Origin of the sequence: Algibacter lectus (genome assembly GCF_004368925.1) — a bacterium.
Taxonomy (GTDB): Bacteria; Bacteroidota; Bacteroidia; order Flavobacteriales; family Flavobacteriaceae; genus Algibacter; species Algibacter lectus.
This window is the reverse complement of record NZ_SORL01000001.1, coordinates 1-57,671: the sequence shown is the minus strand read 5'-3', so window position 1 is coordinate 57,671 and position 57,671 is coordinate 1. Positions and strand designations below refer to the sequence as shown.

At 33.4% G+C, this 57,671-nt stretch carries 61 protein-coding genes (1 of these 61 running past the window's edge); 31 read left to right on the top strand and 30 right to left on the bottom strand.

Annotation, left to right across the window (positions count from 1 at the left end; translation table 11 throughout):
• The 4 genes from htpG to DFQ06_RS00290 form a co-directional block, all read left to right on the top strand.
• Positions 1-1,772: the 3' portion of a molecular chaperone HtpG gene (gene htpG, locus DFQ06_RS00305; RefSeq protein ID WP_133965375.1), read on the top strand. Its footprint begins 142 nt before the window's first position; 1,772 of the gene's 1,914 nt are visible here — the last part of the coding sequence; the start codon falls outside the window, past its left edge; the stop codon is at positions 1,770-1,772.
• 165 nt (positions 1,773-1,937) lie between these two features.
• Complete coding sequence (locus tag DFQ06_RS00300) at positions 1,938-2,405, top strand: FKBP-type peptidyl-prolyl cis-trans isomerase (RefSeq protein ID WP_074940115.1); 468 nt, start codon at positions 1,938-1,940, stop codon at positions 2,403-2,405.
• A gap of 215 nt (positions 2,406-2,620) precedes the next feature.
• Positions 2,621-3,115, top strand: a complete 495-nt coding sequence (locus DFQ06_RS00295) for an RNA polymerase sigma factor (RefSeq protein WP_042506320.1) — start codon at positions 2,621-2,623, stop codon at positions 3,113-3,115.
• Positions 3,116-3,119: 4 nt separating this feature from the next.
• On the top strand, positions 3,120-3,755 hold the full coding sequence (locus DFQ06_RS00290; RefSeq protein WP_133965373.1) for a hypothetical protein: 636 nt from the start codon (positions 3,120-3,122) through the stop codon (positions 3,753-3,755).
• 154 nt (positions 3,756-3,909) lie between these two features.
• Here DFQ06_RS00290 and DFQ06_RS00285 read toward each other — a convergent pair whose 3' ends face one another.
• Together DFQ06_RS00285 and DFQ06_RS00280 are read right to left on the bottom strand one after the other, a co-directional pair.
• A complete protein-coding gene (locus DFQ06_RS00285; RefSeq protein WP_133965371.1) occupies positions 3,910-4,503 on the bottom strand; it encodes a pseudouridine synthase in 594 nt (197 codons plus the stop codon).
• A gap of 36 nt (positions 4,504-4,539) precedes the next feature.
• Positions 4,540-5,211, bottom strand: coding sequence for a uracil-DNA glycosylase family protein (locus tag DFQ06_RS00280; protein ID WP_042506317.1), 672 nt, complete (start codon positions 5,209-5,211; stop codon positions 4,540-4,542).
• A gap of 64 nt (positions 5,212-5,275) precedes the next feature.
• Between DFQ06_RS00280 and DFQ06_RS00275 the strand changes: the two genes are divergently transcribed.
• The gene (locus tag DFQ06_RS00275; RefSeq protein ID WP_074940106.1) at positions 5,276-5,410 is read left to right on the top strand and encodes a 30S ribosomal protein THX; all 135 of its coding nucleotides are present in this window, start codon (positions 5,276-5,278) and stop codon (positions 5,408-5,410) included.
• 3 nt (positions 5,411-5,413) lie between these two features.
• Here the strand turns inward: DFQ06_RS00275 and DFQ06_RS00270 are convergent, their stop codons facing one another.
• The 4 genes from DFQ06_RS00270 to DFQ06_RS00255 all read right to left on the bottom strand — a co-directional run bounded on the left by DFQ06_RS00270 (position 5,414) and on the right by DFQ06_RS00255 (position 8,271).
• Positions 5,414-6,091 (bottom strand): hypothetical protein, encoded by a 678-nt coding sequence (locus DFQ06_RS00270; protein ID WP_133965369.1) that lies wholly within the window; start codon positions 6,089-6,091, stop codon positions 5,414-5,416.
• Positions 6,092-6,213: 122 nt separating this feature from the next.
• On the bottom strand, positions 6,214-6,972 hold the full coding sequence (gene yaaA, locus DFQ06_RS00265; RefSeq protein WP_042506314.1) for a peroxide stress protein YaaA: 759 nt from the start codon (positions 6,970-6,972) through the stop codon (positions 6,214-6,216).
• Between the two features lie 81 nt (positions 6,973-7,053).
• On the bottom strand, positions 7,054-7,704 hold the full coding sequence (locus DFQ06_RS00260; protein WP_133965367.1) for a VOC family protein: 651 nt from the start codon (positions 7,702-7,704) through the stop codon (positions 7,054-7,056).
• Between the two features lie 108 nt (positions 7,705-7,812).
• A complete protein-coding gene (locus DFQ06_RS00255) occupies positions 7,813-8,271 on the bottom strand; it encodes an Lrp/AsnC family transcriptional regulator (protein ID WP_042499976.1) in 459 nt (152 codons plus the stop codon).
• 176 nt (positions 8,272-8,447) lie between these two features.
• On the opposite strand from DFQ06_RS00255, the gene DFQ06_RS00250 reads away from it, so the two are divergent.
• From DFQ06_RS00250 to DFQ06_RS00210, 9 genes are all read left to right on the top strand, one after another.
• Positions 8,448-9,581 (top strand): histidine decarboxylase, encoded by a 1,134-nt coding sequence (locus tag DFQ06_RS00250; RefSeq protein WP_133965365.1) that lies wholly within the window; start codon positions 8,448-8,450, stop codon positions 9,579-9,581.
• A 79-nt stretch (positions 9,582-9,660) separates the two neighbouring features.
• A complete protein-coding gene (locus DFQ06_RS00245) occupies positions 9,661-10,275 on the top strand; it encodes a hypothetical protein (protein WP_133965363.1) in 615 nt (204 codons plus the stop codon).
• A 120-nt stretch (positions 10,276-10,395) separates the two neighbouring features.
• Positions 10,396-10,725, top strand: coding sequence for an ArsR/SmtB family transcription factor (locus DFQ06_RS00240; protein ID WP_042500076.1), 330 nt, complete (start codon positions 10,396-10,398; stop codon positions 10,723-10,725).
• A gap of 31 nt (positions 10,726-10,756) precedes the next feature.
• Positions 10,757-11,224 (top strand): DUF6428 family protein, encoded by a 468-nt coding sequence (locus DFQ06_RS00235; protein WP_042499964.1) that lies wholly within the window; start codon positions 10,757-10,759, stop codon positions 11,222-11,224.
• Positions 11,225-11,245: 21 nt separating this feature from the next.
• Entirely contained in the window at positions 11,246-11,863 is a 618-nt protein-coding gene (locus DFQ06_RS00230; protein ID WP_042506310.1) for an arsenate-mycothiol transferase ArsC, read from the top strand.
• A 3-nt stretch (positions 11,864-11,866) separates the two neighbouring features.
• Positions 11,867-12,916 (top strand): ACR3 family arsenite efflux transporter, encoded by a 1,050-nt coding sequence (gene arsB, locus DFQ06_RS00225; protein WP_074940088.1) that lies wholly within the window; start codon positions 11,867-11,869, stop codon positions 12,914-12,916.
• A gap of 175 nt (positions 12,917-13,091) precedes the next feature.
• On the top strand, positions 13,092-13,802 hold the full coding sequence (locus DFQ06_RS00220) for a 3-ketoacyl-ACP reductase (protein ID WP_042499960.1): 711 nt from the start codon (positions 13,092-13,094) through the stop codon (positions 13,800-13,802).
• Between the two features lie 78 nt (positions 13,803-13,880).
• Positions 13,881-14,159, top strand: coding sequence for a putative quinol monooxygenase (locus DFQ06_RS00215; RefSeq protein ID WP_042499958.1), 279 nt, complete (start codon positions 13,881-13,883; stop codon positions 14,157-14,159).
• A gap of 127 nt (positions 14,160-14,286) precedes the next feature.
• Positions 14,287-15,129 carry a zinc metalloprotease gene (locus DFQ06_RS00210; RefSeq protein ID WP_052415515.1) on the top strand — a complete coding sequence of 281 codons (843 nt, stop codon included), beginning with the start codon at positions 14,287-14,289 and terminating at the stop codon, positions 15,127-15,129.
• 193 nt (positions 15,130-15,322) lie between these two features.
• On the opposite strand, the gene DFQ06_RS00205 is transcribed toward DFQ06_RS00210, so the two are convergent.
• Entirely contained in the window at positions 15,323-16,357 is a 1,035-nt protein-coding gene (locus DFQ06_RS00205) for an RluA family pseudouridine synthase (RefSeq protein WP_042506308.1), read from the bottom strand.
• A 2-nt stretch (positions 16,358-16,359) separates the two neighbouring features.
• Positions 16,360-16,914, bottom strand: a complete 555-nt coding sequence (locus tag DFQ06_RS00200) for a PASTA domain-containing protein (protein WP_042499956.1) — start codon at positions 16,912-16,914, stop codon at positions 16,360-16,362.
• Positions 16,915-17,084: 170 nt separating this feature from the next.
• On the opposite strand from DFQ06_RS00200, the gene DFQ06_RS00195 reads away from it, so the two are divergent.
• The 3 genes from DFQ06_RS00195 to DFQ06_RS00185 all read left to right on the top strand — a co-directional run bounded on the left by DFQ06_RS00195 (position 17,085) and on the right by DFQ06_RS00185 (position 20,196).
• Positions 17,085-18,059: a D-alanine--D-alanine ligase gene (locus DFQ06_RS00195; RefSeq protein ID WP_042506307.1), complete on the top strand. Its 975-nt coding sequence runs from the start codon at positions 17,085-17,087 to the stop codon at positions 18,057-18,059.
• Positions 18,060-18,191: 132 nt separating this feature from the next.
• Positions 18,192-18,647 carry a pantetheine-phosphate adenylyltransferase gene (gene coaD, locus DFQ06_RS00190; protein WP_042499954.1) on the top strand — a complete coding sequence of 152 codons (456 nt, stop codon included), beginning with the start codon at positions 18,192-18,194 and terminating at the stop codon, positions 18,645-18,647.
• 22 nt (positions 18,648-18,669) lie between these two features.
• Positions 18,670-20,196 (top strand): phospholipase D family protein, encoded by a 1,527-nt coding sequence (locus tag DFQ06_RS00185; RefSeq protein ID WP_052415514.1) that lies wholly within the window; start codon positions 18,670-18,672, stop codon positions 20,194-20,196.
• Between the two features lie 111 nt (positions 20,197-20,307).
• Here DFQ06_RS00185 and DFQ06_RS00180 read toward each other — a convergent pair whose 3' ends face one another.
• Positions 20,308-22,203: a SulP family inorganic anion transporter gene (locus DFQ06_RS00180; RefSeq protein WP_133965361.1), complete on the bottom strand. Its 1,896-nt coding sequence runs from the start codon at positions 22,201-22,203 to the stop codon at positions 20,308-20,310.
• 106 nt (positions 22,204-22,309) lie between these two features.
• Positions 22,310-22,675, bottom strand: a complete 366-nt coding sequence (locus DFQ06_RS00175) for a hypothetical protein (protein WP_133965359.1) — start codon at positions 22,673-22,675, stop codon at positions 22,310-22,312.
• A gap of 235 nt (positions 22,676-22,910) precedes the next feature.
• On the opposite strand from DFQ06_RS00175, the gene DFQ06_RS00170 reads away from it, so the two are divergent.
• The 7 genes from DFQ06_RS00170 (at position 22,911) to DFQ06_RS00140 (ending at position 27,810) form a co-directional block, all read left to right on the top strand.
• On the top strand, positions 22,911-23,474 hold the full coding sequence (locus DFQ06_RS00170) for a TetR/AcrR family transcriptional regulator (RefSeq protein WP_133965357.1): 564 nt from the start codon (positions 22,911-22,913) through the stop codon (positions 23,472-23,474).
• A gap of 77 nt (positions 23,475-23,551) precedes the next feature.
• Positions 23,552-24,100 carry a carboxymuconolactone decarboxylase family protein gene (locus tag DFQ06_RS00165; protein ID WP_133965355.1) on the top strand — a complete coding sequence of 183 codons (549 nt, stop codon included), beginning with the start codon at positions 23,552-23,554 and terminating at the stop codon, positions 24,098-24,100.
• An 84-nt stretch (positions 24,101-24,184) separates the two neighbouring features.
• On the top strand, positions 24,185-24,493 hold the full coding sequence (locus DFQ06_RS00160) for an EthD family reductase (protein ID WP_074940060.1): 309 nt from the start codon (positions 24,185-24,187) through the stop codon (positions 24,491-24,493).
• Positions 24,494-24,543: 50 nt separating this feature from the next.
• Positions 24,544-25,209: a peroxiredoxin-like family protein gene (locus tag DFQ06_RS00155; protein WP_133965353.1), complete on the top strand. Its 666-nt coding sequence runs from the start codon at positions 24,544-24,546 to the stop codon at positions 25,207-25,209.
• A gap of 49 nt (positions 25,210-25,258) precedes the next feature.
• On the top strand, positions 25,259-25,948 hold the full coding sequence (locus DFQ06_RS00150; protein WP_133965351.1) for a haloacid dehalogenase type II: 690 nt from the start codon (positions 25,259-25,261) through the stop codon (positions 25,946-25,948).
• Positions 25,949-26,004: 56 nt separating this feature from the next.
• Entirely contained in the window at positions 26,005-26,670 is a 666-nt protein-coding gene (locus tag DFQ06_RS00145) for a DsbA family oxidoreductase (protein ID WP_042506298.1), read from the top strand.
• 180 nt (positions 26,671-26,850) lie between these two features.
• A complete protein-coding gene (locus DFQ06_RS00140) occupies positions 26,851-27,810 on the top strand; it encodes a tRNA dihydrouridine synthase (protein WP_133965349.1) in 960 nt (319 codons plus the stop codon).
• Between the two features lie 30 nt (positions 27,811-27,840).
• On the opposite strand, the gene DFQ06_RS00135 is transcribed toward DFQ06_RS00140, so the two are convergent.
• The 8 genes from DFQ06_RS00135 to DFQ06_RS00100 form a co-directional block, all read right to left on the bottom strand.
• Positions 27,841-28,182 (bottom strand): DUF190 domain-containing protein, encoded by a 342-nt coding sequence (locus DFQ06_RS00135; RefSeq protein WP_042506297.1) that lies wholly within the window; start codon positions 28,180-28,182, stop codon positions 27,841-27,843.
• Complete coding sequence (locus DFQ06_RS00130) at positions 28,179-29,483, bottom strand: voltage-gated chloride channel family protein (RefSeq protein WP_133965347.1); 1,305 nt, start codon at positions 29,481-29,483, stop codon at positions 28,179-28,181. The genes DFQ06_RS00135 and DFQ06_RS00130 overlap by 4 nt, the downstream gene beginning before the upstream one ends.
• Before the next feature lie 379 nt (positions 29,484-29,862).
• A complete protein-coding gene (gene secDF, locus DFQ06_RS00125) occupies positions 29,863-32,853 on the bottom strand; it encodes a protein translocase subunit SecDF (protein WP_042506296.1) in 2,991 nt (996 codons plus the stop codon).
• Between the two features lie 168 nt (positions 32,854-33,021).
• On the bottom strand, positions 33,022-33,630 hold the full coding sequence (locus tag DFQ06_RS00120) for a hypothetical protein (RefSeq protein ID WP_042506295.1): 609 nt from the start codon (positions 33,628-33,630) through the stop codon (positions 33,022-33,024).
• A gap of 73 nt (positions 33,631-33,703) precedes the next feature.
• Positions 33,704-34,630: a malate dehydrogenase gene (mdh, locus tag DFQ06_RS00115; RefSeq protein ID WP_042499940.1), complete on the bottom strand. Its 927-nt coding sequence runs from the start codon at positions 34,628-34,630 to the stop codon at positions 33,704-33,706.
• A gap of 527 nt (positions 34,631-35,157) precedes the next feature.
• Positions 35,158-37,704: a TonB-dependent receptor plug domain-containing protein gene (locus DFQ06_RS00110; protein WP_133965345.1), complete on the bottom strand. Its 2,547-nt coding sequence runs from the start codon at positions 37,702-37,704 to the stop codon at positions 35,158-35,160.
• A complete protein-coding gene (locus DFQ06_RS00105; RefSeq protein WP_133965343.1) occupies positions 37,691-38,605 on the bottom strand; it encodes a FecR family protein in 915 nt (304 codons plus the stop codon). The genes DFQ06_RS00110 and DFQ06_RS00105 overlap by 14 nt, the downstream gene beginning before the upstream one ends.
• A 55-nt stretch (positions 38,606-38,660) precedes the next feature.
• Positions 38,661-39,182, bottom strand: coding sequence for an RNA polymerase sigma factor (locus DFQ06_RS00100; RefSeq protein ID WP_042506293.1), 522 nt, complete (start codon positions 39,180-39,182; stop codon positions 38,661-38,663).
• A 203-nt stretch (positions 39,183-39,385) separates the two neighbouring features.
• On the opposite strand from DFQ06_RS00100, the gene DFQ06_RS00095 reads away from it, so the two are divergent.
• From DFQ06_RS00095 to DFQ06_RS00080, 4 genes are all read left to right on the top strand, one after another.
• Positions 39,386-40,444, top strand: a complete 1,059-nt coding sequence (locus DFQ06_RS00095) for a hypothetical protein (protein WP_133965341.1) — start codon at positions 39,386-39,388, stop codon at positions 40,442-40,444.
• Positions 40,445-40,532: 88 nt separating this feature from the next.
• On the top strand, positions 40,533-41,318 hold the full coding sequence (locus tag DFQ06_RS00090; protein WP_133965339.1) for a zinc metalloprotease: 786 nt from the start codon (positions 40,533-40,535) through the stop codon (positions 41,316-41,318).
• A gap of 23 nt (positions 41,319-41,341) precedes the next feature.
• Entirely contained in the window at positions 41,342-41,923 is a 582-nt protein-coding gene (locus DFQ06_RS00085; protein WP_133965337.1) for a porin family protein, read from the top strand.
• Between the two features lie 114 nt (positions 41,924-42,037).
• The gene (locus DFQ06_RS00080; RefSeq protein ID WP_133965335.1) at positions 42,038-42,502 is read left to right on the top strand and encodes a hypothetical protein; all 465 of its coding nucleotides are present in this window, start codon (positions 42,038-42,040) and stop codon (positions 42,500-42,502) included.
• A 109-nt stretch (positions 42,503-42,611) separates the two neighbouring features.
• On the opposite strand, the gene gyrB is transcribed toward DFQ06_RS00080, so the two are convergent.
• From gyrB to DFQ06_RS00065, 3 genes are all read right to left on the bottom strand, one after another.
• Entirely contained in the window at positions 42,612-44,561 is a 1,950-nt protein-coding gene (gene gyrB / locus DFQ06_RS00075) for a DNA topoisomerase (ATP-hydrolyzing) subunit B (protein ID WP_042499930.1), read from the bottom strand.
• A gap of 343 nt (positions 44,562-44,904) precedes the next feature.
• Positions 44,905-45,423, bottom strand: a complete 519-nt coding sequence (locus tag DFQ06_RS00070; RefSeq protein WP_042499928.1) for a DinB family protein — start codon at positions 45,421-45,423, stop codon at positions 44,905-44,907.
• A 3-nt stretch (positions 45,424-45,426) separates the two neighbouring features.
• Positions 45,427-47,199 (bottom strand): ABC transporter ATP-binding protein, encoded by a 1,773-nt coding sequence (locus DFQ06_RS00065; protein WP_133965333.1) that lies wholly within the window; start codon positions 47,197-47,199, stop codon positions 45,427-45,429.
• Positions 47,200-47,537: 338 nt separating this feature from the next.
• Here DFQ06_RS00065 and DFQ06_RS00060 point away from each other — a divergent pair, with 338 nt between their 5' ends.
• From DFQ06_RS00060 to DFQ06_RS00050, 3 genes are read left to right on the top strand one after another with little or no spacing between them, the layout of a single operon-like run.
• Entirely contained in the window at positions 47,538-48,152 is a 615-nt protein-coding gene (locus DFQ06_RS00060) for a fumarylacetoacetate hydrolase family protein (protein WP_042506288.1), read from the top strand.
• A gap of 21 nt (positions 48,153-48,173) precedes the next feature.
• A complete protein-coding gene (locus tag DFQ06_RS00055) occupies positions 48,174-50,087 on the top strand; it encodes a DUF294 nucleotidyltransferase-like domain-containing protein (RefSeq protein WP_133965331.1) in 1,914 nt (637 codons plus the stop codon).
• A gap of 1 nt (position 50,088) precedes the next feature.
• Positions 50,089-50,754, top strand: coding sequence for a 3'-5' exonuclease (locus tag DFQ06_RS00050; protein WP_074940008.1), 666 nt, complete (start codon positions 50,089-50,091; stop codon positions 50,752-50,754).
• Positions 50,755-50,815: 61 nt separating this feature from the next.
• On the opposite strand, the gene DFQ06_RS00045 is transcribed toward DFQ06_RS00050, so the two are convergent.
• From DFQ06_RS00045 to DFQ06_RS00005, 9 genes are all read right to left on the bottom strand, one after another.
• A complete protein-coding gene (locus tag DFQ06_RS00045) occupies positions 50,816-51,379 on the bottom strand; it encodes a porin family protein (protein WP_133965329.1) in 564 nt (187 codons plus the stop codon).
• A gap of 175 nt (positions 51,380-51,554) precedes the next feature.
• Positions 51,555-51,779, bottom strand: a complete 225-nt coding sequence (locus tag DFQ06_RS00040) for a hypothetical protein (RefSeq protein ID WP_133965327.1) — start codon at positions 51,777-51,779, stop codon at positions 51,555-51,557.
• A 240-nt stretch (positions 51,780-52,019) separates the two neighbouring features.
• A complete protein-coding gene (locus DFQ06_RS00035; RefSeq protein WP_133965324.1) occupies positions 52,020-52,223 on the bottom strand; it encodes a hypothetical protein in 204 nt (67 codons plus the stop codon).
• A gap of 220 nt (positions 52,224-52,443) precedes the next feature.
• A complete protein-coding gene (locus DFQ06_RS00030; RefSeq protein ID WP_042506282.1) occupies positions 52,444-53,598 on the bottom strand; it encodes an erythromycin esterase family protein in 1,155 nt (384 codons plus the stop codon).
• A 72-nt stretch (positions 53,599-53,670) separates the two neighbouring features.
• A complete protein-coding gene (locus DFQ06_RS00025; protein ID WP_133965322.1) occupies positions 53,671-54,234 on the bottom strand; it encodes a hypothetical protein in 564 nt (187 codons plus the stop codon).
• Positions 54,235-54,394: 160 nt separating this feature from the next.
• Positions 54,395-54,955, bottom strand: coding sequence for a hypothetical protein (locus DFQ06_RS00020; protein WP_042499904.1), 561 nt, complete (start codon positions 54,953-54,955; stop codon positions 54,395-54,397).
• Between the two features lie 231 nt (positions 54,956-55,186).
• On the bottom strand, positions 55,187-55,669 hold the full coding sequence (locus DFQ06_RS00015; RefSeq protein WP_133965320.1) for a hypothetical protein: 483 nt from the start codon (positions 55,667-55,669) through the stop codon (positions 55,187-55,189).
• Between the two features lie 312 nt (positions 55,670-55,981).
• Positions 55,982-56,683, bottom strand: a complete 702-nt coding sequence (locus DFQ06_RS00010; RefSeq protein ID WP_133965318.1) for a hypothetical protein — start codon at positions 56,681-56,683, stop codon at positions 55,982-55,984.
• Between the two features lie 335 nt (positions 56,684-57,018).
• Positions 57,019-57,339: a hypothetical protein gene (locus DFQ06_RS00005; RefSeq protein WP_133965316.1), complete on the bottom strand. Its 321-nt coding sequence runs from the start codon at positions 57,337-57,339 to the stop codon at positions 57,019-57,021.
• Between the last annotated feature and the right edge of the window lie 332 nt (positions 57,340-57,671).

Genomic DNA, 57,671 nt, shown 5'->3' with positions numbered 1-57,671 from the left:
GTATTGGCGAATCTAAAGCTGAGTACGGTAACCCTAAAATTGAAGTGAAAATTGATAAAGAAGGGAAAAAACTTCATATTATCGATCAAGGTTTAGGAATGAGTGCAGACGAGGTTGAAAAATACATTAACCAAGTTGCTTTTTCTGGAGCTGAAGAATTTTTAGATAAATATAAAGATTCTGCTAAAGATTCTGGAATTATTGGTCATTTTGGTTTAGGGTTTTACTCTGCTTTTATGGTAGCCGAAAAAGTTGAAATTATCACAAAATCTCACAGAGAAGAAGATCCTGCAGCACATTGGACTTGCGATGGTTCTCCAGAATTTACTCTAGAAACGGCTGATAAAACAGACCGTGGAACAGAAATCATTCTTCATATTGCAGAAGATTCTACAGAATTTTTAGAAGAAAACAGAATTTCTGAATTACTTTCTAAGTACAACAAGTTTATGCCTGTGCCAATTAAATTTGGAACTAAAGAAATAAACGACCCAGAGTTTACTCCTGCAACCACTAAAGATGAAGACGGTAAAGAAACTACCGAACCTCACAAAAAAATTACGGTTGATAACATTATAAATAACCCTACTCCAGCCTGGACAAAACAACCAGCTGATTTAGAAGAAGACGATTATAAGAGTTTCTACAGTGAGTTATACCCATCTCAATTTGAAGATCCTTTATTCAACATTCACCTAAATGTAGATTACCCGTTCAACTTAACAGGAATTTTATACTTCCCGAAAATGTCGAACGATATGCAAATGCAAAAAGATAAAATTCAACTGTATCAAAACCAAGTTTACGTTACCGATAACGTAGAAGGTATTGTACCAGAATTTTTAACCATGTTGCGAGGTGTTATCGATTCTCCAGATATTCCATTAAACGTATCGCGTTCTTACTTACAAGCCGATGGTGCTGTAAAAAAGATTTCGTCTTACATTACTAGAAAAGTAGCCGATAAATTAAAATCTTTATTCAATTCAAACCGTGAAGATTTTGAAGCTAAATGGAGTGATATTAAAATTGTTATTGAATACGGAATGCTTTCTGAAGATAAATTCTTCGAAAAAGCAGATGCCTTTGCATTATACCCAACCGTAGATGGTGCACACTACACTTACGAGGAGTTATTCAATAAAATTAAGGCAAATCAAACCGATAAAGATGGCAAGCTAGTTATACTTTATGCTTCTAATAAAGATGCACAACACAGCTATATCGAATCTGCTAAAGCTAAAGGTTACGAGGTTTTATTGTTAGATTCTCCAATTGTATCTCACTTAATACAAAAACTAGAAAGCAGCAAAGAGAACATCACTTTTGCCCGTGTTGATGGGGACCATATTAATAATTTGATTAAGAAAGACGAAACAACAATTTCTAAATTAGATGAAGAGCAAACTAAAACTCTAGATGCTTTATTAAAAGAAGTGATTCCTGCAGAAAAATTCACAGTTCAGTTAGAATCTATGGATAGTAGCGAATCTCCATTCACCATTACGCAACCAGAATTTATGCGTAGAATGAAAGAAATGCAAGCTACAGGTGGCGGAGGTATGCAAATGTTTGGTAATATGCCAGAAATGTACAACCTTATTGTTAACACAAACTCAGATTTAGTAAGCGATATTTTAGCAACCGAAGTTAAAGAAACTCAAGAGCGTTTAATTACGCAAAGTTTAGATTTAGCACGCCTTTCTCAAGGTTTATTAAAAGGTGAAGAATTAACAAACTTTATTAAACGTAGCTACGAAATGATTAAGTAAGCTATATTACTTTTCGCTTTCGCGGAAAAATAACAATACTAAAAGCCACTTTGTGAAAACAAAGTGGCTTTTTATTTTTAACATACAGTACTAAAACCGCTTATAATTTCGTTTTAAAACACAATATAATTCTCGTTATATTTGCTACTAAAAAAAATCAGAAAAATGAAAAACACATTTCTAATTGCATTTGCATTAATCCTTTTTACATCTTGTGGAAACGATGACACTAGCAATAACACCTTCAAAGATTACACTGAAGAAAACGATGCCGAAATTTTAGCTTACATTGAAGCAAACGAACTATCAGCACAAAAAACCGATTCTGGTCTTTACTACGTTATAGACAATCAAGGCACAGGAGTTCAACCAACATCATCAGATAATGTAACCGTAGCCTACAAAGGTTATTTTACCAACGGAACAGTTTTCGATGCTAGTGATGAAGACGGGATTTCTTTCAATCTAAGCCAAGTAATCCCTGGTTGGACAGAAGGCATCACCTATTTTAACGAAGGTGGCAGCGGTATACTATTAATACCTTCTCACCTAGGTTACGGAAGTTTTAATTACAACGGTATCCCTGCAGGTTCTGTATTAATTTTTGATGTTACCCTTATTGCGGTAAACTAAGTAAAACACATAAAACATACCTTAACGGCTGTCTAAAACATATTTTAGACAGCCGTTTTTATTTTAAAACATTATATTTCGGGCAATAAACAACCAAAGCACAACACTAAAAATTAACACATTACAATCACAAAATATAAACTGATAAAAATATTTTAAATTTTCTGTAACAAATTTAAATTTCAAACTACTTATAAAATAACTAACCCACAACTTTGAATAAAGAACTAGAACATAGTTTTGTAGAATTGCTAGAAAAGCATCAGAATATTGCGCACAAAATTTGTCGTTTGTACACCAATAACTATGATGCCCATAACGATTTATTTCAGGAAATAACCATCCAGTTATGGCGGGCGTATCCCAAATTTCGAGGCGATGCAAAATTTAGTACATGGATGTACCGCGTGGCTTTAAACACGGCTATCACCTTATACCGAAAATCTAAACGCACCATCAACACACAAGATTTTGAAGGTGTAGCATTTAAAATAAAAGCCGAAGATTACGACGATACCGAAGAACAACAATTAAAAGTGCTTTACAAAGCTGTACACCAGCTTAACGACATTGAAAAAGCGTTAGTTTTCTTGTATTTAGAAGACAAAGACTATAGAGAAATAAGTACCACATTAGGAATAAGTGAAGTGAATGCCAGAGTGAAAATGAACAGAATAAAAACAAAACTTAAAACTATATTAAATCCGTAACCCTATGGATGAATTAGATATCTTAAAAAAGGATTGGAACACCACCAAACCTAACCAAAAAAAACTAACGGTAAATGATATTTACCCGATGTTACATAAAAAATCGTCTTCTATTGTAAAGACTCTTTTTTACATAAGCATAGCCGAGCTCGTGTTTTGGATTATCATAAACACCATTCCCTATTTTTGCTCTGCCGAATACAACGCCAAGTTAGAAGCCATATATCAAAACGATGCCGTAATAGTTGCAATAACCATTTTTGGTTATGCCATTATTGCTCTGTTTATCTATTTGCTCTACAAATCGTATAAATCTATTTCGGTAACCGATAGTGCAAAAAAACTAATGGAAAGCATTATCAGAACGCGAAAAGTAATAAAGTACTACGTGCTATACAACCTCATTATGGCTGGCACATCCATCATGGTTGGGTTCTATTACGCCATACATAACGACCCAGACATTTCCAATAAACTCGCTGCATCCGGAAGCTCAAAAATGCTACCAATAATAGCCTTTTTAATATTATTTACAAGTCTATTTATTTTCGGAATATGGTTATTTTACAAGCTCATTTATGGCCTATTATTAAAACGTTTAAATAGAAACTACACCGAATTAAAAAAGTTAGAACTGTAATTATATTTGGGCGTTACCCAAGGGTCGGGCTTTCCGCTATATCTTTATTTGTGCTAAAAAGTGTAGAACTTCTAAACAATATATTGGCAAAACAGAACAATTGTTTATTTAATGTAGCTTAAGGCTAGCACAAAAAAGGATGCCGCATCAATCCCTAACGCAGGGCAAATGTACTATACTCTATAACATCGCCAGCTTGCATAGCATTTATACCAAGGTTTCCTACCCGAACACGAACCAATCGTAACGTAGGAAATCCAACAGCCGAAGTCATTTTTCTAACCTGTCTAAACTTTCCCTCGTTTAAAGTAATAGATACCCAAGTGGTTGGGCCATGTCTATCATCCCTTATCTTCTGTTGCGCAACCGGCACATCTGGAATAGTATCTAATTTAAAAGCCTTACAAGGCTTGGTTTGGTACTTTTTACCATCAAAACCAATTTCTACACCAGCACGTAGTTTCGCAACAGCTTCCTCTGTAATGTCGCCATCAACTTGCGCGTAGTATTCCTTTTCAACTTTTTGACTATTCACAAAATCACTCATTTTACCATCGGTAGTTAGCAACAATAAACCTTCCGATTTTTCATCCAAACGACCAATAGCCATAATGCCTTCAGGAAAATCATCCAACTCTCCTAAAAACCGTTTACGTTTTTGTTGAGTAGAATTACTGTAAAACTGACTCAAAAACCCGTAAGGTTTGTAAATGGCAAAATGTTTATGTTCTGTACTATTTTCAGTCATTTATAAAATAAACTTCTTTTAAAAATTTCATTCAAATTAAAAAAACTCGCGATACTGCATCACTCGAAAATCAAAAGTATTAAAATTCGAATCACTCTGCTTTAATTGTTTGTATAACGCCATACTCCCAATAGCACGATTGGCAGAACCAGAAGACGACGTTAACGATACTGTTTTAACTACACGCTTACATTTAATATGATCACTAGGCATTTCAAATTTATGAATTCTAGGAACTTCATTAGAAATCAATTCTAATTTCAAACCATAATCTCTTATGTGTTTCCTGAAAAAATATTCGGGTCCATTTTTACTATTTCCACCAGTAAACAAAAGCGTATCAATATTCGGAAACTTTTTTAAATAACCAACAACATCGCGCAAAACTATGTTTTTCATTCCTAAATCCGACGCATCAATCTTGTCGCGTTCGCAACAATCTACAATATCACAAACACCTATTTTATGAGCAATCAAAAATTGCTTTCGTTCTTCAATAGCCGCTTCCGAGTTATCGAAACGCAAGCCTAAATTATGTATTTTATTAATGTACAACCAAAGCGAATTGTAATAACTACCATAACAGAAGTCTACATCTTTCTCCAAAAGATCACCCGTTGAGAATCGTGGTGGCGGTAATGTGCCCACTATCAGCTTTGTAGTATCTTTATTAATAAAAGGTTGGTATGGATGCTGATGTTTAAACACGTTTTACTTGATTTTTAAGCTAAAATTCAGTATATTCTTTCAATAACAAAAAATATAAAATTACATGGGTAGAGGAGATAAAAAAACAAAACGAGGTAAAATAAACAGAGGGACTTTTGGAGCACGCAGACCGCGTATAAAAAAGAAACCATCTATTGAAACTCAAATAGACATCTCAAAAAAAGCAAAAGTTAAATAACTTTTAATCGAGTTGTGCTAGTATTTTATCAACTTGAGCAACTGTACCGCGATACAACTTTTGGTTGGTTCGCGTCATGTGTTGCGATTCGTTTTTAATATCTTCTAAAATACTTTTAGCGTCTTCCTTTTTATTTCGACTTATTAAAAATTCGGCTAGAATTAAGCGTTCATTATAAAAAGAATAACGAATATCTATTTCTCGTAAATTATGCTCAGCAACTTCAAAGTCGCCTAGTTTTTCATGCGCTAAACCACAAATAAACTGTGTTTTAGATTTCTTGTACTCTAACTTATCTTTAATTTTATCTGCATAAAAAATAGCTTTATTATAATCTTCAGCTAAAAAACAAGTTTCAACCAATTTACTATTCACATAAAAATCATTTTCAAAACCATCTTGCAAAGCCTTTAGATAATGAGGCATCGCATTGTTAAAATCTTTATTAGCCAAATAAGCATCGGCCAGATTTACCCGATTTTGATAAGATTCTAAAAACGTCAACTGCTTTTCTAAATCTTTAATTTTCTTTGTTGGATTTATAATATGTGTTATTTCACTTGTTATTTTCTCCGCATCGCGCTTATTATAAACTTGTGTAATTAAATAGATAACACAACCAATTAAAGGCACAAAAAAGATAAGAAACACCCAATAAAACGAGTTTCCTTTTTTGTACATGTGATATATACAATACACCTGAAATGCGACAATAAGATAGTAATACATTTATATTTTTATCATAAGGTTTAGTCTTCAAATTTAGTGTTTCTAAATTTTGTAAAGCTTAACGCACCTACCTTTTACCTAGTAAAAATTAAATCGTTGTCTTTAGATAGCTCTTCACTAAAACCGTAACCACCATAATTAAACCCTTTTAAATCGTCTACGGTTTGTGCATTGGTATCTATAACATAGCGCGCCATTAGACCACGAGCTTCCTTAGCGTAAAAAGAAATAATTTTATAAGCTCCATTTTTAAATTCTTTAAAGTTAGCCGTAACCACAGGTACTTTTAAAGCCTTTTTATCGATAGCCTTAAAATACTCATTACTTGCTAAATTTAAAAATAATTCATCATCTTCCAGCTCTTCATTTAAAGCTTTTACAATATCTTTTTTCCAAAATTCGTAAAGATTTTTATGACTTGCAACAGGCAATTTAGTTCCCATTTCTAAACGATAAGGTTGTATTAAGTCTAGCGGTTTTAAAACACCATATAATCCAGAAAGTATACGCACCGTGTTTTGCATAGTTGTTACTTTTTCTTCTGGTAAATTATAAGCATCTAAACCACGATAGACATCACCATTAAAAGCGTATACGGCTGGTCGTGCATTTTCTGCGGTAAAGGGTAATTCCCAATCTTGATTGCGCTCGTAGTTTAGCTCCCCAAGCGTTGCAGAAATACTCATAAGCTCAGATAAGTTTTTTGCAGATTTCTTTTTAAGCACTTTATTTAAGCGATCTGCTTGCTTTAAAAACGCCCCTTCTGTATATGTTTTTGTTGGTAATTCTGTTTCCAGATCCAACGATTTTGCTGGTGATATTACTAATTTCATGTCTTTATATTTAACCTCAATACACGAGGATATTTTTATTAATTATTATATTTTTTTAAACCTCTAATTTACAATATTTCTTTAAGTTGATAAGACTTCTCCGGCTATATACTTAAAGTTGTAATCGCCTTTAATCATAAAATCTGCCGTATGCACAGACTCACCTGTTGGATGCCAAGTTTTAACGGTTTTATCAATTAAAATAAACAAGCCATCATGATTACCTATAGCACAAAACCGATTAATATTTCCATCGAAAATAGAAATAGGCTTTATTCTAGAAATCGCTTCATACAAGGGAGAAAGATTTGTAGTAACCATAGCAATTTCACTTATTGAAATAATTTCTTTTGCTGTAAATTGCTCGACAGAATTTTGATTTAAATCCTTTCTCGCTATAAACTCTACAATATTCTTATCGGCATCATAGAAATAAATAGCTTTTGCATTCCAACTTTCAAAATTAGAAATCAAGTTTTCACCATCTGGTAAAATAGCAACACGCTTTTGCAACCATAATAAAGCCTCATCAATTTTGTTCGATGGAATATTGAAAGCAAAATGTGCCGAATTCACCGTCTCTTTATATTCAAAACTCAAAAGACTTTTACCGGTTTTAAAGGTTATCTTTTCTTCGGAATCAAAAACTAAATCGAAGTCCACAACCTCTTGGTAAAACAACTTTTGTTTTTCAATTTGGTTAGTGAATAAAGTGATTTCTTCAATTTTCATACCTCAAAGATAATTGAGTAAACTGATATTTACTACCGGTTTAGAATGATAAAACTTATCTTAAAATAAACAAATATTATCAACACTACAAACACTCATAACCAAAAACTATAACTGCAAGTTATAAGCCGTATTGTCTTTTACCGAATTCAATAAAAACGAACTATGTATTGTAGAGATCCCTTCTACTGTAGATAATTTTTCATTAATAAACTCATGAAACTCGGTAATATCGCCTACTACAACTTTTAACAAGTAATCGTAATTTCCAGAAACCCGATGGCATTCCATAATTTCAGGCAGTAAAAGCATTGAATTATTAAAATTATCAGCCAATGCTTTTTGATGCTTCAATAAGGTAACTTGGCAGAATGCAATAAGCGTTTTCCCAATTTTAGTTCTATCCAACAAAGCCACATAAGATTTCACAACCTCTTGCTGTTCTAACTTTTTAATTCGCTCGTAAGTTGGTGTTACACTCAACCCTACTTTACTCGCTATTTCCTTAGTATTTTGCTTCGAATTTTCTTGAAGTTGCATCAAAATTCGTCTATCAATATCATCCATACTAGATTTTTTTTCTTCCTATTAAACCATCAAAGCTCAAAATAGTTATTTTAAACTGTCATTTCAAGTATTTAAGTTTAATTATCTAATATTTTAACATTCATAACAAAAATGAATTATAAACTATAATTTTACAGAACAAACGAAACCAACATTTTAGATAATTATTTACAAAAATGAATACAAATCCAGACCTTATAATCGATTCACTTTTAACTCAACTAGTAAAAGACAAAGAAAAAGTTTTAGGTTATCCTGTTGCTCAAGATTTTGATTATTCGCGTTTAAACGAATTTCTAAAATACCCAATTAATAACGTTGGAGATCCGTTTGAAGAAAACACATATAAAGTACAAACGCACGAAATGGAATGCGAAGTGGTTGAGTTTTTTGCTGAGCTGTTTCGGGCTGACCCAAAAAATCATTGGGGCTATGTTACCAATGGCGGATCGGAAAGTAATCTTTACGGATTATACCTTGCCAGAGAATTGTACCCAAAAGCAATGGTGTACTTTTCGGAATCTACACATTACAGCGTAAAGAAAAACATTCATTTACTAAACATACCAAGCATCACGATTAGATCTCAAGAAAATGGAGAAATAGATTATGAAGATCTTGAAAACACCCTACAGTTTAATCGCCATAAACCAGCCATTATATTAACCACTTTTGGCACAACCATGATGGAGGCAAAAGATGATGTCTCTAAAGTAAAAAAGATTTTAAAAAAATTAGCCATTCAAGACCACTACATACATTGCGACGCAGCATTATCTGGATCTTATGGCGCTTTTATAGAACCACGAATCCCTTTCGATTTTAAAGATGGTGCTGACAGCATTTCTATAAGCGGACATAAATTTATAGGTTCACCATTTCCTTCGGGAGTAATTATTACTAAGCGTTCGTTACGCGATAGAATTGCTCGAGGCATATCGTACATTGGATCTCTAGACACAACAATTACCGGCTCACGAAACGGCCATAGTCCACTATTTTTATGGTACGCCATTAAGAAAATGGGGATAGCAGGTTTAGCTAAACGATTTCAACATAGTTTAGAAACTGCTGAATATTGCAAAAATGAACTTATAAAACAAGGCATAAAAGCTTGGACCAATCCGGGTTCAATTACTGTAGTATTTCCAAAAGTATCAGATGCTATTAAAGGAAAATGGCAATTGGCCACAGATGACGATATTACACATATTATCTGTATGCCTAATGTTACCAAAAGCCAAATTGATGAGTTTGTTAAGGATATCGTTTTAGAAAAAAGCACAAAAGAAGAAGTCGCTGTGTTTTAAAAAAAATTGATAACTTCGTTTAATAGGTTTTCTAAACATATAGAAAACCTATTTCTGTTAATTAACTGAAACGAAATCGATGAAAAAACACGTTATCCTTTTAACTATAACCTTACTACAATTATCATTTGTTGCATGTAAAGACGATTCGGGCATCTGTCTCTTAGGCATTACAAGTTTAAAATTAACAAATGCAACTTATTTGGAACCTCTAGACATCCCCCAAGCCACGGTGGAGAGTTTTGAATACAGAGCTATATTAGAGTTTCCAGAACCTGACACGAAACCAAATCCAAATGGAAAACCAAATGCATGTGTTTTATCTTTTGATAAACTACACACTCCTGTTTCCAATTTTTCAATAACTTCAAATGTAAAATTATTTAACACAGCTCCAGGTGAACCTATAGACTTAAAAAACTTCAATATATATCAATGTAACTTACTACTCTCTGGAAATTATACAGAAAGAGATGATATGATGAATACTAGATACTCCATTAAAAACTGGATAAAGCTACTAAACACAGGTAGTGAAGACAAAAGGCACATTAAACCTTTTAGAAAGTCTTACATTGAATTTGCCGATAAAAACGAAAGAATTGAAGTTGAAGGCATGACGCTTAAGTTCACTATTACACTTGATGATGGAACACTGTTTACAGCAGAAACAAGGCCTGTAAATTTAGACTAGTTGATACACCTCATTACTACTCTTTTTATTATCTAGAAGCGTCATAGCTAAAAAATTAACGCTCACTAATTTGTTGTTTCGTTTATTAATCGTAATATCGCAATGAAACAATTAATAAAAATGGGATTAGCTAAAACAGAAATATTTACCGACTCACAAAACGAGATAGCATTATTTGCAAAAGCATTTGGGCATCCTGCACGTGTGGCTATTTTAGAACATTTATTTAAAACAAACACCTGTGTTTGCGGAGATTTAGTAAATGAAATAGGCCTTGCGCAGCCTACAATTTCTCAACATTTAAAAGAACTAAAACTTTTAGGCTTAATAAAAGGTAATGTTGAAGGTACAAGTGTTTGTTACTGCATACACCCAGAAAATTGGACAAAAATGAAAGCTGTAATGAATACTTTTTTGAATCAAGATTTACCTAAAACAGATTGTTGTTAAAATATTAATATCACAATAAATCATTTGAATTATGAAACTATCAGAAATAAAAAACGAGTTAAGACGATTAAATCAAATCGCATTTAAATTGCCAAACGGCGAATTAGTACCAAACCATTTTCATGTTACCGAAGTTGGAAAAATAACAAAACATTTTATCGATTGCGGTGGCACGGTTAGAAATGAAACCGTTGTAAACTTCCAACTTTGGAATGCAAACGACTACGACCATAGGTTACATCCAGAAAAACTATTAAATATTATTGAACTTTCTGAAAAAACTTTAGGTATTGAAGATTTAGAAATAGAAGTAGAATATCAAGCAGAAACCATTGGTAAATTCGGGTTAGAATTTGATGGCACCAACTTTTTATTAACCACAAAACAAACCGATTGCTTAGCACCAGATCAATGTGGAGTGCCAGCTGAAAAACCAAAATTACAATTTTCGGACATTCAAACAGGTAATTCTTGTACACCAGGAAGTGGATGTTGCTAAACTTAAAATTCAAAACATATTATGACAGTATATAACGATATTGATAGAATTATTTCAACCTTAAGTGTTGAAAATATATCAGATGCCAGAAAAGAAATATTAAAGCCATTAGTCGATTTTATTCAACTAAAAGTAAATACAAAACAAGATATCCGTATTAATTTTATTTGTACGCACAACTCAAGACGAAGCCATTTATCGCAAATATGGGCGCAAACTATGGCGCACTATTTCAATATTAAAAATGTGTTTTGTTATTCTGGAGGCACAGAGGCCACAGCACTTTTTCCAGTAGTAGCACAAACTTTAGAAAATTCTGGTTTTAAAATTAATAAAATAGCTGAAACAGATAATCCAATTTATAGCATAAAATATTCTGATAACTCACATCCGGTTATTGGGTTTTCTAAAAAACTAGATAGCGATTTTAATCCCAAAGCTTTGTTTGCAGCAGTAATGACCTGCTCGCAAGCCGATAATGGATGTCCGTTTATAGCAGGAGCCGAAAAGCGAATTCCTGTAACATTCGAAGATCCAAAAGCTTTCGATAACACACCACAACAAATAGAAAAATACGAGGAACGCAGTTTACAAATTGCAACCGAATTATTTTATGTGTTTTCACAAATAGCGAAATAAACGATGAAGTCTACTAAAAAATTAAGTTTTCTAGATAAAAATCTAACACTTTGGATTTTTGTCGCCATGGCTATAGGCGTAAGTATAGGTTACTTTATACCAACCTTCCCGAGTTTAATTGAAAATATGAGTAGTGGCTCAACAAACATTCCTATCGCTATTGGTTTAATTTTAATGATGTATCCTCCACTCGCCAAAGTAGATTACAAATTATTACCAATGGTTTTTAAGAATACAAAACTGTTGTCTATTTCTCTGCTTTTAAATTGGATTATTGGTCCTGTTTTAATGTTTGTTTTGGCTATAACTTTTTTACACGACTACCCCGAATACATGGTAGGCCTTATTTTAATTGGATTGGCACGCTGTATTGCTATGGTTTTAGTCTGGAACGATTTAGCCGATGGCAGCAGCGAATACGGGGCTGGTTTAGTAGCACTAAACAGTGTTTTTCAGGTATTTGCTTATAGTTTTTATGCTTGGTTATTTATAACGGTACTGCCTCCCTATTTTGGTTTTGAAGGCGCTATTGTCGATATTTCTATAGCAACTATTGCCGAGAGTGTTGCTATTTACTTAGGGGTACCTTTTCTTTTAGGCATTTTAAGTCGTTACTTTTTAGTAAAATTAAAAGGTGAAACTTGGTATACAGAAACCTTTATACCAACTATTTCTCCGTTAACCTTAATCGCGCTTTTATTTACTATAGTGGTTATGTTTTCTCTAAAAGGCGAGCTTATTGTAGAAATACCAATGGATGTTTTAATTATTGCAGTACCATTACTTATCTACTTTACTATTATGTTTATTATTGGTTTTTTCGTGACGAAAGCAACAGGCGCTACTTACGATAAAACGGCCTCGGTAGCATTTACAGCGGCTGGTAATAATTTTGAACTAGCCATTGCCGTTGCTATTGCTGTTTTCGGTTTAAATTCGGGACAAGCATTTGCGGGTGTTATTGGTCCTTTGGTAGAAGTTCCTGCATTAATTTTATTAGTAAAAGTTTCTTTTTGGTTGAAGAAGAAATACTACGGAAATGTAACACAATAAAAGATTTATTTTAAAACTGAAAGCTCTTGATTTAATGATATGCTTTGGCTTGTTATAAGCTCAAAAAAAATGATCATATTTTAATATAAGTTTCACAGCTTTTAAAAAAAAATCATTTAATTTTAATGTACCAAATTTCAAGTAAAAATAGAGTCATAAAATATTCAAAAAGAACATGAAAAATAAAAAAGCAATAATAACAGGCGGTAGTCGTGGATTAGGAAAAGCAACAGCAATTGCCTTTGCTAAAGAAGGTATAGACGTTGCTATCACAGGTAGAAATGAAAAAGCTTTAAAAGAAACAGTTTCAGAATTAGAAACTATTGGAGTTAAAGCAACTTATGCCGTTTTTGATGTTGGTAATTACGAAGAAGTAAAAACAGGTATCAAAAGTATTATTGATACTCTTGGTACTGTTGATATTTTAGTAAACAATGCTGGCATTGCAGCTTTTGGAACATTTAATGATATGGAAGTAAGCCAATGGAGCCAAATAATCCAAACCAATGTAATGGGTATGTATTATGTAACTAAAGAGGTTTTACCATATTTAATTGATAAAAATGAAGGTGATATTATTAATGTATCGTCTACGGCTGGTTTAAGCGGAAATGCAAGTACATCGGCATATTCAGCATCAAAATTTGCTGTAATTGGTATGTCGGAATCTTTAATGAAAGAAGTTCGTAAAAACAATATTCGTGTTTGCACATTAACACCAAGCACCATAGCTTCTGATATGTCTATAGATTTAGGCATCGCTACTAAAGACTCGGAAGACAGCGTTCTACAACCAGAAGATTTTGCAGAATTAATTGTTGCTGGTTTAAAATTACCAAGACGTGCTATGCTTAAAGGTGCTGCTTTATGGTCTACAAATCCATAGAACAAAAACAAATCTATAGCGGAATTTTCAATTGAAAGTTCCGCTTTTTTTTTTACATCAAATCTTAAAACTTATACTATGGAAAAAGTAATTATAGCACAAATAAGTGTTCAAGCATCAAAAACAGAAGCCTTTTTAAAACTAGCAAAAACAATGGTAGCCCAAAGTAATGCTGAAGCTGGTTGTTTACAATACCGCTTACTAAATGAAGTGGATAAGGAAACAGAATTCCTATTTCATGAAAAATACGTGAATGCAGAAGCTATTGAAATCCATAATGCATCGGAGCATTTTTTAGATTTCGTAAAGAATATAACGCCACTTTTAGCGAAAGAACCCATTATTGAGGTTTTTTAAACTGAAAATATGGTAAAATAAAAGCTTGACTTTGTAATAAATTTCGGCTAACTTAGTGTCAGCATATTAGAGCCTTTTTTAGGCTCTTTTCTTTTAGAAAATAACAAACATATAACACGCAATTACTATGGCTTTTTTTATTAATAATAAAGAATTTAAAGATCAAGAAGAATTTATAAGATACGGCAGAGGCTGTGCTACAAAAATTCCGACACCAATCGATATTCTGCGTGTTGATGAGGAGATTAAAGCCAACCAAACTAGGCGTCAGTTATTTTTAGACTTAACAATAGAAATACGTTTTCATCATATTACTTATGGTGCACGCGGCCTGATTACAAGAACGCAAAGAGAACGACAAGTTGAGCTTTTAAACACAGCATACTCCAATGTGGGCTTAACGTTTACTTACTCTGAACAGGAAGTAAAGTTTATAGACAACGTAAACTGGTACAACATGGGCCACGGATCGGCAAGTGAACGCCAAGCGAAAACTACACTTGGTGCAGACCCGCACAAATACCTTAATTTTTATACAGGTGGTTTAGTTGCTGGTTTATTGGGTTGGGCTACATTCCCTTACGATTTGGCGGGAGATCCTGATATCGATGGCGTGGTTATGCTAGACGAATCGTTACCTGGTGGATCGGCTGAACCGTACAATTTAGGAATGACGGCTGTGCATGAAGTTGGCCATTGGTTAGGTTTATACCATACTTTCCAGGGTGGATGCGATGGTGTTGGCGACCACGTACAAGATACACCTGCCCACAGCAGTGCTAACTACGGAAAACCAGAAGAAGGCAAACCTCATAATGCTTGTAATATTAATGACTTTGCTCCTATTCACAACTACATGAATTATGTAGATGATGATTGGATGAACGAGTTAACCACGGCTCAAGAAACTCGAATTAAAGAACAAATAATGATGTATAGAACGGGATTACTTAACTCTGCTAATGTGTAAACACTTAGAGTTAAAGCTAAAACCTAGCGGATAATGCGTTAGGGATTGATGCGCCATCCTTTTTGCAAAAACAAAAAAGCCTAGACTATGGTTGGTCTAGGCTTTTTTTATTATGTGGTTACTCCAAAAGTTTATCTATACTTTGTAAAAAGATATAGCGGAAAGCCCGCCCCTTGTGGTAACGCAAAAATGCTTATAATTCTTGGTGTTTAGAATATACTTTCCATTTTTCGATACATTGTTGCATATCTTCTGGAATCTCAGAATCAAATCTCATAAATTCACCAGTTGTTGGGTGTACAAATCCTAATGTTTTAGCGTGTAGAGCTTGTCTTGGTAATACTTTAAAGCAGTTATCTACAAACTGCTTATATTTTGTAAAAGTGGTTCCTTTTAGTACTTTTTCGCCGCCATAACGCTCGTCGTTAAACAAGGTATGCCCAATATGTTTCATGTGTACACGAATTTGATGCGTACGTCCAGTTTCTAATTTACAAGACAGTAAAGTAACGTAACCTAGGCGCTCTAAAACGCTGTAATGGGTTACGGCTGGTTTACCTTTATCTTCATCGTCACCAAAGAACACCGTGTTTTGCAAACGGTTTTTAGGGTGTCTACCAATATTACCTTCTACGGTTCCGCTATCTTCTTTTACATTACCCCAAACAATAGCAACATACTCGCGCTCGCTGGTTTTATTAGCAAACTGAAGTGATAAATGTGCCATCGCTTCTTCGGTTTTGGCAACCACTAAAAGTCCGCTTGTATCTTTATCTATACGGTGCACCAAACCTGGGCGCTCACTAGAGTTGTTTGGTAAATTATCAAAACGATGTATTAAGGCATTTATTAAAGTGCCAGAATAATTACCGTGCCCTGGGTGTACAACCATACCAGGTGCTTTATTAACAACTAGTAAATCGTCGTCTTCATAAACCACATCAATATCAATATCTTCACCTACCAATAAATTCTCGAATGGTGGGTGCGTGAAAAGTACACGAATGGCATCAAAAGGTTTTACTTTATAATTTGATTTAACAGGTACATCGTTAACAAAAATGCTACCATTTTTTGCTGCTGCCTGAATTTTATTTCGGGTGGCATTCTCAACAAAGTTCATTAAATACTTATCGATTCTAAGCGGTGTTTGCCCTTTATCTACAGTAAATGCATGGTGCTCGTAAAGATTATCTTCGTCGGGTAATTGGGGTGTGTATGCGTCCATAATTAAGGTCTGTTGCCGTTACCTAAAACCAAATCGATAACCGAAGTTTTCTCTAACTTATCGCTAGGTTCGATGGTTTTGCCTTTATACGTCATACGTAAAACCATATCTTCTGCAATATTGTTTTCGTAAGTTAGTTTACCCACTTTAAAACCTAAGGCTTCTAAAGTTGGTTTGGCTTGGCGGTACGTGCGCTCTTTTAAATCTGGAACCTCTATTTTACGGTATCCCGATGGGTTTAATGTTAAATATATTTTTCTGTTTTCTTTTACTTGTGTTCCCGATTGTGGCTCTTGCTCTATTACCGAAAACTTTGGATAATTCGGGTTAAAGTTTGCCGAATCTTGAATTTGCATCACTAAGTTATTCTCTCCCAACTCAATTTCGGCCACATTGATAGACTTTCCTTTTAAATCTGGTACAGTTTCAAATTCACCATGGTTTGTAGATACGTTTAACCATTTCAACATAATGAAACAAAGTACTACAATTGCAACGATAGCCAATGCTAATTGCTTGAAAAATGTTTTGCTAACAAGAAATTTAATAATGCTCATGTATAATTTTTATGATTAGGCAAAGATATAAAAACAGAACTGTTTTTTCTTTTGCATTTTATATGATATTTTAGCTTTACTAATAATAACTATCAATAATTACGTTTTATTATTGGTTTTAGACGGAATAAAGATTTTTTCGCTTTCGCGGAAAGCATAAACACATACAAATGAAAAAAAATATTGCCATAATAATGGGAGGCTATTCTAGCGAATACAAAATTTCTTTAACCAGCGGAAATGTGGTTTTTGAATCGCTTGATAAAACAAAATACAACGCTTTTAGAATTCATATTTTCAAAGATAAGTGGGTTTATGTCGATACTAATAATGACGAATACCCTGTAGATAAAAACGATTTTTCGGTTACCGTAAACGGAAGTAAAACTACTTTCGATTGTGTGTTTAATGCCATACATGGTTCTCCCGGAGAAGATGGTTTAATGCAAGGTTATTTTGAGTTGCTAAACATGCCACAGACCAGTTGTAACATGTATCAAGCAGGTGTTACATTTAATAAACGTGATTGTTTAAGCGTACTGAAACCGTACGGAATTAAGACTGCAGAATCTTATTTTGTAAACAAAGGCGATGTTATAAATGAAGATGATATTATTGCTAAAGTAGGCTTACCTTGCTTTGTAAAAGCCAATAAGGCTGGTAGTAGTTTTGGAGTTTCTAAAGCGCATACCAAAGCCGATTTACAACCATCTATAGATGTTGCTTTTAAGGAAGATGATGAAATTATTATAGAGTCTTTTTTAGATGGCACAGAAGTATCGGTTGGAGTAATTACCTATAGAGGTGAAGTAAAAGTATTGCCTATCACCGAAATTGTAAGTGAAAATGATTTTTTTGATTATGAAGCTAAATATTTAGGTAAATCGCAAGAAATAACCCCCGCCCGACTAACAAAATACCAAGAAGACCAAGTAAATGCGCTTGCAAAAAAGGTTTATCAGGTTTTAAAAATGAAAGGTTTTAGCCGTAGCGAGTATATTTTTAAAGATGGTGAACCCCATTTATTAGAAATGAATACCATTCCAGGCTTAACACGAGAAAGCATTTTGCCACAGCAAGCAGCTGCAGCCGGAATTAGTTTAAGTGATTTGTTTGATAGCGCTATTGAAGAAGCTCTAAAATAACAAACTCCATAACATATTTGGGCTTTTATAAATCTATGAAATAAAAGCCCAATTAAAACTTGAATTTTAGATTTGTATCTTTACTAATCAATTAAACATTTCCTATAATTTCTTAGGAAGAAAACCAACTTAATGAAACGAGCTATTTTTCCAGGATCATTCGACCCGATAACTTTAGGACACTACGATATTATAAAACGTGGCGTTACACTTTTTGATGAAATTATTGTGGCTATTGGCGTTAATGCCGACAAAAAATATATGTTTACTCTAGAAGAAAGAAAAGCATTTATTGAAAATACCTTTGCAGACGAACCTAAAGTAAAAGTGGTGACTTACGAAGGTTTAACGGTACATTTTTGCCAAGAAATTGGTGTTGAATTTATTTTACGTGGGCTGAGAAATCCAGCAGATTTCGAATTCGAAAAAGCCATTGCTCATACCAATAGAGACCTTGCTCCTATTGAAACTGTTTTCCTATTAACTGCTGCAAAAACATCATACATTGCCTCATCTATTGTTCGAGATGTTATTAGAAACAATGGTGATTACACCAAATTAGTTCCCGACACAGTGCGTATTAAATAACGCTTTACAAAATCTATTTTCTTTGAAATTCCAAATTTATTGTATCTTAATATGTTTCACTTTAGCGTCTTGTAAAGACCATAACACCGCAACTATTATCACAGATTTTTGTTCAAATATCCATCGTGACGATAGTTTTACACTATCTACTGCTCTTGAAGATGTAGCACCTTTAATGGAGGATAAAACAGGTGTTTATGTTTTAGAAGATGGTAGTGGTTCTATGGTAGCTCGAGCATGGTTAACCGAGTATGCCGAAAAAACAATAGATATACAATACTTTATATTCTCTACCGATAACATCGGCCTTATTGCCTGCGATTACTTAGTACGCGCAGCAGATCGTGGTGTTAAAGTCCGAATTTTAGTAGATGACATTATGGTTGATGCTGAAATTGAAGATATTTTAACCTTTAACTCACATGAGAATATTTCGGTTAAAATCTATAATCCAGGTATTAATTTAGGTAAAAACATTTTTCAGAAGATAGGAAAACTATCAACCGATTTTAAAGGTGCCAACCAACGTATGCATAATAAAACCTTTATTGTAGATAATAAAGTGGTTATTACTGGCGGTAGAAATATAGCCAATGAATATTTTGATTACGACCACGAATACAATTTTAGAGATCGTGATATTCTTTTATTAGGGAAAGAAGCGAAAAATGTAAAATCGTCTTTTGAAATGTTTTGGAATAGTGAACTAAGTCAAGATGTAACTACAATAATTAAAAGCGATACTGAAAAAGTATATTCGGAAACCACTTTTGATAAACTACACGAATATGCTTGCAATCCAGAAAACTTTTGGCCGCAAGTGCGCGAACGTATTGAAAACCTTCCGGAAACATTTAACAACATCAAAAACTCCAAAGACTTTGTTTGGCTAGACGATGTTCATTTTATTTCCGATTTACCCGGAAAAAACGATGAAGCTTATAACTTATCTGCAGGTGGACTTTCTACCGATGCTTTAATAGATTTAGTTAAAAAAGCAGAAACCTCCATAGATATACAAACGCCGTATTTAATTACTTCCGATCTTAGTCGAAGTTTGTTTAAAAAAGCCGTAGACCGTGGTGTTAGCGTTCGTATTTTAACTAACAGCCTCGCTTCTACCGATAATGTTGAAGCATTTAGTAGTTACCAAACTGATCGAAAAAAACTACTTGAAACAGGCGTTCGTATTTTTGAGTTTCGCCCAGATGCAGAAGAACGATCGAATATAATGACTGGGGAATTACAAGAAAAACTAGACTACAAACCAACCTTTGGTCTGCACGCTAAATCGATGGTTATTGATAATAAAACTACTGTAATTGGTACGTTTAACCTAGACCCAAGAAGCGCTAATTTAAATACAGAATGTATTGTAATTGTTGATTCTGAAAAAATATCTAAAGGTGTTTTAAAAGGTATGGAAATCGAATTTAAACCCGAAAACTCTTGGGAAACAACTTTAGATTTCAATCCAGATTCTGAAGTTAGCAACTACAAACGCTTAAAAACTTGGACTCGTAAAATTCTTCCGAAGGCTATTTTATAAGTATTAATCTCAGAAAATTTGGCACAAAAAAACAGCTTTTAATTTTCTAGAGACAGACCAAAACGGTTAGAATATAAAAAACTAAAAGCTGCTTAATTTATAATACTTAATCTAAAATTTATATTCTCCTAATCCTTTTGGAAAAGCTTCAGGATTTGCCGCTAAATGATAACGCGGATCGTCTATATCTTCAACTACAACCTCTCTAAACTTAGGATTCGATTTGTATAAAAGAAGTTTACAATCATCACTTAAGTGTTTCAGTTTAATAGATTTTCCTTCAGCTTTATATTTTTCAACTAAATTAAAAATAGCTTCTATTGCAGAATGATCACTAACACGAGATTCGATAAAATCAATCTCAACTTGTTCTGGGTCTGTTTTAACATCAAACTTATCATTAAACGCTTGTATAGAACCAAAAAATAATGGTCCCCAAATTTCGTAGGTTTTCACCTTTCCATCTTCAGAAACACGTTTTCTAGCTCTAATTTTCTTAGCATTTTCCCAAGCAAAAACTAATGCAGAAATGATAACTCCAACAAAAACAGCAATTGCTAAATCAAAGAATACCGTTACCGCAGAAACAATGACTAATACAAAAGCATCAGACTTTGGTATCTTTTTCATGATTCTAAAACTAGACCATGCAAAGGTTTCAATAACCATCATGAACATTACACCAACTAAGGCTGCAATTGGCACTTGCTCTATATATTTATCTGCAAATAGAATAAAAGTTAATAAGGTTAACGCCATCATGATACCAGACAAACGTCCTCTACCACCTGCATTAACGTTTATAACGGTTTGACCAATCATACCGCAACCACCAGTTCCTCCAAACAATCCACTAAGAATGTTTCCAGTTCCTTGTGCTACACATTCTTTATTTCCATCACCTCTAGACTCTGTTAATTCATCAACTAAATTCATCGTCATTAACGTTTCAATCAATCCTACAGAAGCTGCTAAAAAGGCATAAGGCGCAATAAACTTTAAGGTATCTAAATTAAAAGGTAAGTTACTCCATAGCTCAACTAGATTTAGGTTTTTAGATAATTCATTAAAACCATTCAATCCGGCTCCACCTCCATCTCTAATAAATTCGCCTACGTTTATAGATTCTATACCACCAAAAACAGCGATTAAAGTCACTATTAAAATAGCCGTTAAAGCTGCAGGAATTTTAGTGGTTAACTTTGGTAACCCCCAAACAATTAGCATGGTTAACAACACAAGACCAATCATTATGTAAAGTGTATTACCTTCTAATCTTGATTTTACAACACCACTATCTTTTACTGAATAAAAGCCATTATCGTGGATATTAAATACCACCTTCTTAGTTTTCGAATCGAAAACCTGATTATCGGACATGATATATACCTCTTCTCCTGTGTTAACGTTTACAACCGATTTATCCTTTATGGAAAACAACTCGATGTTAGAAACCAAATCTGTAACAGCACCATCTTTTATATTATAGACCAATTCTTTAGATTCGGTTTTACGCATGTTTTGTCCAAAAATATCTTTTGTATTTTCAGTAAACATACCCAGTTGGGCCATAAAAATAACAATAGCTAAACCGTTTACAAACCCCAGCATTACAGGGTGCGGAATTAACCTCACAAACTTACCAAGCTTAAAAACACCTGCTAAAATTTGGATAACGCCCATTAAAACTACGGCGGCTAATAAATAAAAGTACCCCATATTTTCTACGGGCTGATCGAATAAAAGACCTTTAGCATGCCCTTCCTGAATCATGTGTACAAAAATTACAGCTACAGCTCCGGCTGCTCCAGAAATAAGCCCAGGTCTACCACCAAATATGGCAGAAACAATACCTATTACAAACGCCCCAAATAGTGCTACTATTGGGCTAATTTGCGCTACAAAAGCGAAAGCTACAACTTCGGGAATCATTGCTAGTGATGTTGTTATACCTGCTAAAACATCATCTTTAGCATTAGGGATGATTTTCCTTATAAATTCTGTCATGGTTTATTTTTTGGAGGTGCAAATTTACGTTTTATATACGGACAGACAAGTAGAAGGCTTATAATTTAAGCCACTCACAACTAAAACGTTTGAGGAAATAAAAAAACTACTCCTTTTTCAAATAGGCTAAAGCTTCTTCACGATTATTAAAAATTTTAACAGAGTCTCGAACATCGCTATTAATATGCATAAGCATTTCGGTAGACATTAAAGCTCCCGTTGTAGAAGTTACAACTGCCGTGTTCTTTATTCCCTTTAGTTTTCCTATAATTTTTTGAGCTTCGAAAGTGTAAGTGTAAGAGTGCTTTTTATTTACTAGTAAAGAAAACGGTTCATCGAGATTTGTAAGTAAAAAATCGTGATACTCGTCAACATTTAGTTCATCTATTATTACACCTTCGTTAATAATGACCTCTGCCAAGTTTGGGGCGAGTATAATTACACTCCCAAAAGATAGTTTGTAAACTTTCATTCTTTATTACAATGCAAGTGTTAAACGAACTCCTATAAAAGTAAGCCTAACTGTTAGGGTTAATTGCTTTTGTAAGATAATACTTTTTTTATTAATTTTTGTTTTTTAAAAGCGATTACCTGAAGCCTTTTATCATATTGAGATAAAACATGTGGTTTTAATGAATTAATAAAAATTTGTTAAACACTTTTTTATTTCTAACCAATTGTTTAGTTTTGTGCCGTACTTAGAAATAATGGCAAGAAAAAAAGAATATAACGAAGAAGAAGTGGTTGAGAAAGCTATGCGTCTATTTTGGCGAAATGGCTACGAGTCTACATCTATGCAAATGCTTGAGAAAGAAATGGGCATCAACAAATTCTCGATATATTCTAGTTTTGGAAATAAACATGGACTTTTTATTGAAAGCATAAAATGCTACAAAAGCAAAATCCGTGAAATGTTTGAAAACTTCAAAAACGCCTCTAATGGTATTGAAGATATAAAACAATTTTTCTACGATTCTGTTAGTTCGAGTTTTAAAACCGACGAACAAAAAGGTTGTTTGGTTACCAATACATACAATGAGTTTTCGGAAACCAAAGACTTAGTTATAAAAGAAGAAATGACTTCTTTTATGGATAATTTAAAAACATTATTCATAGAAAAGCTTAAAACGGATCCTTCTAAAGATGAAGAAACCGTATTAAAACAAGCTAATTATTTAGTACTCGCAAAGCACGGTTTAGCAGCCGCGGCAAGAGTAAATAGCAAGAAAGAAATTGAAGATTATATTGAATTGACGTTTAAAAACCTCTAATCATTTTTTTTACACCATAACTAAACGAATGTTTAGTTATTTTAAACAATTATTAAATTAAAAAGAAAACAAACATTATGACAACATTAAAAATTCACAACATCGAAAGTGCACCTGCAGAAAGCAAACCATTATTAGAAAACTCTCAAAAAGCTTACGGAATGATTCCTGGTTTACACGGTGTATTAGCTGCATCTCCACAAATTCTTAAAGCATACCAACAATTACATGAGTTATTTGTTAGCTCGTCTTTCAACGAGAATGAATTAACTGTAGTATGGCAAACCATTAATGTAGAGCATGCATGTCACTACTGTGTACCTGCACACACAGGAATTGCAAAAATGATGAAAGTTGACGATTCTATTACTGAAGCGTTACGTAACGAAACACCACTTGCAGATTCTAAATTAGAAGCACTTCGTACTATGACATTATCTATAGTTCGTAACCGTGGTAATGTATCTAAGGCAGATCTAGAAGCTTTTTACGCTGCTGGATATGGTGAGCAACAAGTTTTAGACATCATTTTAGGACTGTCTCAAAAAGTAATTAGCAACTATACAAATCACATCGCAAACACACCTGTTGATGATGCTTTTAAAAGTTTTACTTGGAAAAAATAAAAATGTAGTCCCCTAAAACTACAATTTAATAGCTGTAAGCCTTCCTCCCATAAAGAGGAAGGTTTATTAATAAAAAAACAAGACATGATTAAAATAACAGTAATGTACCCTAATACTGTCGATTTAAAATTCGACAAACCATATTACATTAAGCAACACGGTCAATTATTAATTGATTTATTAGGCGATGCCATTATAGCTTCCGATGTTAATTTCGGACTAGCCGGAGCAACTCCAGATGAACCCGCTCCTTATGTGGTTATTGCTAATTTAGTATTTAAATCAATGGAAACGTTCCAACAATCTTTCGGCGCTAATGCAGAAGCGATTTTGGCAGATCTTCCTAATTTTACAAATGTAAAACCACAAGTTCAAATTAGTGAAGTGGTTTAATTGTTCTTAATAAACAAGAAGTTACACTAACAGAGTTAATACGTATAGAAATGGAAACAAATAAAAACAAAGGAGAATTAGATGCCTTATTAAACGTGCAACGTAAAGCAGGAATCGCAAAATTCACTAAAGAAAAAAATCAAATTTATGCCGATGGTATTACCAGCGTAGTAAACTCTGGAATACTAGACAAGGCATTAAATGTTGGAGATAAAGCACCAAATTTTACATTAAACAACGCTTTAAATCAACCTGTTTCCCTATACAATACATTAGAAAATGGTCCTGTAGTTTTAACTTGGTACCGCGGTGGTTGGTGTCCTTACTGTAATATCACTTTACATCATTTACAAGAACACTTACCCGAGTTTAAAAAAGCCGGCGCAACGCTTTTAGCTTTAACTCCCGAATTGCCTGATAACTCGTTAAACACTTCAGAAAAAAACAATTTAGAATTTACCGTTTTAAGTGATATTGGTAACACCGTTGGAAAAACATATGGGGTTGTATTCGAACTTACTAAAGAAGTTGCCTCTATCTACCAAGAAGGATTTGGTTTAAACCAAAAAAACGGAGATGATAGTAATGAATTACCTCTAGCTGCGACTTATGTTATTGATAAAAAGGGCGTAATTCAGTATGCCTTTTTAGATGCCGATTATAAAGAAAGAGCTGAATCGAAAGAAATAGTATCTGCATTAAACAAGTTAAAGTAAAACCTCGCTAAAAACTATTAGTTTTATTTTTCAACAAAAACATATCATAATGGAAACCAAGCAAAAACCTAAAGTATTATTTTTTGACGTTAACGAAACACTTTTAGATCTTACTAAAATGAAACGGTTAGTTGGAGATGCTTTAGGCGGAAACGAAGACTTATTACCTTTATGGTTTACCACCATGTTACAATATTCGCTAGTTGTTTCGGCTAGCGGTCAATACAAACCTTTTGGTCACATTGGTGCTGCCGCTTTACAAATGGTAGCAGCCAATCATGATATTAAAATTTCTGAAGGTGAAGCTCGTGAAACCATTATATCTGGTTTACGCGATTTACCTGCTCATCCAGAAGTAAAAGATGCTTTATTAGCATTAAAACAAGCCGGCTATACTTTAGTTGCTTTAACAAATTCTTCGGAAGAAGGCCTGGCTAAGCAATTTGAAAGCGCCGGATTAACAAGTTATTTCGACGCACAATTAAGTATTGAAGGTGCTGGTAAATTTAAACCCTTTACAGATACTTATACTTGGGCAGCAAACCAACTAAACGTAAAACCTGAAGACTGCATGCTAATTGCAGCACATGGTTGGGATGTTGCTGGTGCACTTTGGGCCGGATGGCGCGCTGCTTTTGTGAGCAGACCAGGTCAACAAACGTTTCCGCTTGCTCCAAAATCTGAAATTGAATTACCCGATTTAAAACAAGTAGCAGATATTCTTGTTACTTATAAATAGGTTTAAAAACCCCAACTAAACATTGGTAATAATAAACCACAAAATTAGATAGTAAAATGAAAGAAAAACTTAAAATAGATATCGTATCAGATGTTGTATGCCCATGGTGCACCATTGGATACAAACGTTTAGAAAAAGCGATAAAAGAATTAGGGGTTGAAGATCAAGTAGAGATTGAGTGGCAACCTTTTGAATTAAACCCGAACATGCCAGCTGAAGGCCAGGATTTACACGAGCATATTGCTGAAAAATATGGTTCTACAGATGAGCAACAAAACGAATCGAAACAACGTATGGTAGAAGCTGGCGAAGAGCTTGGTTTTACTTTCGATTATTTCGATGGTATGCGTATGTCTAATACCTTTGAAGCTCATATTTTATTAGAATATGCAAAATATTTCGGTAAACAAACCGAATTAAAAATGACGCTTACTAAAGCCTTTTTTACAGACCATAAAGATGTTTCTAAACGCGATGTTTTAAAACAAGCTTTATTAGATGTTGGTTTAGATGCTGAGGAAGGTTTATCAAAATTAGATAATGAAGATATTCGTTCTGAAGTAAAAACCAAAGAAGGTTATTGGCAACAATTGGGTGTAAACTCTGTTCCTACTGTTGTTTTCAACAGAAAAAGTGCCGTAACTGGTGCACAACCTGTAGATACTTTTAAACAAGTATTAACCGAATTATTACAAGCTCAAAACGCACCTGTTTCCGAATAGGCTCTTTTTTTAGCTTTCAAAATAAAACATTAAATTCTACCGCGTTTGTACGCTATGGCATCACATAGACCATGGTTTACAAACGCGTTTTTTATTTGTGATATGTTGAAACAAAATCATTAAAAATCTTTCTACCAAGCCATAAAAGATATAACTATCTTTGCGCTTCATAAAATACAAATGGCTTTTACTTTACTTTCCTCTCCATTACAGGGGTTTACAGACTTTAGATTTCGTAATGCTTTCCATCATTATTTTGGAGGTATCGATACCTTTTATTCACCATACATTAGGTTAAATGGTAAGTTTAAAATTAAAAGCTCTTATCAAAACGATTTGCTTCTAGAGAACAATGACACCTTAGAAGTAATTCCGCAAATTATAACCAACGATGCCGAAGAGTTTCTATTTGTTGCCAAATATGTACAAAGCTTAGGTTATAAAGAATTGAATTGGAATTTAGGTTGCCCATACCCTATGGTTGCTAAATCTGGAATGGGTTCTGGTTTAATTTGCAATCCTGAGAAAATTGATAATATTTTAGAACGCGCACATAAAGAAACTGATATTTTAGTATCTATGAAAATGCGTATGGGTTACGATCATGCTGAAGAAATTCTAGACGTATTTCCTATTTTAGATCAATATCCGCTTAAAAACATAGCTATTCATGCACGTATTGGAAAGCAACTCTATAAAGGTCCTGTAGATTTAAAGGCCTTTGAACGCTGTATTACAAGCACTAAACATAAACTCTATTACAATGGTGATATTACTAGTGTTGAAGCCTTTAAAAGTATACAAACGCGTTTCCCTAGTTTAGATCATTTTATGATTGGTCGTGGCTTAATTGCCGATCCGTTTTTACCACAAATGATAAAAGACGATACTACGGAATATCCTAAAGACCGTTGGGATATTTTTGAAGAATTCCACAATACCATTTATAGCCAGTACGATGAATATCTTTCAGGACCAACACCTATTAAAATGAAAATGTTAGGCTTCTGGGAATTCTTTTCGCAATCTTTTTCAAATCAACAGAAAACATATAAAGCTATAAAAAAGGCTACCAATCCTTTTAAATACAAACAAGCTGTTAGTATGATTTTAGCTAATGAACGTAAGTTGAAAAGCTAAATAATATTTGAAGTTTTACTATGAAGGGAATTATTTAATTAACACTTCATTCTTAACCACAAAAACTTTAGTGTCTTGAAGAAATGCTTTTTGCTCATCTAGAAATTGGTTTATTCTACTTTCAGAATCTACTATTTCAATAAGGTGTGGATGTTTACTATGACGAATTTCACTTATTCCCCAATTCACTTTTTGGTTATTTAAATAGCCCTTACTTACATTAAGGTGTAATACTTGTTCCAATCCGAAGGTTTTCGCTCGTTTTATAAGTTCGGTTGAAAAATCGGAGGCATACATTTTTTTCCAAAACGACTGATTATTTATTTTCTGACCATACTCAAAATAGATACGTATCGTAATTAAATCTGTCATTTCTTAGTTCGTTTTTTATTTATTTCAGATAAAGAAAGTCCTTTTTCACCTTTAAACAATTTGTGTTTCGGACTACCAATAATTTGAGAAGCATACACTCCTGAATGCCCCGAAAACAAATATGCGGTAGAACAAGCCAAGGCTATAAAAACACCCGATTCTATTCCAAAAAGTTCAATCCCCATAATAGTACAAGCAATTGGTGTGTTGGTTGCTCCTGCAAAAACAGCGACAAATCCCATACCGGCAAGTAAAGCCATAGGTAACGGAATAAACCAAATAAGCACATTTCCTAAGGCTGCACCTATAAAAAACAAAGGGGTGACTTCGCCTCCTTTAAAACCTGCTCCAAGTGTGAAAGACGTAAATAAAAGTTTTAACAGAAAATCGTAAGAATTCAGGTTAACATCAAAAGCCTCTACAATGGTAGGAATACCAAGACCTATATATTTTGTTGTGCCCATAAAATAAATAGCAATAGCCAATATAGTACCGCCCATTACTGGCCTTAGTGGAGGATACTTTATGTACTTACCAAAAAGGTTACTCCAAAAATGAGTTGATTTAGAAAACAACATTGCTACAAGTCCGAAAATAATACCAGCCAATAAGCACCATAATAAATTTATAGGCGTCATTTCTGCCACGGTATTAATATGATAATGGGTGTGCGATACATTCCAAATTTCACAAAAATAATTTGCAAAAACAGCTGCCATAAAACTCGGTATAATAGCATCTAATCGCAATCTACCCAATACCAAAACTTCCAATGCAAAAATACCACCTGCCAAAGGTGTTCCAAAAACAGAAGCAAAACCGGCACTAATACCGGCAATTAAAACAATTTTCCGATCACGTTTAGATAACTTTAAAATCTTGGTAAACCTATCGGCAATGGCACCACCTATTTGTACAGCTGTCCCCTCTCGTCCGGCAGAACCACCAAAAAAGTGCGTAATAATAGTGCCAAATAATACGAGAGGCACCATTCTAAATGGAATTATTTTTTTAGGTGAATGAAATTCTTCTAACAGCAAATTATTTCCCTTCACCACACTACTTCCGTAATAATGATAAGATAAACCAATAACCAAGCCACCAACAGGTAATAAGGATATAACCCATAAATGAGATTCTCGCCAATTTGTGGCCCACTCTAAACTTAATAGAAAAAAAGCAGAAACACTACCTGCTAAAACACCAAGTGTTAAACAGATTAAAACCCATTTTAGGAGATATAGCAAAGAGGGAATTTGTTCAAATGAGAATAAAAAATCTTTAATTTCGTTTTTTTTCATAGTGCTTTAAATGTATGATTCTAAAGAGACATAAGCCTTTTAAAGTAGATATCATTAGCTCTAAGCAGAACCGTTACAAGCAAACCTCATTGCCAAATTTGAAATGCAAATATAAATAAAAAAACGTTTTACGTTGTGCCATATCTAGTATTGCTAATTGGCAGATGTTAATATTGTTTATAAAAGCCAATAACCCTAGCAAACACGTGCGTTAGGGATTGAACGGCCTGTTTGAGCTCTTTTTGTGTGGTTGCACCTATGCAACACAAAAAAGCGAGTAGTGAAAGCCCGACCCTTTTCGGGTAACGCCCAAAACCTTTAAAATATAAAAAGCCCGCCAACTTACGCTGACGGGCTTTTCTAAAAAAAAGAGTTTGAGTTAGTCTTCTTCTTTCTTTTTTCCTTCTAGTTTATTTACAGTATCATACATTACTGGTGTTGCTATAAAAAGCGACGAGTATGTACCTACTATTACACCTACTATTAAGGCGAACATGAAACCTCTAATAGAATCTCCACCGAAGATAAAGATTGCTAATAACACTACTAATGTTGTTAAAGAGGTATTTAATGTACGGCTTAATGTACTGCTTAATGATGCATTTACAACGCGATCGAATTTCCATCCTGTGTGCTCGTTAAAGAACTCACGAACTCTATCGAATACTACCACGGTATCATTTAATGAATATCCAATTACGGTTAATATTGCTGCTATAAACGCTTGATCGATTTCCATTGAGAATGGCATGAATTTGTACGTTAAAGAGAATACACCTAATACGATTAATACATCGTGGAATACGGCTGCTACTGCACCAAGAGAGTATTGCCATTTTTTAAATCTGATTAAGATATAAAGGAATACTACAATTAATGATCCTAAAACTGCCCAGAATGATTCTTGTTTGATATCATCGGCAATAGTTGGACTTACTTTATCGGTTTTTAATAAACCTACTGTTTTTGTATCGGCATCGCTAATGAACTCCTCGTAAGTAAGACCTTCAAAATACGGTTGTAACGCTGTATAAAGAGTTTTACGGATTTGCTCATCTACTTCAGAGCCTGTTTCTTCTACTAAATATTTTGTAGTAATTTTAACTTGGTTAGCATCTCCAAATATTTTAGCGTTTGCACTACCAAATACATCTGGGCTAGAAAGTACACCTGTAATTTCTGAAGCACTAACATCGTGGTTAAAACGAACTTGATACGTTCTACCTCCAACAAAATCAACACCTTGATCTAAACTGTTTGTAAATAAAGATCCTAAACTTACTACAATGAAAGCTCCTGAAATGATATAAGCAATTTTACGTTTCGATAAGAAATCGATACGGATATCACGGAATAAGTTTTTAGTGATTGGTGTAGAGAATGCTAAGTTTCCGCCACGGTTAGAATACCAGTCTATTAGTAAACGTGTGATGAAAATTGCAGTAAATAATGATGTACCAATACCAATGATTAAAGTAGTTGCGAAACCTTTAATTGGTCCTGTACCAAATATAAATAAGATTAATGCTGTTAAACCTGTAGTAATGTTGGCATCTAAAATTGAAGATAAAGCATTGCTAAATCCATCTTGAATCGCTTCTTTTTGACCTTTACCTTTGGAAAGTTCTTCTCGAATACGCTCAAAGACCAGTACGTTTGCATCGACCGACATACCAATTGTTAATACAATACCGGCAATACCAGGTAAAGTTAATACAGCTCCTAATCCTGAAAGGATACCGAAGATTAAAAGAATGTTTAATGCCATCGCAACATCTGCAAATGCACCAGCTTTACCGTAGTAAAATACCATCCATACTAATACTAATGCTAAAGCAATCATGAACGACATTTTACCGCTATCGATAGCTTCTTGACCTAAAGATGGTCCTACTACTTCACTTTGAATAATATCTGCAGAAGCAGGTAATTTACCAGCACGTAATACGTTTGCTAAATCGATTGCTTCGTTTAAGCTAAAATCTCCAGAGATTGAAGAGCTACCACCTGCAATTGGTCCGGTTGTTACACCAGGAGCAGAATATACCACGTTATCTAAAACAATAGCAATTTGACTACCTTGTGCGTATGCATTACCAGTCATTTCTTCCCAAATTTTAGCACCTTTTGCATTCATTTGCATTGAAACCTCAGATTTCCCTGTTGCTCCAAATTGGTTTCTAGCATCTGTAACTACAGCTCCACTTAATTCTGGTTCGTTTTCTCTGTTTCCTTTTAAAGCATATAAGTCTAATAACTCACTTCCTTTTTTAGGTTTTCCGAATACAAATTTTGCGTAACGTTGCTCTGCTGGAAGTAAAGCACGTACTTGAGACATGCTTAAATAATTTTGGATCGTTTCTTTATCTTTTGCTTCAAATTGAGCAATAATTGGTCCTCCTTGGTAACCTTGACCTCTAATTAAATCGAATATTGGGTTAACCGTAGATACTGCAGTAGAGTCTGTTTCTGCTTCACCTAAAAGATCGTCGATTGCAGAATCTGCATCTTCAGTATCTTGTGGCTCTTGCTCTGCTATTTCTGTTTTTGGAGAAACGATATCTTTTAATACTTCGTTAGCTTGCGCTAAAAATGGGAAAAACTGCTCACCTTTATAAGCATCCCAAAATTCTAATTGTGCTGTACTTTGTAATAATTTAATAGCACGCTCTTTATCTTTTACACCTGGTAACTCTACTAAAATACGACCAGAAGTTCCGATACGCTGGATAGTTGGTTGTGTTACACCAAACTCATCGATACGTTTACGTAAAACCTCGAATGCAGAAACTACAGACTCATCAATTTTAGTTGAGATGATGGCTTTAACCTCATCATCTGTCATGTTTCCACTAATTTCACCATCTAATGCTTTTGTATAAAAAATATCTGGTGAAGCTAATTTAGTATCTCCTTTAATTTTATCGAAAGCGATGAAGAAATCTTCTAAATATGTATTCTGACTGTTTTTTTGAATTTCAGCAGCATCATCTAAAGCTTTGTTAAATACAGGATCTTTAGTATGGTTAGCTAATCCTTTCAAGATATCTCTAATAGATATTTGAAGTGTAGCACTAATACCACCTTTTAAGTCTAAACCTAAATTCATGGCTTTTTGTTTCACTTCATTGTAAGTGAATTTTGCGATACCCATGTTAAATACGGTATCTGTTGCAATAGACTCTAAATAAGCAGTCTCTTCGGCGCTACGTTTTGCACGGTAACCTTCTTCGGTATCGGCAATTTTACTGATCGCAATCTCTTCGGCTGCGTTTTCAATTTGTTTCGCTTTAAACGTGAATGATAATTGGTAGATACTTACCAAACCAAACAAAAGCGCAAATAATTTTACTAATCCTTTATTTTGCATTGTTGTAATTTTAGTGTGTGTCAAAACTTTTTCGACGCGCAAATATATTATTTACGGCCAATATTTGACACTTTTTAGGTTGAAATTGATTGTGTTTGAAATTTTTAATGAAACATGAGAGGCTTTTTACATGCACTAAGGCATCTAAAACCTAACAAACCCATTGGTTTAGCAAGTTGGTCCTGCCCTACCTTCGGGTATTTTATGAAGATTATTTTCGGTAGAAATTGAAACATTTCTACGCACTTTATAAGCCGTTTTAATAGTGTTATTTTCTAACGAAACATTTATAACTTCTATAAAGAAGAAAATATTTGGATCTGAAAAACGATCGCTTTTAGTATCGGTAGTTAATACGCACTTACCATCGAGATCCCAACCAGATGTATTTGCATTCTGAATTTCGAAAACATCGAGATTATAGGCGATATTTGGTGTTTGGGTAGGTAATTCTGTTTTTCTATTATTTTTACTAAAAGTTTTATTGTCTAAATCTTTAGAAAAAGTCTTTTTAATACTAGCAACATCGGCATCACTGTAGTAGGTGATTTTTAATTTTCCTTGAGCCGTTTGCTGTACTTTTATTTGATTTGCACCAAGCGCTTGTAGTTGTTGCTTTACGTGTGCTACCGCTGTTTGAGCTTCATTTGAAGTAACCTCAACATGATTAAACTCTAATACAATTTCCTGATTAGGTACATTGAATTCCTGCTGAGATATAACAGCCAAGAAACTCAAAATAAAAATTATAGCACCTATGTACCTTTTTAATTGCATGCGACAAATATAAAAAAATAAAGGCTGTATTGCTACAGCCTCTATATATTTATGTAAATTAATGGTTATAAGACTATAATTCTAATAAACCATTAGTTTTTGTTACACCTTCTGCACTTGCTTGCATGTGTGCTTTTTCAGCGTCACTTAAAGGAATATCGATAATTTGCTCGATACCGTTTTTACCTAAAATTACAGGTACACCAATACAAATATCGTTTAATCCGTATTCACCTTCCAAATAAGTTGAACATGGGAACATTTTCTTTTGATCGCAAGCAATAGCTTGAACTAAACCACTTACTGCTGCACCTGGCGCATACCAAGCAGACGTTCCTAATAAACCTGTAAGTGTTGCTCCACCAACTTTAGTATCTGCAGCAACTTGTTCTAAACGCTCTTCACTTAAAAACTCAGAAACTTTAATAGAATTTCTTGTAGCATGAGATGTTAATGGCACCATACCTTTATCACTATGGCCACCAATTACCATACCGTCAACATCACTAATAGGAGCTTCTAAAGCTTCTGCTAATCTGTATTTAAAACGAGCTGAATCTAAAGCACCACCCATACCAATAATTCTATTCTTTGGTAAGCTAGTTGTTTTGTGCACTAAATATGTCATAGTATCCATTGGGTTACTCACAACAATAATAATTGTATTTGGAGAGTGCTCAATTAAACTAGAAGATACTGTTTTTACAATTCCTGCATTAATCCCAATTAACTCTTCACGAGTCATTCCTGGCTTACGAGGAATACCAGAAGTAATTACACAAATATTACTATCTGCTGTTTTACTATAATCGTTAGTTACTCCAGTGATTTTAGTATCAAAACCGTTTAATGATGCGGTTTGCATTAAATCCATGGCTTTTCCTTCAGCATAGCCTTCTTTGATGTCTAACAAAACGACTTCTGATGCGAAATTTTTAATTGCAATATATTCTGCGCAACTTGCGCCTACTGCTCCTGCTCCTACTACAGTTACTTTCATAAGTTTAATTTTAATAAAATTATTATAATATTTAGTCGACAAAACCCTTAAAACACAGAATTCCGGTCAAGCAAATTTACGAATTTATCTTCTATTTCTTTAACAAGAACGCATATAAATACCCCACTTTTTGAAATAAAAAAAGTGCAGAATGATTTCTGCACTTTTTTAACAACTAACTAAACTAAACTAAATAAAACTAAACTTTTCTTTCACTAAACTCAATTTAAAACCTTTTAAAAAGATCTATAAATGAGTGATATTATTTTTTAAATTAAATCAAAACTGACGCTATTAAAATTTACTCTTTACGGCTAAAATTGATAAAATAAATATTCCTTAAATTATATCTGTTGAAATTCAATTAAACTCAAAATTTCTTTCTTTTTTCAAGAATAACACATTTTCATTCTAATTTTTTAAAAATCAATGTCTTAGCTGAAGCAAAGATACACTTATTTTTACGTTACACAACATTTTAGCGGTAAAAAATGTATTTAATCGAGTAATTAAAACTTTTAAACGGATTAAAAATTGAATCTAAGACTTAAATTTGGAGTTAAATCAAGGGATTTATTATCTATTTGAATGGCAGTATTAGAGTCTTCTGGGTTAACTTCATAATACCTATTTATAACGTTCTGCTTCCCTAAAACATTAAATACCCCTGCTCTTAAAGCGCAATGCACAGTTTCTGTAACTCGAAATGTATAATTTACGGAAGCATCTAATCTTATAAAATCATCAAGATTAGAACTATTTGGATCACTATAATTCACCAAAACATCATTCCCATCCCTAACCGTCTCATTACCTTCAACAGGTTTAGTGTAAGGCTGGCCTGAACGCCACATACCACCAATGGATAGTTCTAACTGCTTTAAAACATTATAATTTACAGCTAATGATACCGAATGCCGTATATCTACATTATTAGGAAATACAGAAGGGCTAAAACTTTGAAATTTGTAATTATTTTGACTGTAAGTATAACTAAGCCATGTACTATACTTATTGGCTGTTTTATTAATTAAAAACTCAGCACCTTTTGCCGTATAATTTCCGGTGGCATTAACAAACTGAAAATTATTATAAAACCCTTGGTTTGAAGCCGTAATTCCATCAACTTGTTTATAGAAGCCTTCAACATCCATTAACCAATTATTTTTATTAAACTCGAAACCTAAAGACACTTGTTTACTTTCAGATATTGGAATATCATTTTCGTTAGCCAAAATCCATCTTCTATTTTCAACCCCTAAAAAATCGTCCTGAAAATCAATAATTTGATTTGCCGATTGATTTTTAAATTCGCCTTGTAGTTTAAACGCTATTTGTTCTGAAAGTTTTTGCCTAAAATTTAATCGCGGCTCAATAACAAGTTTATTAAATTTCTGAAAATAATTTCCTCTTACACCTACTCGTAAATATGTATTGTTTTTATTAAATTCAATTTCACTGAACAAGGCATGATTTAGAAGAACATCCTTTTTCGTTTTCTCATAAGATGGTGCACTTACCGTAGTTTCATTCAAAATACCAATTTCACTAAATTGATAACCGTTTAAAAAATGTAAATATGCATTTATCTTAAACTTAGTATTAAGCTTAAAACCGGTTTCTAATACTTCATTTGCTTGGGTTAGTTGCTGGTTGGTTTCAATTCTATTATCTGTAGCATCTACATTGTAGTTTGAATAAAAAACAGAGGCTTCTGTTGTGAATCTCTCATTCCACGTTGCATTCCAGCTTCCACCAAAACCAATATTATCTTGCTGTAAATTACTGGTTTTAGAATTTACATTATCGTCATCATCTGTATATGTTTCGGTATAATCTAAATTATTATTAATACCAATTACGTTTGCACGAAACTGATGATTTTCATTTAAATCAAACAATAATTTCGCTGTATAATCGTAAAAGAAAAAATCTGAACTTCGGTTACCTTCACTTATGTTATCACTATTAGTTGTTAACTCACTATCCTGAAAACTACGTTCAAAATAATTATCATAAGTTGGTGAATTAAAAACATCGGTAAACGAGCGTCTACCAGAAACATGCAAAGCCATTTTTTTACTAATAGGTATTTCTAAAAACACATCGGCATGCATTAAATTAGCTCCAAAACCTCCAGAAAATGTATTATTTATTTTATTTTTAGTAGACATATTAATGGTACTAGAAACACCATCACTAAATTCACTTGGCGTTCCATTTTTAGTAACCACTACTTGGTTTGTTAAATATGGATTGTAAGCAGATATTAAACCAAAAAAGTGTCCTGAATGATACATTTTAATACCGTCCCAAAGTATTAAGTTCTGGTCGTTTGTACCACCGCGTACATTAATATTAGCAATACTTTCATTTACGCTTTCTACACCAGGTAAAGCTTGTATAGACTGCAAAACATCGGGATCTGTTAACCCTGGTAACACTCCAAATTTAGCCGTATTTAAAACCGTACTTCCATCAATACGTTTCTGCAAGCCTATTGTTAAAAACTTAGATATTAATATTTTATTCAGCGCCTGACTTTCTTCTTCCATTATTATGGTTTTACAAAAACCATCTAAAGACCTCAGCTCACTAGCTTTAAATGTTAGAGATTTAAACCCTAAAAAACGAATTTCTATAGTTTCATTAATGGGAATATTACTTAACTGAAATCGACCTTCTATATCTGTAATAACACCTTTAGATCTATTATTAATTACCACGGAAGCTCCAAGCAAAGGCAACTGCTCTAAGTTATCTATTAAAACACCGCACAGCGAAATAGTTTTTTCGATGGTAGAAATGGTAATATACCGCTCGTTAAGTAATTTAAAATTTAAATTTGTGCTTGCATTTAACTTGTCTATTATAAATTGAAGAGATTCTGAATCCTTAAAAGCTTCAACAAAAACCTGATCCACATCTGTTACCGAATACGAAAACTTAACATCAAATTTGGTTTCAATTTCTGCAATAACATCAATTAACGGCTTCTTATCTTGAGATTGAAATCCGAAAGAAAAGAAACCACTGAATAAAATTAAAACAAAATAAATTTTAGTTAGATTCATAGTTATAAAACTCAACGTTTTTCCCCGTTATAGCGTAACTCAATTTAAGCGGAATAGTTACAGATTGCAGAGCTATGTTTTTATCGTTATGTGTAAAAGTTCCAGAAAACATCTGCTCGGCATCAATTTTACTCGCATCGATAACAATATCATACTGAACTTCTAGCTCGTTTATTACTTGCCACAGCGGCACCTCACTAAAACTAGATTCTTTAGCCAACCATGATGGGTTTTCAGCATTAAAAGGCTTAACCTCTACAAGTTCTCCATTAACAACTCTTACAGATTTTCCTGGTGTTAAAATGGTTTTATTATTTTTATGTGTAACACTAACCGAGCCTTCGTAGCATTGTACCTCAAAATAATTATCGCGTTCCTTAACATTAAATTGCGTTCCTAAAACCTGAATGCTCCCAGCATCGGTATCTACAGTAAACTTTTTACCTTTTGTTACTTTAAAAAAAGCTTCACCTTTTAAGGTTAAACTTCTATTTTGTTTCCATTCTTTTTTATTGAAGGCTAACTCCGACTGTGCATTCAGTATCACTTCAGAATTATCGGGTAATTTTAGAGTTTCGGTTTGAGCAATTTCAGTTGAATAAGATGTGGTATGATTAAAAAACAAAAAGTAAGATGATGTTAATAACACAACCAATACAGCTGCAACCTTCATAAACGTTTTAAAGTTTAATGGAACAACCTTGGTTTCTTCTTTTTTAAATGATCTTTTCTTAAAATCGGCCAGAGCTTGTTCTGCATCTATTATTGGCACTTCAATCTGCTTAGAATAGAAGCCCATTTTTTCTAGATTCGAAAAATCTTCCAAAGGATATTTGTTTTTAATATCCTCCAAAGACATTTCACCTTCAAACCATTTTAATATGTCGTTTTCTTTATTCATCTTTTATGCTATACAACTATAAGACACCTTATTATTTATTTACCCTACTAAAAAATTAAATTTTTAAGTCTTCAATTTTACTTCTTAATATTTTTAAGGCTGCCGACATTCGTTTTTCAACTGTTTTTTGAGATATATCTAACAATTCGGCTATCTCTCTATATTTTTTATCTTCTATTCTATTCAATAAAAAAACCTCCCGTTGTTCTGGGCTTAAGTTCTCAATAACCAACATAAGTTTTTGCTTAAACTCATCTTCCTCCATTATATATTCTGGATTCAAATTAGTTTCATCTAAATATGGCGATTCTTTTGCATAATTTAGCACCACCTTTTGGTGTCGAATAGTATTTAAAAATAAATTATTAACCGTGGTAAACAGATATGTTTTGGCTTTAGAGAAATCTATTTTAGAACAATTTTCCCAAATTTTAGCAAACGCATCTTGTACATAATCTAAAGATGCATCACTATTTCCACACTTATAAAAGGCAAAATTACTTGCGGCTTGAATATGTTCTGTGTAAAAGGTGTTAAAATGAGATTCTTCGCAAAGTTTATGCTTGGGGCTATTCATAAAGTTTATACAAATTGATATGCGGTAAAAATATAACAAAAAAAATCAACAGCAATACACACTGATAAACAGTGACTTATATTTAATTTCAAATATTTTTAAAAAAATCATAGGGTAAACTTATATCTAAGGGTCTTAATTACAGAACGGCGAAAAAAACGGCTGTGAAAAAGAAAATTATAAAAACCCTAAAAATTAAAAACATGAAAAATTTAAAATTATTAACAGCAATCCTATTAACATCAATTTTGAGTTTCACATCTTGTCAAGATGAAATTGATAACGAAAACGGACAAAACCCAAATACAAATTCTGCAACATCACCAACAGCAAACAACTTAGAACGCTCGTCTATGTACGATGGTAGTTTTGATGATTTTTTAGATGGTGTATCTTGCTCTTCTATTTTATTTCCATTAACCGCTACAGTTAATGACACAGAAATTACTTTAATTAGTCAAGCAGATTACCAACTTGTTTTAAATATTTTAGGACAGTTTACAAATGATGATGACAGCATTGAATTTCAATTCCCATTAACAGTTAAGCTAAGTAACTATACCGAAGTACAAGTAGCAAATCAAGCGGAATACGATGCACTTATTGATGCTTGTGAAGCGGCCGAAAATGAAGCTGAAGGTGCTATAAACTGTATCAATATCGATTTCCCAATTACAATTTTAACTTACGATTTAAGCGCAGAACAAACCGGAAGTGTTGTTATAGAATCTGAACAACAATTGTACACTTATATGAATAATTTTGATAACGATGCTTTATTCTCAATTAACTACCCTATTACAGCAACATTAACAGGAGAAAGCAATACCGCAATAGAACTTAGTAGTGATGCAGATTTACAAACTGCAATTACAAATTGTTTAGAAAACGACGAAGCTATGGAAGACGCAGAGGAAAACGCTGACACCTTAGAAACCATTTTAGTTGATGGTGTTTTTAAAGTAGAATCTTTTATATCTGCTAGCGTTAACACTGCAAATGACTATGCCGATTACACTATCAATTTTGCTAACGATTTAAGTTGTACTGCAGAAAACACAGTAAACACAACAATAAGCGATATTGAAGGTACTTATACCGTAGCATCTGAGCTTGAAGTATTTTTAAATTTAACTTTTACAGGAAACGCTTCTTTCGAATTATTAAATAATACTTGGGAAGTTACAAGTTTTTCTCAAAGTTCTATCTCTCTGCAAAGCTCAACAAATTCAGCTATTACATTAGTTTTAACTCAAATTTAAAAACTAGTTTAGCATTTGTTCCGTAAGTTATGGTAAAAGCAGCTGTCTATTTATAGGCAGCTGCTTTACAAAATTAAAATACAATACAATGAAGTTTAAAATATTAATTTCCTTTCTATTCCTTTTAATAATAAGCGCATGTTCTAAAGACGAATCGGGAGAAGACAATGATACAGATAACACTGTATCAAAAGTATTAAACCGACAAACCACAGGTAGTTCGGCTCGCGATTTACTATCAGACAACACCTTTACGAGCATGATTATTGAAGTCGTTTATGTAGAAGGTTTTGAACCTACCGAAAGTGCTTTAAACAATTTCACTACTTTTTTAGAAAACAGAACCTATAAACCAAATGGTATTACTGTTGAAAAAAGAGCGATCCCATCTCCAGGAAAAACCACTTATAGTTTAGAAGATATTGCCGACATAGAAATAGAACACAGAACACACTACAACACAAGTAACCAAATTGCGGTTTGGGCTTATTTTTCTGATAGAAAATCTGATAATGATTCCGAAGAAAACAACACCGTTGTGTTAGGAACAGCTTACTGGAATACCTCGTTTGTTATTTACCAAGAAACAGTAGAAAGCTTTAGTAACAGTCCATTTGAACCGGACAGAACATTGCTAGAAACGACAGTAATTAACCATGAATTCGGACATATATTAGGACTCACAAATTTAGGCACACCACTACAAAGTGAACATGAAGATGAAGAACACCCAAAACATTGCGATATAGAAAACTGCTTAATGTATTGGGCATCAGAATCTGCAGCAAACCTAAGCGACATGGCAGGTATGAGCACTGCTCCTCAACTAGATGCACAGTGTATTGCCGATTTACAAGCTAACGGTGGTAAATAAACCTCAATTAAAAAACAACTAAAATGAAAACATTACTTATAACATGCTTATTAACTTTAAGCAGCTTACTCACTATAAACGCACAAAACAAAACATCAAACGCAGGTATAAAATTCGGTTATAATTTAGCCGCTGTTAGTTTTGATGGCGAAACCGAAACAGGACAAAGGCATGCTTTTCATGCTGGCATATATGGTGAATCTTTTTTGAGTGATAATACCGCATTACAAATTGAATTTTTATACTCACAACAAGGCTATGAATTACAAGATAATAGCGGCACATTCACACAAAAGCTAGATTACATCAATGTACCTCTATTATTAAAAATATATCCTAGCAACAATTTCTATTTAGAAGCAGGACCGCAAGCAGGCTTAGCTATTTCGCATAAGGAAGAATTTGATAGTAGCTTTGGGGTATTTGATACTACTCAAGAATTTGAACCTAACAACTTTGATTGGGGCATGAATTTTGGTGGCGGATTTAAAACAAACTCTGGCGTAAGTTTAGGCGTGAGATATCATCTTGGCTTAGGAGATATTTATGATGAAGGATCTCCTCAAAATAGAGTTTGGCAGTTTTCTTTAGGTTTCAATTTGTAATAAAAAGCTAATTCCGAATAAAAAAACAAATATCCCGTAGGGTAAATTAATTTAAAGGTGTCTTATTAATGAAGGCTTATTAAAAGCTTAATTAATCATTAAAATTTTAAAGAGATGACATTATTTAAAACATTAGTATTCGCAGTAATCATAGGAAGTTCTTTTGTAACATACAGCCAAGAAGCAGAAGTTTCTCAAGAAAAACAAATTGACAAAACATCGTATTACCAAAAACGAGCATTAGAAGATGCTAAATACGAACAACAATTTACAGCAGAAACAAAAGCTGACGACGAAACCTTTTGGGAAGATCAAAAAACTTACGAAAAGAACTTGAAGAAAAACGATAAAAAAGCTTACCGCGCATACATGAAAGGCAAAAAAGATGCTTATGCAAACCACTACGAGCATTGTGACAACCATTGCCACCACAGCGACTATTACTACCATCATGCTTCTTTTTACTACTATGGTTATAGCAACAACTATTACAATAATAGATATAATAACAGAAGTACAGTCAACACGAGAGTTAGAGTAAGTACGCTAAGCGTAAGAGCTGGCTTAGGATTATTCTAAAAAAACATATTATAAAAATTTTGCCCCAAATTAGTCCTACATTAATAGCCAAATAAAAAGCGCCTGTCTAAATTTAGACAGGCGCTTTTGTATATAAAATAAATATGTTTTACGCGTCAATATTTGCGTAAATAGCATTTTTCTCAATAAACTCTCTACGAGGCGGTACTTCATCCCCCATTAACATAGAGAAAACTCTATCGGCTTCTGTTCCGTTTTCAATTTGAACTAAACGCATAGTTCTAAATTCAGGATTCATAGTCGTATCCCAAAGTTGTTCTGCGTTCATCTCTCCAAGACCTTTATAACGTTGTATCTTAGATCCATCTCCAAACTCAGAAACAATAGCATCACGCTCAGCATCAGACCATGCATATTGTTTTTTAGCACCACGTTTTACTAAGTATAATGGCGGTGTTGCAATGTAAATATGTCCGTTTTCAATAAGCTCCTTCATGTACCTAAAGAAGAAGGTTAAAATTAAAGTCGCAATGTGACTACCATCGATATCGGCATCACACATAATCACTACTTTATGGTAACGTAATTTTGAAAGGTTTAAAGCTTTACTATCTTCTTCAGTACCAATAGTTACACCAAGTGCTGTAAAGATATTTTTAATCTCTTCGTTTTCAAAAACCTTGTGAGTCATGGCTTTCTCAACATTTAAGATTTTACCACGAAGTGGAAGAATAGCTTGAAATGCTCTATCACGACCTTGTTTAGCCGTACCGCCTGCCGAATCTCCCTCTACAAGGAATACCTCGCATTTTGCAGGATCTTGCTCTGAACAATCGGATAGTTTACCAGGTAAACCTCCAATACTCATTACCGTTTTACGTTGCACCATATCACGAGCTTTTTGAGCTGCATGACGCGCTTGTGCTGCTAAAATCACTTTTTGAACAATGGTTTTAGCATCATCTGGATGCTCTTCTAAGTAATCAGTAAGCATTTCAGATACTGCTTGACTTACAGATGCAGAAACCTCACGGTTACCTAATTTTGTTTTAGTTTGTCCTTCAAACTGAGGCTCCTGTACTTTTACAGAAATAATAGCGGTAAGTCCTTCACGGAAATCATCACCAGCAATATCAAACTTCAAGTTTTTTAATAATCCAGATTCATCTGCATACTTTTTAAGGGTATGAGTTAAACCACGACGGAAACCAGAAAGGTGTGTTCCACCTTCATGTGTGTTAATATTATTTACGTAAGAATGTAAATTCTCTGCGTAAGATGTATTATAAATCATAGCAACCTCAACAGGGACACCATTTTTTTCTCCTTCAAAAGCAATAACATCTTTCATTAAAGGCTCACGAGTGGCATCTAAATACTTGATAAATTCTTTTAAACCTTCTTCAGAATGAAATGTTTCACCTTCAAACTCACCGTCTTCTTTTTTAGTTCTTCTATCAACTAAATGAATTGTAATACCTTTATTAAGGTAAGCTAACTCACGTAAACGACTTGCTAAAGTATCATAACTATACTCTAAAGTTTGTTGAAAAATAGTTTCATCTGGTCTAAACGTAACAATAGTACCACGTTTATCAGTTTCTCCTATTTTCTTAACAGGATATAAGGCTTTACCGCGCTCATACTCTTGCTCCCAAACTTCTCCATTTCTATAAACCGTAGCTTTTAAGTGTGCAGATAGAGCATTTACACAACTTACACCAACACCGTGCAATCCACCAGAAACTTTATAAGAATCTTTATCGAATTTACCACCAGCACCAATTTTAGTCATTACAACTTCTAGAGCCGAAACGCCTTCTTTTTTGTGTAAATCTACAGGAATACCACGACCATCATCTTCAGTAGTAATCGAGTTATCTTCGTTGATAATTACTGTAATATTGTTACAATGTCCGGCTAAAGCCTCATCAATCGAGTTATCGACAACCTCGTAAACTAAATGGTGTAAACCACGTACACCAACGTCGCCAATATACATCGACGGACGCATACGCACGTGCTCCATACCTTCTAAAGCTTGAATGCTATCGGCAGAATAATTGTGCTTGTTAAACTCTTCTTTTTCTTCGCTCATAAATTATGAATTGATATTATTTTATTATTAATATGAGACCCTGCTTTTTATACAGGATTAATGAAAATCTAATATTCTAGTTTACGCCATGTAAAAAGAATCAGTATTTCATTAGCATAAAAAAAGATGCCATCGAGCATCCTTTTGAATACAAACAAATATACAAATTAAAATGGCATTTTAAATGCAGTTTATCGACTTCACGTAATAATTATTAACATTTGTTAATTTCCAAAAAGTGTCTTAAATCGCTTAAAAAAGGCTTTAAATTAAACTTAAACCTCCACAATGCACACTCCAAAACACTAAAAAGAAGAAAGTGTCTTAAAATTGATATTTTGAATTACAAATACAACGCTTTTATGATATCAATATGCCAGATTTCGTGTCCTAAGATCATAAAGGCGACTGCTCTTGCCGACATTGCCGCTCCGTTAGCATTCCCTACAAATTCTAGATCTTCGTCGCTTAAACTCTGTATTAAAGCATTTGTACTTTGGCGAACGCTTAAATACTCATCAACCAAGATATCCATAGATTTTTGATTAGCTTTAGAAGGCTTAATATAATCGTCCTGCTCAAAACCTGCCATAGCCGTAGCATCGTGACGAGCCATTCTAAAACAACGATACCCCATAACACGCTCGGTATCTATAATATGCTGAAACACTTCTTTTACAGTCCATTTATTTTCGGCATAACGATACTCTAACTTATCACTTGGGACAGTCTTAAAAAACTCAACGACTTCGGTTTTCCCTAAATCAAAACCTTTTTTTAAAGTCCAGGTTTTTGGCACCTTACCTATGTAGCCTGCGTAATACTCGTGATACTCGGTCGTTCTTAAATCGGTTACTTTCATGTATTAAATTTTTGCTTGGTATGTATATAAATCATAATAACGTGCACCTAAAGCGATAAGTTCATCGTGCGTGCCGCGTTCTACAACATGGCCAGCTTCGATAACCAAAATCTGATCGGCTTTACGAATTGTACTTAAACGGTGTGCAATAACTATAGTGGTTCTATCTTTTATTAATTCTGATAAACTCTTCTGAATTAAAGCTTCACTTTCGGTATCTAAACTCGATGTGGCTTCATCTAAAATAATAACTTTCGGATTTGCAAGAATAGCACGCGCAATAGCCAAACGTTGACGTTGTCCGCCAGAAAGTTTCACGCCACGCTCCCCTATTAATGTCTCCAATCCGTCGTCAAATCTATCCGTAAACTCATTAACATAAGCTGCTTTTACAGCATTTTGTAATTCGGCTTCTGTAGCATTTGGTCTCGGGAACATAATATTTTGCCTTATGCTGCCTTCGAACAAAAATTCATCTTGCAGAACCACACCTAAATGCTGGCGATAACTACTTAATCTTACTTTAGATAAATCTTGATTATCAATAGTAACTTTACCTTTTTGAGGCGTTAAAAACGTTGCTGAAAGTCCTGCTATAGTGGATTTACCAGATCCTGAACTCCCAACTAAAGCTGTTACCGAACCTGCCGGCGCTTTAAAGTTAATATTATGCAAGACATCTTTTCCTTCCTCGTAAGAGAACGTTACATCCTTAAATTCTATATCACCTTTTAACGTATTAAGTTCTATGGTTCGAGCCGCGTTATCCTCTTCGGCCGTCATATTCATAAGCTCTTCGGTACGATCTAAACCAGCCAAAGCTTCGGTAAGTTGGCTACCAATATTACTCATTTGCACAATAGGCGCAATCATAAAACCAAGTACTAAGGTGAAGAAAAGAAACTCACCAGTGGTCATTTCTCCTAAAATCATATAATAACCACCAATACCCATAATACCAGTGGTGGCAACACCTATTAAAAAGGTCGAAGAACTCGTCATTAAAGCCGTTGCGGTTAAACTCTTTTTTACATTCTGAAATAATTTATCAACGCCTTTTTCAAAAACAATATTTTCTTGTTCCTCAGCATTAAAGGCTTTTATCACACGTACGCCAGCAAGTGTTTCGGTAAGTCTACCTTTTACCTCAGCGTTAATTTTTCCGCGTTTTCTAAAAATTGGACGAATATATTTAAATGCTCTAAGCGCGATATATCCAAAAATAGACAAAGGGATGAATACAAAAAGTGTCATCCATGGGTTTAAATCTATTAAAATCACTAGAGAAACAATAGCCGTAAACGATCCGCCAACAAGCTGCACTAAACCAGTACCGATTAAGTTACGCACACCTTCTACATCGCTCATAATTCGAGATACTAAAGCACCAGATTTAGTATTATCGAAAAAGCTAATAGGCAGAGAAAGCACTTTTTTCTGTACCTGAGCTCGTAATTCGCTTATTAAATATTGAGCTTGTACGCTTAAAATTTGTGTTAGTAAAAACGAGGTTACCGCCTGTACTGTAATGGCCGCGATAACGATACCTATTAAATTGTACAACATCGAGATATCTTTGCTTGGTACAACATCGTCTAGCAATACTTTACTTTGCCATGGCAATACTAAACCCGCCAAACTGCGAATTACTATTAACAACAAACCTAATAAAACCAATTTCCGGCGTGGCCAAATAATAGTTTTAAAGGCTTGAGCCATTGTGACTTTTTGTTTTGTTTTATCTTTAGGCGATCCGGATTCTTTAAGGTGTTGCATGTGAAATTTTAGTATATTGAGAATACAAGTCAATAAAGATACCACATGTAGAGATTATGACATATTTTCATTTGCTTTTTTTAACAACAACCTAACATATTTACACTACAACTCGTTGTAAGTTTTAATATCACAGACTAGCCCGCGTTAGGGATTGAAGCATTTGTTGGAGCTCTTTTTGTGTGGTTGCACCTATGCAACACAAAAAAGCGACTGCGAAAAGCCCGACCCTTGTGGTAACGCCCAAATTATTTTCGAGGAAAAGCACTTTTTTAAATGGCTTATTTACTACTTTTATTTTCTCTTAAAATTTGATGATAAACTAAAAAACTAAGTAAATGAAAGTTATTGGAATTGGAAAAAATTATGTGAATGATAAATCTGAAATTAGCGCTATTAAAACGGGTAAACAGGTTATTTTCACAAAGCCAGATAGTAGCGTTGTAACGGGTAATGCGGATGTTGTTTTCCCGGCAATTACAAACCAATTGGCTTACGAGCTAGAGTTGGTAATAAAAATTGGAAAAACGGGTAAAGACATTAGCTTGGAAGATGCTAACGGTTACATTTCGGAAATTGCTGTTGGTATTGATTACACTGCCAAAGATGTACTTGCTGCAAGCCGCGAAAACAAAGGCCCTTGGGCTTTAGCTAAAGGTTTTGATGGTGCCTCACCTATTTCGGGTTTTAAGCCTGTTGCTAACTTCCCAGATTTAAACAATATTAATTTCGATTTGGTTATTAATGGTGAACAAAAACAAGTTGGAAACACCGATTTTATGATTTATAATTTTGCTGAAATTATAGCGTATGTATCGAGTTTTATGACCTTAAAAGAAGGTGATATTATTTTTACAGGTACACCTGCAGCTGGTGTTGGACTAAATGTAAAAGGTGACCATTTACAAGCATCGATTGAAGGTGAACTACTTTTAGATTTTAAATTAATATAATTTTTACACCGAAAACAACTTATGAAAAACTCGATTGCTGAACGTGTTTGCGATTTCTTAAAAATTTATCCGCCCTTCGATTTAATAAAGTTTAAAAAGCTTTTAGAAATTGCAGAGGAGGTTGTTATTGTGTATCTGGAAAAAGGCGACACTTTGTTTAAGGCAGACCAACCAGCAAACGAGTATTTCTATATTGTGCGCGCGGGTGCTATTAGCTTGTTTCATACAGAAAACGACACGCAAGAGCTGGTTACTATTAATGATACTGGCGATATTTTTGGCGTGCGCCCACTTATTGCGCGCGAAAATTACAAATTAACGGCTACGGCAAACGAGGAAACTATTATTTACGCCTTGCCTATTAAAAATTTCCAAAGTGCTACAGAGAATAATGCTAAGGTTTACAAATACCTTATTACGGCTTTTGCAACAAATGCGTACGACTCTTACACTACCGAAGAAAATAATGCCATTTTTAAAGATTACTTGCCTAACACATCGCAAGACATTGTAAATTTCCAAACGGCAAACTATACAAAAACACCAATTACCTGTGCTAAAACATCTACATTGCAAGAGGCTGCTAACCTAATGTGTACCCATAAAATTGGTTGTATTATTGTTGTGGACAATAAAAAACCTGTTGGTATTATTACCAATAGCGATATAAAAAACAAAATTGCAACGGGTAAATTCCCGATTACCACAGCAGTTACCAATATTATGAGTTCGCCGGTAATTACAGCTAAAAAAGATTTAACGGTTGCCGATGGCCAACTAAAAATGATAAAAAACAGTATTGGGCATTTATGCATTACCAAAGATGGTACGGTAAACTCGCGCCTAATAGGTGTACTTACCCACCATGATGTTTTAGTGACTTTAGGAAACACACCTTCGGTAATTTTAAAAGAAATAAAACGTGCCAACCGTACCAAAAAACTACGCATAGCACGCTTAAAAGCGAACACATTACTTAAAAGTTATTTAGAACAAAATATTCCGTTAACACATATTATTAATGTTATTTCGGAAATTAATGATGCCGTAACCATTCGTGCCATTGAAATTGCTTTAAAGAAAATGCCAACCGAGCCACCAGTTGCTTTTTCTTGGCTTGCCTTAGGTAGCCAAGGCAGAAGAGAACAACTATTGTTTACAGACCAAGACAATGCTTTGGTGTTTGAAGATGTTCCTGAAGATAAGTATGAAGAAACTCAGGCTTACTTTTTACAACTGGCTAAATATGTAACAAAATCGCTTAATAAAATTGGTTTTGAATATTGTGAAGCTGATATGATGGCGGTTAACCCGGAATGGTGTAAATCGATTTCTAAATGGAAAACACAATTTCAGAATTGGATTTTAAGTCCAGATGATAAGGCTATTTTACTATCCTCTATTTTCTTTGATTACTCTGGTGTTTATGGTAATGAAAAATTAGTAGACACCTTATCGGAAAGTATTTTTGAAGCCTTAGGCGGATCGAGCCTTTTCTACAAATTCCTGGGTAGCGAGGCTATTAAAAGCCCTACGCCTCTTGGTATTTTTAAACAGTTTTTAGTTGAACAAAATGGTGAACAAAAAGATTTGTTTAATATTAAAAGTCGTGGTTTAATGCCTTTAATTGATGCTGCGCGTTTACTGGTGCTAAGCAATCAAATTAAAAACGTAAACAACACTTACGAGCGCTACGAAAAAATGGCAGAAATAGACCCGAACAACAAAGAACTTTACGAGTCTTGCGCTTATGCTTTTAAGGCTTTGTCTAAATTTAAAACCAAACAAGGTTTACTGCACAACAACTCCGGGAAGTTTATAAAACTAGAAACTTTAACTAAGGAAGAAAAACTAAAATTAAAGCGCTGTTTTAAACCGATACACGATATACAAGAGACTTTAAAATTACGTTTCGATTTAAAAAACTTTATCTAAAATGGAATTTAATTGGTTTAAAAAGAAACAAGACAATTATCCCGAATTTTATTTGGCCTATTTAGAGCGTTTTAAAAAGAAAGCTAAAGGTCTAATTGAGGATACGCGTTTTGTAGCTTTTGATACGGAAACTACAGGTTTTGATAAAAAGGAAGATCGTGTGCTATCTATTGGCGCGGTATCTATCGTTCATAAAACCATACCTGTAAGTAACAGTTTTGAGCTTTATATACATCAAGATATTTTTAAATCTGAAACTGTAAAAATTCATGGTCTCATGAAAAACGGAGATTATGAAAAAGTAACCGAACTAGAAGCTATTAAAGCATTTTTAGAATACATTCAAAACAGTGTACTTGTTGCTCACCATGCTGGTTTTGATAAAAACATGATGAATGAAATGATGCTACGCAATGGTTTAGGAAAACTAAAAAACAAGTTTATCGACACTGGTGTGCTCTTCAAAAAATCTAAACATAAAATATATCAAGATACCTTACAAAAACATTATTCGCTAGACGATTTATGCAAAGAACTTAACGTACCTAAAGTAGATAGACATACTGCTAGTGGCGATGCCTTAATAACGGCTATGATATTTTTAAAAATCCTTTCCCGATTAGATAAACGCAAGCATTTAAAATGGGGCTATTTACTACACGGCTAAAACTCAAAAAAAACCGAAACACTAGGCCTCGGTTTTAAATATCTTAATTTATGCTGTTGTTTTAGAAAAAGAAATAACCAATAGACACTTGCATAACTCCGTTTTTATATTTGTCATTAAAGCTATCGACATCATTAACATCTGATAAACCTACATTATAGCGTGCTGAAAAATTAAGGCCGTTGTCTAATTTATAGCCCAATCCAAAGTTGACACCTAAATCTAAACCTTTGTAACTATCTTTTAAATTAACATCGTCTTGCTTAGCAGAAACTAAAAAACCTACTTGCGGTCCGGCTTCTAAACTTAAGCCTTTAGTTAAGTAATACTTCCCCATTAACGGCACGGTTAGATAATCTAACTGAACCGTATCAGATTCATCGGATCCCAAAGAAAAACCCTGACCAGAATATAAAACCTCAGGTTGAAAGGAGAATTTTTCCGAAAGTGGCACCTCAGCCACAAGTCCGTAATTAAAAGACGTTACCGTATCAAACCCATCGGTATTATCTCCAGTGATTGAAGCAAAGTTCAACCCTAATTTAGCACCAAATCGAAAATCTTGAGCGGTAACTTGTGTTACCCAAAAAACTGCCATCGCAGCAACTAATAATACTTTTTTCATAATTAAAAATTTATTTGTTCTTTAAAACAAAGCAAACCTTTTTTTCATGATTGAAATGCTATTTAAAATAGTTTTAACCTTTTTAACCAATTTAACAAAACCCTGATTAACAAATAATTAACACCCAAACTAAACACAAAACATTAGATTTCCAGCTCCAGAAAACCTATTAAAATTATTCTACAATTTCGTAGTCAATATCAAGCTTTCGCAAAGCACGTAAAGCAGAACCTGTGTTTTTATCGTCCAGCTCAATATCTACAGGATCACCTTCTAAAAGGATGTCCGTAAGTTCATTTGCCAAACCATTATCTATCCCGGTTGAAATCTCTACAATGCATTTAGCTATCGCTCTTCTATCTGGTCTTTGAGCATCACAAGACAATAAGTTTATTTTCATAATAATATTTTATTAAGGCAAGATACTAAAGTTGAGCTTGGTTGGGTTGGATAACTTGGGTTACTACTACTTTTATTTTATGATTGAGTGCATAATTAGATCGCTTTGCGGAAATTATTGTTTCATTTCTCCTCTAATCAGGCAAAGGCTTTTCGTTTCGCTTACATTCTTAACGGTATGCGGTGACTCTGGGGCTTTTCTCATCGTTAGAGAAAATTCATTTTAGTTATTATGAATCGTTTAATGTATTAAAGAATTTTTATTTTTTATATTTTTTTGGTTTTTCTTCCATTTTCCAGATACAAAAACACTATATATTGTTAATGTAACTCCAAGAGTTAGGGCGCTGTATTGTAAAATTTTGTATTCGTTCAAAATTGTTAATCCAAGAGTTGTAAACATCAATCCTATTACTATAAAAGTCGTTCCATTATTCTTTTTCATTTCTTGCAAGTTATTGTCCAAGGTATTAGTAGAGCAAAATATTAATATGTTACAATGCAAAGAGCTGAGTGAGCCATGAATACCAAAGTTACGTATAAGAATAGTGCGATGTTTGTGTTCGTGGATTTTCCGAAGGAAAATCAGACGTAGTAAACTTGCAACGACTTTTGATTAAACCTAAAATTGAGTGATTCTTTTTACACATTGTTAGCAACAGTATTTATTCCGCAATCTTTATGTCTTCCCCTTTTGAGATGAAGACTAAGACATCATAATGATTAAACCAATTTGTTTTTATCTTCTTCTCATCAACGACAAACATTCCTTCATATTCGTTTTGTTGATATTGCTTATTTTCATTAATAACTTGACGTGCGTCAATCAAGTAATTTTTTTCTGTTGAAGGTAAAAAATGCAATAAGTTCTCTTCGTCTTTACTGTATTTTTCAATCCATCTAGATTTTCTAAAGGGCATATTTACAGAAGAAATTGCTATATGATATGAATTATTAAGTTTTTTTTCTGCGAATTGAAATCCCATTGTTTGTCCACTTCGAGTCCCGTAATTATCTTTTATCATATGCGCATTATGTAACCAAATAATGAACTTTTTTTCTGGCATTTTATTAACAATGAAATCTAAGTTTTTTGCCATTTGGTTATCTCTTATAACTATTGCTTGTTCGCTGCTATTAAGAGCTGAATTCATAATAATATTACTTCTGTAGCTTTCTATAAATTTAAACCAAAGTTTATTTCGAATTACATCTTGGTTCTCTAAAAGTTTTTCAAGTTCCTTGTTTAAGATTTCTAAATTTGATTTACCGACAACTTTGCCTGCATTATTTCTGTTTCTGATAAAAGTTTCCGTTAATTCTAAAAAATCCGCGTTAACTTCTATGGAATTGTCATGTAAAAATTCAGTCAATTTTTCGGTAAAGTTTTTTAACGAATAATAAGAGGTCATTTGATTATCTAAACCCCAAATGGTCACGTTATGTTTCTCTATAAATTCGAATAATTCTTTACCTTGAACTGAACGAGACCAAAAGGGATAAAGATTATTTTCGATATTTTTATTATGGTCAAAATAAAGTCCAAAAAAATCGCTCTCAAAGACTATATTTTTATAGCCTTGTTCTAAAACTAAATACTTTACAAATTCTGTTTTAGCCAATAAGTCAGCTCCGAAATAATGATTTGATTCTCCAAGAAACACAACTTTTTTATCCACCAAATTGTCATCCATAATTTTCTTAACATCGTCGGTTAAAAGGTTTTCTATTGAATTTAATTCGTATATATTTTTTTCTACTTGAGCAAATATTGAATTGATTCCAAACAACACAAGAAGTATGATTGTCGTTTTATACATTTTTTTTAATATTGTTGCTAACGTTGTTCTGTAAGAAAAGCTACGTGATTTAAGCACTAAAGTTAGCAAACGTTATCTATTCTTTTGGTATTGTTTAATTTCTTCCCAACGTTTCGGGTCAACCATTTTCCAATAAACCTCGTAGAAGTCTTTTTTTTCGGGATTATGATTTTTTATCAGTTCTCCAAAAAAGTTTGTCAACGCAATTTTTTCTTCATTTTGTTCCGTTAGTACGTCTTTCTCTTTTTCATCTAATATCATAACAGATGCGTAAATATGCTTCCATTCCTCAAGACCGTTTGTTAGAACAGTATATTTTTTTCCGTTTGATAAGAGGTCAATATTATTCCACATTAGTATTGGGTAATTTCTGTTACTCGGAAAAATTTCCTTATCCCATTCCCCATATTTATCAAACATCACTTTGTGCGTATAAAATGCAGAAAAAACACATTCATATCTAATTTCATTAATTTCTGTAGTGTCTTTACCATTTATAGTAACATATTTTTCATTCAAAATTTCCGTAAACTTATTCTTGTAAATTATAGGACATTTTGTTTCCTTAACAACTTTTTGTGAAGAAGAACAACTTAAGAAAATAGAAAATATAATTGTTATGTAAACTCCTTTCATAGATTGGTTTTTAATGTTTGCTAACGTTTATATGTAAGGAACGTTGCGTGTTTGTGTGCGAGGATTTTCCGAAGGAAAATCAGAAGCTAGCAAACAAAGCAACAAACTTTGATTAAGCCTAAAATAGCAATTTTTTATATATGGTGTTGTGTAACGTTTTTTATATTCCGTAACTCTCATTCATACAGTTAACTCCACTAATATCTGATATTTCCTCAATCTTTTTTGTTTCAAGATTAGCTTTCCACGCTTTTTTAATGTTGGTATAAATCTCTAAATCGAAATCATTTTCACTACTCTCAATAACTGTAAAAATTCGAGAATCTGCTTTTTCATTATTTTGGCAAACTCCGAAAGACATAAATTCATTCGTTTTAAAATTATTAATATGAATGGTGTCTAAAATTTGAAATTTCTTTTCTGGTTTTCCAGTCTCAACAATTTTCTCCAGAATAATTATTCGTTTTTGTTTATTCTGCATTTCAGAAATGGCATATTCCCATTTACTTTTTTCAAAATTTATTACAGAACTAGTTCCAACTTCAAAGTTGCTGAAATATTCAATTTCTTTAATATCTCTAAAAACAAAATCGAAAATATTTTTTTCCGTTTTTATTGGTTTAGATTTTACAACTTCTTCTGGTTGAATTTCTTTTTCTTTTTTATTGTCAATGCAACTAAAAGTCAAAAATATTAATATAAAAGTTAAAATTTTGTTCATTTTACAAATGTTACACAACGGCTTCGGCTATGGTTAGTACGGGAATTAAAAGTAATTAATTTTCGATTAAGCACTTAGCCAAATCTTTTATTTTGTTTTATCTTTTTTGTTCTAAAGCCAAATCAAAAAGATTTGGCGGACTTATTAAAATACACTGAACTTTGAATTAAATACCAAACCCCGTATTAATTATAGCCATTGTTGTGTGCAGGCTTTTCTATTGTTTTGATTCTATACGATACTTTCTAAATCAATTTTCCTATATCTCGAACCAACAAAAACAGAAATCGAAATACGAGGATTATTCCACTCATTTGGTAAATTTATATGACACGATAGACTATCATCTGTATTGTCATTTACAGCTTCAAAATCATATCTGTCAAGACCTTTTTCGTTGTTTTTATTCCGCTCTACTCTTAAACCTATATCATTTGAAAAATTTTGAAACAAGCTAAAAATTTTTTCAACGTTTTCCTTTTGTAACTCCAATTCTGTAAAATACTTGTGTAAGCTTCCACATCTTTTCTTTAATCCGTTTTCTTCTTTTTCACAAATATTTACACGCATTTTCCTCATTTCCCATTTGTCAATTATAGGTATTTCAGAAGATATTATTTTTACAAAATCAGAAATATATTCTTCCCACATTTTTTTTGCAGTTTCAAAAGAAATATTTTCAAACGTCACCTTGGCTTTATTCTCTGTATTCATTTATCATTCGATATTAGTGTTTTTTTCAAACCAAATTCTCTTACAGTTCTGTTTTTAGCTTGCACACAACGGCAGGTATATAGACATTAAGGGATTATCAATATAAATATCCTACAGATTTATATTGAAGCTAATTTAGGAAATAAGCGATTACTTTCGGTTTAGCCACAAGCCAAATCTTTTGTATTTTGTTTTAATTTTTCTCTTTAATACCAAATCAAAAGATTTGGCGACTTTGCAAATAGACAACGACCTTTTGATTAAACATTAACTGCCCTATTTGCTATATATAGTGTTGTAGAGCGTATTTTATCAGATGTTATTATAATCAATTTTTTCAAAACGATTACCCTCTTTTATTAGGTCTGACCAATTAAAATCATATTTTTCTTCGTCTTTCCAATCATCTGGGTAATCAACCATTAAATAATCTCCAATTCCAAAACCACCACCAAAATAACAATATCCAGATGCTTGAATATTGTCAGGTCCTGGTTGAAAATCTACGTGTCGAAACTGTGATGAAAGTAAAACACAAAGTCCAGAGTAAGCATCAATTAAATTCTTTAAATTGGCTTGTTCAAAGTTGTTCAGTCTGTCGTGTTTTGACTGATTATATGCTTGATACCATTCTAATCCACCGTCAGTTTTCCAACTTAAAGAGGGTTTTCGAATATTTTCAGGTCTTGGTTCTCCAATTCTGCTACCATTTTTATAAACAGGCTCATAGATGTTCTCTTTAAAAATTGCTTTAAAATTCGCTTCGACTTCTATACAAGTCCGCATTAACAATTCGTGTACTCTATATGAGAAAGTTGTACTATTAATGTCAGAAGGTTCAATAAATTGAAATAGTTTTAATAAGTCTTCTTGAATTATCAAAAATGCTCTTGTATAATGTTCAGGATTTTGAGAATAATCCTTTTCAATGATGTAAGCCCAATCGCTGTAACCTGAATTTGGTTGTTCTTTTACTGGTCTATAATTCCGATGGAAAGGCTTTTTGAAACTCATTATTTAACTTGGCTATTTTGTTGTTTAGTTCGACTTTCGTTATATGCTCTACAACGTTTATGTATATGGTTTGTTGCGGGGTTTAAGTCACTAATTTAGTAAATGAAATCCGTAACATTGGGGAATCCGAAGGATTTCCCAAACAAGCAAAGACTAGCAATAAATTATATACTGTGTTACCTGCAGGCTTTATTTCTTCGTTTTCCAATCTTTTATTCGGTCAATGAGGTCTTTATAAAATTACTTGGCTTATAAATGTTCTCGAAAATAACCATCAGAATATTTATATAAGATTTTTTTCGACTTTCTTTAAGTCGGATGTCAAAGAGTCCGTTTTATTCCGATTCTTGAAAATATTCATAAGCATAACCTCCTATATCACCATCGTTTAATTTATTTCCATTTGCATCTTTCAAGTCATATCTTTCCTGTATTCCGCCAATAGATGCGCTTCCTTCTAAACCTAGAAGTATGGAATAAAAAACATCAGTCAAAGTGGAATTCATAACTTTTCCCATTATTACACTTTGCTCTTTCGTCAGATTAAGTGATTTAATTAATTGTCCAACCTCAGTTTCAGGATTCTCAGATAAATATTTTTTTAGAAAATCCTGTTTTTCGGTATAAAATGCTTTTACTAATTCTTCTGTATTCATAGGTTTTTTAGCTTGCAGGTAACGTTGTTGTGTATGGTTAGTTGCGTGGTTTAGCGACTAAGTTAGCAAACATTTACGAACCCGTGAATATTCCGCAGGAATATTCGCAAGTAGAGAAGAACCTAGCAATTAAATATACACGGCTTAAGTTAGCCTTTAAATAAAAAAGACTAATTTAAACATATAAAATAGAAAGCACAAAAGAGAGGAATAAGGTTAATATACACGGAGAGACTTCAGATCTCGTCAACATTGTAAATCCCCTCTCTTTTCTACACAGATTTCGAACAGTTCTGTGAGGCTTTAAGACCTCGATTTTAAGTCGTTGAAAC

What these genes read in the sequence shown, in the direction of transcription:
- DFQ06_RS00300 (WP_074940115.1), top strand. Translation starts at nt 1,938, where the DNA reads ATGAAAAACACATTTCTAATTGCATTTGCATTAATCCTTTTTACATCT.
- DFQ06_RS00290 (WP_133965373.1), top strand. Translation starts at nt 3,120, where the DNA reads ATGGATGAATTAGATATCTTAAAAAAGGATTGGAACACCACCAAACCT.
- DFQ06_RS00285 (WP_133965371.1), bottom strand. Translation starts at nt 4,503, where the DNA reads ATGACTGAAAATAGTACAGAACATAAACATTTTGCCATTTACAAACCT.
- DFQ06_RS00275 (WP_074940106.1), top strand. Translation starts at nt 5,276, where the DNA reads ATGGGTAGAGGAGATAAAAAAACAAAACGAGGTAAAATAAACAGAGGG.
- DFQ06_RS00270 (WP_133965369.1), bottom strand. Translation starts at nt 6,091, where the DNA reads ATGTACAAAAAAGGAAACTCGTTTTATTGGGTGTTTCTTATCTTTTTT.
- yaaA (WP_042506314.1), bottom strand. Translation starts at nt 6,972, where the DNA reads ATGAAATTAGTAATATCACCAGCAAAATCGTTGGATCTGGAAACAGAA.
- DFQ06_RS00260 (WP_133965367.1), bottom strand. Translation starts at nt 7,704, where the DNA reads ATGAAAATTGAAGAAATCACTTTATTCACTAACCAAATTGAAAAACAA.
- DFQ06_RS00255 (WP_042499976.1), bottom strand. Translation starts at nt 8,271, where the DNA reads ATGGATGATATTGATAGACGAATTTTGATGCAACTTCAAGAAAATTCG.
- DFQ06_RS00250 (WP_133965365.1), top strand. Translation starts at nt 8,448, where the DNA reads ATGAATACAAATCCAGACCTTATAATCGATTCACTTTTAACTCAACTA.
- DFQ06_RS00245 (WP_133965363.1), top strand. Translation starts at nt 9,661, where the DNA reads ATGAAAAAACACGTTATCCTTTTAACTATAACCTTACTACAATTATCA.
- DFQ06_RS00240 (WP_042500076.1), top strand. Translation starts at nt 10,396, where the DNA reads ATGGGATTAGCTAAAACAGAAATATTTACCGACTCACAAAACGAGATA.
- DFQ06_RS00235 (WP_042499964.1), top strand. Translation starts at nt 10,757, where the DNA reads ATGAAACTATCAGAAATAAAAAACGAGTTAAGACGATTAAATCAAATC.
- DFQ06_RS00230 (WP_042506310.1), top strand. Translation starts at nt 11,246, where the DNA reads ATGACAGTATATAACGATATTGATAGAATTATTTCAACCTTAAGTGTT.
- arsB (WP_074940088.1), top strand. Translation starts at nt 11,867, where the DNA reads ATGAAGTCTACTAAAAAATTAAGTTTTCTAGATAAAAATCTAACACTT.
- DFQ06_RS00220 (WP_042499960.1), top strand. Translation starts at nt 13,092, where the DNA reads ATGAAAAATAAAAAAGCAATAATAACAGGCGGTAGTCGTGGATTAGGA.
- DFQ06_RS00215 (WP_042499958.1), top strand. Translation starts at nt 13,881, where the DNA reads ATGGAAAAAGTAATTATAGCACAAATAAGTGTTCAAGCATCAAAAACA.
- DFQ06_RS00210 (WP_052415515.1), top strand. Translation starts at nt 14,287, where the DNA reads ATGGCTTTTTTTATTAATAATAAAGAATTTAAAGATCAAGAAGAATTT.
- DFQ06_RS00205 (WP_042506308.1), bottom strand. Translation starts at nt 16,357, where the DNA reads ATGGACGCATACACACCCCAATTACCCGACGAAGATAATCTTTACGAG.
- DFQ06_RS00200 (WP_042499956.1), bottom strand. Translation starts at nt 16,914, where the DNA reads ATGAGCATTATTAAATTTCTTGTTAGCAAAACATTTTTCAAGCAATTA.
- DFQ06_RS00195 (WP_042506307.1), top strand. Translation starts at nt 17,085, where the DNA reads ATGAAAAAAAATATTGCCATAATAATGGGAGGCTATTCTAGCGAATAC.
- coaD (WP_042499954.1), top strand. Translation starts at nt 18,192, where the DNA reads ATGAAACGAGCTATTTTTCCAGGATCATTCGACCCGATAACTTTAGGA.
- DFQ06_RS00180 (WP_133965361.1), bottom strand. Translation starts at nt 22,203, where the DNA reads ATGACAGAATTTATAAGGAAAATCATCCCTAATGCTAAAGATGATGTT.
- DFQ06_RS00175 (WP_133965359.1), bottom strand. Translation starts at nt 22,675, where the DNA reads ATGAAAGTTTACAAACTATCTTTTGGGAGTGTAATTATACTCGCCCCA.
- DFQ06_RS00170 (WP_133965357.1), top strand. Translation starts at nt 22,911, where the DNA reads ATGGCAAGAAAAAAAGAATATAACGAAGAAGAAGTGGTTGAGAAAGCT.
- DFQ06_RS00165 (WP_133965355.1), top strand. Translation starts at nt 23,552, where the DNA reads ATGACAACATTAAAAATTCACAACATCGAAAGTGCACCTGCAGAAAGC.
- DFQ06_RS00160 (WP_074940060.1), top strand. Translation starts at nt 24,185, where the DNA reads ATGATTAAAATAACAGTAATGTACCCTAATACTGTCGATTTAAAATTC.
- DFQ06_RS00155 (WP_133965353.1), top strand. Translation starts at nt 24,544, where the DNA reads ATGGAAACAAATAAAAACAAAGGAGAATTAGATGCCTTATTAAACGTG.
- DFQ06_RS00150 (WP_133965351.1), top strand. Translation starts at nt 25,259, where the DNA reads ATGGAAACCAAGCAAAAACCTAAAGTATTATTTTTTGACGTTAACGAA.
- DFQ06_RS00145 (WP_042506298.1), top strand. Translation starts at nt 26,005, where the DNA reads ATGAAAGAAAAACTTAAAATAGATATCGTATCAGATGTTGTATGCCCA.
- DFQ06_RS00140 (WP_133965349.1), top strand. Translation starts at nt 26,851, where the DNA reads ATGGCTTTTACTTTACTTTCCTCTCCATTACAGGGGTTTACAGACTTT.
- DFQ06_RS00135 (WP_042506297.1), bottom strand. Translation starts at nt 28,182, where the DNA reads ATGACAGATTTAATTACGATACGTATCTATTTTGAGTATGGTCAGAAA.
- DFQ06_RS00130 (WP_133965347.1), bottom strand. Translation starts at nt 29,483, where the DNA reads ATGAAAAAAAACGAAATTAAAGATTTTTTATTCTCATTTGAACAAATT.
- secDF (WP_042506296.1), bottom strand. Translation starts at nt 32,853, where the DNA reads ATGCAAAATAAAGGATTAGTAAAATTATTTGCGCTTTTGTTTGGTTTG.
- DFQ06_RS00120 (WP_042506295.1), bottom strand. Translation starts at nt 33,630, where the DNA reads ATGCAATTAAAAAGGTACATAGGTGCTATAATTTTTATTTTGAGTTTC.
- mdh (WP_042499940.1), bottom strand. Translation starts at nt 34,630, where the DNA reads ATGAAAGTAACTGTAGTAGGAGCAGGAGCAGTAGGCGCAAGTTGCGCA.
- DFQ06_RS00110 (WP_133965345.1), bottom strand. Translation starts at nt 37,704, where the DNA reads ATGAATCTAACTAAAATTTATTTTGTTTTAATTTTATTCAGTGGTTTC.
- DFQ06_RS00105 (WP_133965343.1), bottom strand. Translation starts at nt 38,605, where the DNA reads ATGAATAAAGAAAACGACATATTAAAATGGTTTGAAGGTGAAATGTCT.
- DFQ06_RS00100 (WP_042506293.1), bottom strand. Translation starts at nt 39,182, where the DNA reads ATGAATAGCCCCAAGCATAAACTTTGCGAAGAATCTCATTTTAACACC.
- DFQ06_RS00095 (WP_133965341.1), top strand. Translation starts at nt 39,386, where the DNA reads ATGAAAAATTTAAAATTATTAACAGCAATCCTATTAACATCAATTTTG.
- DFQ06_RS00090 (WP_133965339.1), top strand. Translation starts at nt 40,533, where the DNA reads ATGAAGTTTAAAATATTAATTTCCTTTCTATTCCTTTTAATAATAAGC.
- DFQ06_RS00085 (WP_133965337.1), top strand. Translation starts at nt 41,342, where the DNA reads ATGAAAACATTACTTATAACATGCTTATTAACTTTAAGCAGCTTACTC.
- DFQ06_RS00080 (WP_133965335.1), top strand. Translation starts at nt 42,038, where the DNA reads ATGACATTATTTAAAACATTAGTATTCGCAGTAATCATAGGAAGTTCT.
- gyrB (WP_042499930.1), bottom strand. Translation starts at nt 44,561, where the DNA reads ATGAGCGAAGAAAAAGAAGAGTTTAACAAGCACAATTATTCTGCCGAT.
- DFQ06_RS00070 (WP_042499928.1), bottom strand. Translation starts at nt 45,423, where the DNA reads ATGAAAGTAACCGATTTAAGAACGACCGAGTATCACGAGTATTACGCA.
- DFQ06_RS00065 (WP_133965333.1), bottom strand. Translation starts at nt 47,199, where the DNA reads ATGCAACACCTTAAAGAATCCGGATCGCCTAAAGATAAAACAAAACAA.
- DFQ06_RS00060 (WP_042506288.1), top strand. Translation starts at nt 47,538, where the DNA reads ATGAAAGTTATTGGAATTGGAAAAAATTATGTGAATGATAAATCTGAA.
- DFQ06_RS00055 (WP_133965331.1), top strand. Translation starts at nt 48,174, where the DNA reads ATGAAAAACTCGATTGCTGAACGTGTTTGCGATTTCTTAAAAATTTAT.
- DFQ06_RS00050 (WP_074940008.1), top strand. Translation starts at nt 50,089, where the DNA reads ATGGAATTTAATTGGTTTAAAAAGAAACAAGACAATTATCCCGAATTT.
- DFQ06_RS00045 (WP_133965329.1), bottom strand. Translation starts at nt 51,379, where the DNA reads ATGAAAAAAGTATTATTAGTTGCTGCGATGGCAGTTTTTTGGGTAACA.
- DFQ06_RS00040 (WP_133965327.1), bottom strand. Translation starts at nt 51,779, where the DNA reads ATGAAAATAAACTTATTGTCTTGTGATGCTCAAAGACCAGATAGAAGA.
- DFQ06_RS00035 (WP_133965324.1), bottom strand. Translation starts at nt 52,223, where the DNA reads ATGAAAAAGAATAATGGAACGACTTTTATAGTAATAGGATTGATGTTT.
- DFQ06_RS00030 (WP_042506282.1), bottom strand. Translation starts at nt 53,598, where the DNA reads ATGTATAAAACGACAATCATACTTCTTGTGTTGTTTGGAATCAATTCA.
- DFQ06_RS00025 (WP_133965322.1), bottom strand. Translation starts at nt 54,234, where the DNA reads ATGAAAGGAGTTTACATAACAATTATATTTTCTATTTTCTTAAGTTGT.
- DFQ06_RS00020 (WP_042499904.1), bottom strand. Translation starts at nt 54,955, where the DNA reads ATGAACAAAATTTTAACTTTTATATTAATATTTTTGACTTTTAGTTGC.
- DFQ06_RS00015 (WP_133965320.1), bottom strand. Translation starts at nt 55,669, where the DNA reads ATGAATACAGAGAATAAAGCCAAGGTGACGTTTGAAAATATTTCTTTT.
- DFQ06_RS00010 (WP_133965318.1), bottom strand. Translation starts at nt 56,683, where the DNA reads ATGAGTTTCAAAAAGCCTTTCCATCGGAATTATAGACCAGTAAAAGAA.
- DFQ06_RS00005 (WP_133965316.1), bottom strand. Translation starts at nt 57,339, where the DNA reads ATGAATACAGAAGAATTAGTAAAAGCATTTTATACCGAAAAACAGGAT.